Source organism: Chlamydia suis, assembly GCF_900169085.1.
GTDB lineage: Bacteria > Chlamydiota > Chlamydiia > Chlamydiales > Chlamydiaceae > Chlamydia > Chlamydia suis.
Genome location: NZ_LT821323.1, coordinates 230,686 through 288,356 on the forward strand (window position 1 = coordinate 230,686; position 57,671 = coordinate 288,356).

Consider the following 57,671-nt stretch of genomic DNA (forward strand, 5'->3'; position numbering starts at 1 on the left):
ACAGACATCGCAATTATCTTTAAAAAGTCTAACTATAACTTATTTAATGCAGAAAGCTGCCCTTTATGCCCGTTAGAGAATGATTTATTGATTATCCGCATTCAGCCAGATGAAGGGGTTGCTTTACAATTTAACTGCAAAGTCCCTGGGACAAATAAACTCGTGCGCCCAGTAAAAATGGATTTTCGTTACGATAGTTATTTTAATACAGTCACTCCAGAAGCTTATGAACGATTACTATGTGACTGTATCCTTGGCGACAGAACTCTTTTTACCAGCAACGAAGAAGTTTTAGCATCTTGGGAGCTTTTTTCTCCTTTGTTAGAACAGTGGTCCAAAGTTCGTCCTATTTTCCCTAACTATGTTGCAGGATCTTTGCGGCCTCAAGAAGCTGATAAACTCTTATCCAGAGATGGAAGAGCCTGGCGCTCTTATTAATTTTTTTGCAAGAGGTTATATATACATGGCTACCCTTATTAGCCTAAATGATGCGAATAGAATGCTTATATCCGAATCTCAAGAAGATTTTTTACAAATCGCTTGTTACGATTGGATTTCTACAGCAAATAAAGCGATTCATAAACGCGGAGCTTTCTATGTCGCCCTTTCTGGAGGGAAAACCCCCTTACAAATTTTTCAAGAGATCGTTAAAAAGCGCGCAGCCATTTCAGACTGTTCGAAGATCTTTGTTTTTTGGGGTGATGAACGAGCCAGTGAAGATGTAGAAGCCGGGAGCAATTACCTAAAAGCTATGGACATCTTAAAAGGTTTGCGCGTTCCCGAATCACAAATCTTTCGCATGGATACTGCTAACCCGAAAGGAGATGAAGCATATGAAAATCTTATCCGGGAAAATGTTCCTGATACTATTTTCGATATGATCATGCTTGGTGTCGGTGAAGACGGACACACCCTTTCTCTTTTTCCTGGGACTGCTGCTTTAGAAGAAACGGAGCGACTCGTAGTTTTCAATGAGGTCCCCCAATTACAGACCCATCGAATGACCTTAACTTTTCCGATTGTTCGACGAGCTCGTCATTTAGTTGCTTACATTCAAGGATCAGCTAAACAGGATCTGTTTCACAAGCTTCTACATCCTTTAGGCCGGGATACCTTTCCTATAGAGCGAATAGGAACTCCTCAGAATCCTTTACAGTGGGTATTATCCTCTGATTGTTGTAGAGCAACGGATCTAGCAGATATCCCTGCGGATTGTAAGTTAGAAATGTTTTAATTCCTTCTTTTGTCTGCGTATAGCTGCTCTCTGACGGTTTCTAAAAGACCATAACTGCAAACAGATCCATTCAAGGCAACTTGACGCAGAAGAGTAAGTGTCTAAAGCCTGTGTAGCTCGGGTAATAATTGAGAGAACTTCTTCCAAAGGGTATACGGGCATTGTTTTGATTTCATTTAACAAATTAGGATACGTAAGCGAAGACGCCGGCATCCCTTTTGCTAAGAAAAACCGATCTCTGAACAGTTGTAAAAGGACCGTTAACAGAGCTTTCGTTTTATCTCGAAGCACCTGTTTATCTTCATCTGGAGCTCCTTTTACTAAACCTCCCACACGCATCACAGATTCTTTGCCTTGTGCTAAACTGATTAAAAAAGCTATGTCCTTTTGATCAACCACAAAATTTTTCTCTATAGGGACATGAAAAGACACGCATCTGGACCGAATAGTAGGTGGCAGCCTCTGTGGCGAAGTGGACACAAGAATAAATATCCCATAAGGCGGAGGATCTTCTAAAAGCTTTAGAAAAGCTGAGATAGCATCTAATGTTATCCTATCTGCTTCATGAATAAGATAAATTTTATAAGGGCTTTCATAAGGATGTATCCAAATATCCCTTCTGATTGTACGAGGAGTCTCGATTGTATGAAGACGGCCCTTCCCTTGAGGCGAGTACTCGTATATATCAGGATGTAGTCTGTTTGCTAATTTATAGGCTGCTTCTGGAGAACTTTCTTTAATAATTAGAGAGGCATAATCATAAGCACGAGCTGACAAAACAGCCAAATCTTGCCCATGTAAAATGATTGCAGAAGGGATCTTCTGATCACGGACTCTTTGTACAAGAATCTCCCAAGAAGAGCTCTCCATCAACACCTCCTTTATATCAAAGCTCGAATCTGAGAAAGAGCTTGATCAACGGAAACTTCCGTTGGCAAGAAAGCATCTAGAATTCTATATCTGTCTGGAGATCTTTCTGCTAAAGCGAGGAATCCTTTCCTAGCCGCTTGGTGAAAAGTTCGAGGCTTTTGTTCGAATTTATCGAGTTGTTTTTGTCGAGTTTTTCTTAGCAAGCCCTCTTGTTCCGGCAAATCCAATAAAAAGGTAATATCCGGAAGAAAGGGCTCCTCTCCTACTACACGATAACACAAATCCGTAACAAAAGCCTCGCCCAGTCCTCCTGCTATTCCCTGGTACACAATGGTAGAATCATGAAAACGATCACATATGACAGTTTTCCCAGCTTTAAGAGCCGGAAGAATTTTCTCCTGAATATGCTGCGCCCGAGCCGCAAGAAACAGAAACAGTTCAGCATAAGAAGAGACTTCCTGTGTGGGGTCCAGCACAAGCTTCCGCACCTGCTCACCAAAAGAGCTACCGCCAGGCTCTCTTGTTGTGACCACTTCCCTTCCTTCTTCTATTAAACGTTGAGAAAGAGCCTGAGTAAACTGTGTTTTCCCTACCCCTTCTCCACCTTCTACTACAATAAACACCTTACTCCTCTATCGCTTGTCCAACCTGAATGCTCGCGGCACTCTCTTCAGCTTCTCCAGATTCTGGATTTACGGACAATTTTTCCATAGCAACAAGAGTGTCGCCTTCTCGAAGGTTTACTAGGCGAACACCTTGAGTAGCCCTTCCCATTACACGAACATCTTGCATATTGATGCGTATTGCTTGCCCTTGAGCAGACATAAGTAAAATACTATCGCAATCCGTTACCGGAATTGCACCTAATACGTCTCCGTTTCTTTGATTAATCACGATGGAACGAACACCAACACTACCTCTGTTAGTTTCCCGGAAATCACAAACCAAAGAACGTTTTCCAAATCCATTATCACAAACGACCAAAACGCTTTGATCATCTGTAACAACTTGACAACTGACGACAAAGTCTTCCTCATTTTTCAAAGAAACTCCCCGAACACCTCGAGCAGCACGTCCCATTGGACGCACTTTATCATGAGGGAACCGCACCGCCATTCCTAGACGAGTAAACAACATAATCTTGTCTTCGTCATTAGCTATATGCCGGGCTGCAATAAGTTCGTCCCCATCATCTATCTCTAAAGCTCGTATTCCCTTTTTACGAGGGCTGCCAAAAGCGTCTAAAGAGACTTTTTTAACAACTCCTTTTTTCGTTGCTAAAAAGAGATATTCTCCTTGCTCAAAACGTTTTACATTAAGAACAGCTGCAACCTGCTCTCCTGGACGAATCCCTTCTAAGAAGTTAATGATAGGTTTCCCTTTGGCTCGTCGCTCTCCTTCAGGAAGCTGCCATACCTTAAGCCAGTAGCATTGGCCTAGATTAGTGAAAATCAGCAAGTAATCTTTTGTTGAAGCAGAATAAACAGATTTTAAGAAGTCCGAGCCTTTTTTCATATCGAACCCAGTTACTCCTTGACCTCCCCGTTTTTGCTCGCGGAAGACTTTCACTGGCATACGCTTCACATAATCATCCCCAGAAATGGTAATGATTACGGACTCGTCCGAAATAATATCTTCTATATCCCGAACATCGCTAGCATCCATTTCTATCGTGGTACGACGAGGAGTCTTATGCACCTTATGTAATTCTTGCAATTCTTCTCGGATGATATTTTTGACTAACTCTTCCTCCGCCAAAACTTTCCGATAATAAGCAATTTTTTCTAGAAGCTCACTATACTCTTTTTGCACCTTATCCGATTCTAATCCTGTAAGCTGGTATAATCGCAATTCTAGAATTGCTAAAGCTTGCGCATCCGAAAAACCGAATAATTCAACGAGCTGCTGCTTCGCATGCTCTTTATTGGAGCTTCCCCGAATTGTTTTAACGACCTCATCCAAATGGGAAAGAGCTTTCAAAAAGCCTTCTAATATATGAGCGCGTGCTTCTGCTTTATTTAATTCGTAACGAGTTCTTCTTCGGATAACATCCATACGGTGACGAATCCAAGCAGAAATCATTCTATGGATATTCATCGTGCGAGGAAGATTTTTATCTAGAGCTAACATGTTAGCCCCAAATGTCACTTGCACATCTGTGAACTTATACAAGCGATTAATAACGACTTCAGAAGATTCGCCCTTCTTCAATTCTAATACAACACGAATCCCCTCTTTGTCTGACTCATCACGAACATCCGATATCCCTGTTAAAGTCTTTTCATTAATTAGCTCGGCTATTTGCTCAATTAGTCGTGATTTGTTTACGTTGTAAGGCATTTCCGTGAGAATAATATTCTCTCGCTGCTTATCCGAGTTTTCCTCTACATGCAAACGAGCACGCAAACGTAATTTCCCTCTTCCTGTGTAATAAGTAGAGCGAATTCCCTCTGAGCCACAAATAATTCCCCCCGTAGGGAAATCTGGACCAGGCATTACTTGTAAAATTTCTTCTATAGAAGTTTGACTGTTGGCCAAAACCAATAACGTTGCGTCTATCAATTCCCCCAAATTATGCGGAGGAATATTGGTAGCCATCCCTACAGCAATCCCAGAAGAACCATTGCAAAGTAGATTAGGGAATTTTGACGGAAAAACGACAGGCTCATACTTCGTTTCGTCATAGTTGGGAACCATGTCCACAGTGTCTTTGTCTAGATCCTCTAACAAGAAGATCGCACTATGAGTCAAACGGGCCTCAGTATACCGCATAGCCGCAGCTGGGTCTCCGTCAATGGACCCAAAATTTCCTTGCCCATCCACAAGAGGGTAGCGCATAGCCCAGTCTTGAGCCATTCTTACCAAAGTAGGATAAATCACGCTTTCTCCGTGAGGGTGATAATCCCCGGAGGTGTCTCCACAAATTTTTGCACATTTTCTGTGCTTTGCCCCAGGAGTCAGATTTAGCTGCTTCATAGCATACAAAATGCGTCGTTGAGAAGGCTTTAAACCATCTCGAGCATCAGGCAAAGCTCGGGAAATAATAACGGACATGGAGTAGCGAAGGTAGCTCTCCTTCATCTCCTCCTCAAGATTTTTAGGGACGATGATTTCTTCTTTATTCAGCATGGTCGTCCTGTCTCCTAAATATCTAAATTATTCATTCGAATCGATAAAGCGTGATTTTCAATAAATTCACGTCTTGGAGGCACCTCTTCCCCCATTAGCATGGTAAAGATGTGATCAGCCTCTACAGCATCTTTTAAAGAAACTCGAACAAGAGTTCTTTGTTCAGGATTCATAGTAGTATCCCATAGCTGATCAGCATTCATCTCTCCAAGTCCCTTATATCGCTGGATTTCAATTCCTTTTCTTCCAAGACCTTTCAGGTGGTCTATCACTTCCTTCAAAGTATAACAGACGTAAGCAGGGGTTTTGGGGTCCTCCGTAACAATCGTAATACCCGATTCTTTTGGATGAAGATAATGGCGCATAGCACAACCATAATCACTCAAATTGTGCTGAAGCTCCTCAAGAACAGAAGACTTATATAGCTCTACAATTCGTGTAGAGGCCTCTTCATTGTCTGCAATGACAGCTTCTTTCTCTTCTTGCGAATACAGATAAGATCCACCTTGTTTGCCGCTTTCTGGAGGATAGTAATACAAGGGATACATTCCATCTCGATACATATCCAGGAACTCAGAAAAAGGAATAGCTTTTTTCTCCAAAGCAAGAATAAAGCTCTCTATCTCTAAAATCTGGTTAACAAAAGTTTCTAAAGCCTCCCCTTCTAATTCTCTTGCCGTATCATCAAAAATTAGTCGGCTTTCTTTGGTTCCCAATTTTAGCAGGTAACCATCCATTTCTTTCTCTGAAAGAATATAACGAGAATCTTTTTTCTTACTTACGCGGTATAATGGAGGTTGAGCGATATAAACACATTCATTCTCTATTAAAGCGGACATATGTCTATAAAAGAACGTTAACAATAAAGTCCGAATATGTGAGCCATCAACGTCAGCGTCTGTCATGATAATAATGCGTTTATAACGCAACTTGCTGAAATTAAAATTATCTTTTCCAATTCCGCATCCCAACGCAGCTATAATGCTTCCAATTTCTTGGTTTTGGAAAATTTTTTGCAGACGCGCCTTTTCAACATTTAAAATTTTACCTCGAATGGGAAGAATGGCCTGAAATCGTCGATCACGCCCTTGTTTAGCTGATCCCCCCGCAGAATCCCCCTCAACAATGTACATTTCACATTTTTCGGGATCTTTTTCCAAGCAGTCGATTAACTTCCCTGGCAAACGAGCACTATCTAACGCGCTCTTTCGAAGAGTCAACTCTCTAGCTCTTTTAGCGGCTTCCCTAGCTTGCGCTGCAACAAAAACTTTGTCTACGATAGTTTTGGCTATTTGAGGATTTTCTTCGAAAAATGTAGTCAGCACTTCCCCACTAATTTGTTGAGCTACAGATCCTACATCACTATTGCCTAATTTCTGCTTTGTCTGCCCTTCGAACTGAGGATTAGGGACTTTGACCGAGACTATTGCCACCAGTCCTTCCTTAATATCTTCTCCAGTCAGAGCTAACTTGTCACTTTTAGCTAAATTATGCGACTTGATATAGGAATTCACCGCCCTTGTGAGAGCTGTAGAAAATCCTGTTAAATGCGTCCCTCCTTGCCGCGTGGGAATGTTGTTGGCGTAAGAATAAATCAATTCAGAATAACCAGAGTTCCACTGCAAAGCAGCTTCAAACTCTATATCTCCATCATCCCCAGGCTTAGATCCTTGAATATAAATAGGATTGGGGAAAAGGCTTTCTTTATTTTGATTCAAATAGCTGACAAAGGATTGAATTCCTCCTTCGTAAAAGAAAACGACTTTATCAAAACCTGCGTCCCGATCATCTTCAAAAATGATGGTCACCCCTCGGTTCAGAAACGCTAACTCTCGTAAACGTTTCATTAAAATCGCTCGATCAAAAACGCACGTGGAAAATATAGCGGGATCCGGATAAAAAAGAATCTCCGTTCCGCGCTTATCCGTAGAACCTAATACCTGTAATGAAGTTAACGGAGCTCCTCTTGAGAACTCCATGCTATAAGCTTTGCCATCTTTAAATACGTTAGCAACAAATCTTTCAGACAAAGCATTCACGCAGGAAACTCCTACTCCGTGCAAGCCTCCAGAAACCTTGTAGCTATCTTTGTCAAACTTTCCTCCAGCATGCAATACTGTAAGAACAACTTCTAAAGCAGAAATTTCGCGCCCTTGCTTGGCTGATTCTTTTTCATGAATCTGAACAGGGATTCCTCGACCATTATCTGAGACAGAGATTCCGCCATCTTCCAATATGCGAACAACGATCTCCGTACAAAACCCCGCCATTGCCTCGTCGATACTGTTATCTACCACTTCATAAACCAAGTGATGCAATCCAGTAACGCCTGTATCTCCAATGTACATTCCAGGACGCTCACGAACGGCTTGTAATCCTTCTAAAACGGTAATGGCAGATGCATCGTATTTCTTTTCTTGTGCGTCCATAACTATCCTAATAAAAAGCGTATCTCTTTAACCTTGGCACCGGGAACCGCTGAATGAATTCGGGATATCAACTCTTTTTGGGAGCTCTGTTTTAGTACAGCGTACAAAGAAGCGTTGCGGACTTTTACCGACAAAACCCCATCCTTAAGCCCCACAGCCTGAGTCATGCCATTATACTTCTTTCCTAGAATTTCATACCACGCCTCTATGACTTCTTGAGGTCTACCCGCAAGAATTTTTCGCAAATGAACCACATGATCGCGGAGGAAATATTTAGCTTGTTTAATAGGAGAATCTGTTCGACTTAATTTTTTGCGTTGAAAATTGGGAATTTTTTGAGAATAAAAAGACACAAAGCTCCTTCAATATGTGCAAGCGCACTTCTCTCGCAGCAAGCCTAGAAAGAAGGCACTTATACTTGTTGCGAACTAAAAAAGTCAAAACATTAACGTTAAGTTCCAAAAGTCCGAAACTTTTAAATCGAGATTTTTAGCCAGACCGTTTGCTTATAAATTTTGTGAATCTCCTGGCAACAATTTGCAGCAAACTCCGTCTAAACGAACCATCTCCCCCACTCGTCCTAAGATGAAAAGCTCATCCCAAACACGCACAAAAATTTGATCGGGGCTTACCCCCTCCACGAATGTTGTTTCACCTTTAGAGTCACGTTCTCCAACCTTAATAAGTTCGACCACACGATCACCTACGGTGATATATTTTGGCTTGTAAAAAGAATCCGATCCTTGTCGTAAGACAATGGGGCGCTGTTGTCGCACATCTTCCAGACCTGATAGCGGAGGCACAGGCTCGCAGACACAAGAAGCTTGTTCCATAAGAGGTTTTGTTTCTTCTTCTTGAATAGAAAGCATTTCCAACTGTTCTTGCTTCGCCTGAAGCTTGTGCGTTGAACCTCTTTGTACACGACAAATATCTATAGCCGCAAACAAGAGACCCATCGCTAACAAAACTCCTCCAACGATCAATGTTCCTAAACAGACAGACAAGGCGCCGCTAATAGTAGCGGCAGCACACGCCCCGATAGTCGCTAAAATAACTCCTAAAAAAACTAAAATATACGAGACAATCTTGCCAGCCGAGAGCGCCTCTTGCATTCGACTCTCTGTTTCCCAAAATGACGCATTTTGAAGAACGCAAACAGCACTCATAATCCGCCTCTTTTTCTTTTTCCCAAAAAGATCAGAAGGATTTTATACTCAACTTAAATATAAAGACAATTTCACTCTGTGAAACTTTGCCCAGAAACAACTTCGTCGTCAATATAACTCCAACGAAAACAAGCACAAACGTTAAAGCTGTTTTTATATTTGATCAGCTAAAATTTTTTCTCGAATTTCTCTCATAACCTGTTGCATGTGGTGCATATTGTGAATAGAGGCCCAAATTCCCGCATTTGGCTCGTGCACCTTAAACAAATGCCTCAAATAAGCTCTAGATATGCCCTGCGAACACGCAAGGCATGAGCATCCAGGTTCTATAGGATTTAGATCAGAAGCATATCGCTGATTATGGATTTTTAAAGGTCCTTGTGATGTCAACATCATGCCGTGCCGAGCAGCTTTGGTTGGATAAGAGCTATCAAAAGAATCGATCCCAAAACCAACCGTTGCCCAAATAGAGGGAAGATCTCCTATTCCCAGCAAATGTCTCGGTCTCTCCGGGCAAAGATTCGCTGTAGTTACATCAACCACACCAACAATATCCTGAAGACTCTTCCCAAGGCTGCCACCAATAGCAGAGCCATCAAAAGGAAGGCTTTCCACAAACTGACACCCCAATTTTCTTTGATCTGGGAGAATTCCTCCATGAATAACCCCATACATAGATTGATAGCCAGGGTTTTTTAGGTGATAATCCAAAGATCTTTTTTCCCAAGCGTACGTGCGCAAAGACGATTGATGAAAATATGTGGGATCTGTGTGGAAGGGCAGCAATTCATCTAAAGGAATAATGATGTCCGCCCCAAGATTTTTTTGTGCCTGCACAGAGACTTCGGGGGACAAAAACAGCTTACGCCCATCACGATAAGATTTAAACCAAACCCCTTCATCATCAATTTTAATAATGCCAGAGTCCCCTTTCTTCTTCCCGCAGCTTTTAATTTCTTCAGCTACAGACCCATAAGACAAACTAAAAATTTGAAATCCACCGGAATCTGTAATGATAGGAGCATTTCTTCCAATAAACTGATGCAAACCGCCCATGGCAGCAATCGCTTCTGTGCCGGGGTGAACGATAAGGTGGTATGTGTTGCAAAACATAAGAGGAATATTCTTGTGGTCGAGCACTCCTTTTAGTGCCCCGTTTGTAGCCACGGGAACAAAAGCTGGGGTATCAATACATCCATGCGCGGTTTCTATTCGCCCCACCCGAGCTCTAGATTTTTTTGATTGGTGTAAAATCTCAAATCGCAAAGCCACAAACCAGCTCCTCTTCTAAATCAATTCTAAAATGCCCAAAAATTCACGAACCATTCTAAAGAGCTATAAAGAAAAGACATAGCAAAAAAAGCCCAAAGAGAACTTTTGTTTTCAGACTATTGGAAAAACAAAGCGTTTAAAGTGCCTGTAATCAAAAGAAAAATAACCATGGACATTATATCGTTAAGAGCGGTAACGATTGGACCGGAAGCTAAAGCCGGATCCACGCCAATTTTTGCAAAAAAGAAAGGTGAAAGAACGCCCAGCGTCGTTGCAGTCAACGAAGCCCCCAGTATGCCCACAGATACCGTGACCCCCAACTGCACCCCTCCTGTAGAAAATAACCCTAACCCCAGACATCCCATACAACAAACGACCAGTCCGCAAAGAATGCCCAACGCGACACCCGTCAACAACCCGATACTCATTTCTTTGAGAATCGTCTCTCTTCGTCTTCCAAAGGAAAGAGTCCCCGTTGCCATGCTGCGAACCAGTATCGTACTACACTGTACCCCGACATTCCCAGAAAGCCCATTAACCAGAGGGATAAAGAAGATCACCATTGCTAAAAGCGCTGGTGCAATTTTTTGAAAATAAGCCATCACAGAAGCGCTGACAAGTCCCGCGCATAAAGTGATAAGCAACCATGGGGCCCGTAATAAAAATCTTTGCACAACATGACAATCATGATATCCGACATCTTCTGTTGTACCCGCCATTCTTGCAATGGTCTCATCAGCGATGTCCTCTATTGTTTCAACTACGTCTTCGTAAGTAATAGCTCCAATCAAAAAATTCTCTTCGTCCACTACAGGGAGGACCGCAACTTTATACCGTTCTACAAGATCTACAACCTCTTCTCTTGTAGCGTCTGCCAACACCTTGTGCTCTATAGGACGCATGATCTGTTTTAAAGGCATCTCAGGAGAAGCTATGATCAAGCTTCTATCTGTCACAAACCCTTGCAATTCTCCTTTAAAATCTAAAACAAACACGAGTCTGGTTAGATCAACCCCGGGGTTATTTCGTATGCAAGTCGCCACTTCTTTAACAGTTGTTTCCATTAAAAAAGCAAAGAACTCATTCGTCATTAACCGCCCAGCGGTATTCCTGCCATGCTTTTGCAAATCGCGGATTTTCAGAGCTTTTTTAACGTCTATTAAATCTAAAATTCTTCGATATCGCCGATCAGGAATATCATCCAAAACCCAGATAGCTTCATCAGGAGGCATCTGCTCTATAAGCGCACAAATCTCCCCATCTGACAAATTACGAAAGATCGCCCACCGCGAAGCAGAGTCCGTGTTAATAATAAAAGCTATTTTAGACGCCACACTATCGAGGCTTTTGTAAAGAATAGAACGAGAATCGGAGGGAAGACAAGACACTGCATAAGCCAGGTCTATAGGATTATACGCACTTACTATGGATGTAAGATCCTGCGAATGCTCCCCAGCCGTTAAGGTATCAAAAGCTTCCTCTAGCTTAAAACTCAATTCGTCATCAAGATGACTAGTTTTAGAGTCCATGAGGTTGCCGGAAGTTAGCGAGATATCTATTTTTTCTTCATTTTTATTTTGCTCTCCCACGCCCCTCTCCGTTCTTATATAAAGAATTTTAAAAGTCGCTCTCGCGGCACATCTGGCCCAAAATTTTAAACCAGCCCCGACATCTTAAACATCTACAAGAGATCTTTTACAAAATCGACAAAAAACCTCTCGTTATTAAAAAAACGTTTTATAGATGGCCGTAATTCTGACAGTAACTCAAAACAATTTTGCCGCTAATTTCGTTTCTTCTGACGAAAGAAAACAAAGGAATTCGTGCAAACGCTCTCCGCGCCTTCCCCCCTTTATTCCGATCATTATGATGAAGATTTTACTGTAGATCTGCAAGCAAAATCGCTTTGTCTGCTAAAAACTCTAGCAGTTTATGCCGCTAAGGCAACCTTCCCGGAGCCGCCCCGTACAAAAACGATGTTAAAAGCTCTTTACTTTCAGGGAAAGCTTGCACGGAAGGCCTCGCTCCAGAAACAATCTTTCCGTTTTTCAAAAGAAAAAGTCTTACGGGTTGAAAACATCCCAACAAATACCAAGCATGCTGTCCTAATCCAGAGCGAGTTCCTCCGCCTTCCAACAGATAATTCTTTTCTAAAAAGATCCCCCAAACTCCTCGCGAACGAATCACATCACTGTTCCAATCTCGCTCCACGCTAGCTAAGACCACTCTTCCCGACAACGGATTTAGCAGTCCATACAAACTCGCCAAGTAACAAGCTGCTCCATAAAAAGGAGCTTTTATAGCTTGCAATAAAGAGCGGGCCATTTCCCGAATTATATCAGAACAAACGAATCGTTCTTCAGGAGGCACGTCTCTTTGATGAAACTGATACACCATCTGGAAGACTATATAGAAAGGAATAACAAAAAAACGAAACAGGTTATACAACATTCTCGCTACAGAAACCACGGGAAGCAAAATACCCGCGACAAAACAAATGATAGTTCGAGAATCTATAGGTGGATATGTGTAGACGGGAGCAATTCCTGAACCTTGTTTATCTAAAAGTGAGATATCCATATACGTATCCTGATCTCGAATAAATCGGATGAACTCTCCTTCTTTCTCACATACGATGACACGCTCCCAATTTCGAGACATAAAAGGTCGTATCTTTTTCCCGTATAAAACATCCGTCTTATAGGCGAGCTTGCAAAGAACCGCCATTCCTCCTCCTAACAAGATAAGTGGCGCCACAATCGCAACCAACATTTTAGGGAAGGTCAACAGTCCCGCATTGGCCAAATAGGCCAACCGACAACAGATTCCTCCCAAAACAACAAGCACGCCCACAATGACGCAAACAAGCCGAGTTAAAGAGGGTTTATAAAACGAATTCGGCAAGCTACACCCCGTTATACGTCTTTGTGTAGCTCCCCAAGAAGAGAAGGCTGGGAAAGAATTTTCTGTTACCGGACGCAATCGAGCCTCGGCGGGAGGAAGATTCAGAAACGAAGAAACCATGTCGATCTTAACCTCCTAAAAATCACTTCTTTGACAAAGAGACTTCTAATCTCGAACGTTAAACAAAATTTTATCAATTAAAAAATGTTTTGCTTTCGATACCCACCTAACGACGAAGCCCTATACTGGTTTAATAAAACCCGAACAGTTATAATGTTTTTTCTTTTTTCTCCAACTAAAAGATTTCACTTTAAATAATCGAACTTTAAAAGTTGTATGCAGATAACAATAGTTAATCCTAGTTCGCGCAATCCCGCTTCCTTTAACGAAGGACTGTTCTCGCATAGCACATTGAATACCAATTCTTCTTTTGACTACCTAAAAATCTTGATTCCGTTTGTAACAGGAAGCTTTTGCCTATTGTTTGGAGCCTTGATTTTAGCCGGAGTCGTCACCGGGCTTCCCTTGCTGGCTGCAAGCTGCTTTCTCTCTCTTGGAGTCACTTTAGTGGCTGGAGCAGGACTATGTATGGTATTTAGGCCCCCCTTCTTCTCTATATATCAACCAAGAAAATCTGATTTACATATTTCTTATTACTAACGTCTTGTCTGATTAACAAGCTCATGGTACGATCCTCTCCTTCCAAAACTGTTCTTCTTTTCTTTAAGTTTTTGCCATGTTGACTCTAGGCCTAGAAAGCTCTTGTGATGAAACCTCCTGCGCTCTCGTCAAAGATGGGAAAATTCTTGCCAACCGGGTAGCGTCTCAGGATATTCATGCGTTTTATGGAGGTGTAATCCCCGAGTTAGCTTCCCGCTCACATCTACAAGTTTTTCCTAAACTTTTGACCGCAGCGGTTCAAGATGTCGGAATCTCCCTAGAAGACGTTGAATTAATCGCTGTGGCCAATACTCCTGGCCTTATCGGCGCCCTGTCTGTTGGCGTCAATTTTGCAAAAGGGCTCTCTAGCGGATTAAAGAAGCCCCTTATAGGCGTTAATCATGTAGAAGCCCATTTATATGCAGCCTGCATGGAAACCTCGTCTATTCGCTTCCCAGCTTTAGGTCTTGCCGTTTCAGGAGCACACACCTCTTTATTTTTGATGCCCAACGCAACAACCTTTCTCCTAATAGGCAAGACTCGAGATGATGCTATCGGAGAAACATTTGATAAAGTGGCTCGTTTTCTTGGTCTCCCCTATCCTGGAGGACAAAAGTTAGAAGAATTAGCTCAAAAAGGTGATGCCGAAGCATTTCCTTTTTCACCAGCTAAAGTTCCTGGAAACGATCTCTCTTTCAGCGGGTTGAAGACAGCTGTATTATATGCTCTGAAGGGCAACAATAGCTCCGCCAAACCTCCGTTTCCGGAGATCTCTGAGGCTCAAAAACAAAACATTGCTGCATCTTTTCAAAAAGCAGCTTTTATGACGATTGCTCAAAAACTTCCTAATATTGTAAAAGCGTTTTCTTGCAAGTCTTTGATTGTTGGTGGGGGCGTAGCAAATAATCGCTTCTTCCGCAGCTTGCTGAATCAAACGTGCTCTTTGCCTACGTATTTCCCTTCTTCGCAGTTGTGCTCTGACAATGCTGCCATGATAGCGGGATTAGGAGAAAGATTATTTTGCTGCCAAACACATACTTCTAAAGAGGTTATTCCATGCGCAAGATATCAGTGGGAATCTGCTTGCTTCTCGCACTAGCGACAGCTGGCTGCTCTAACTCCTCACGCAAAACGAATCCCTCTGCCCATAATCAGACAATATCTGTAAGCATAAAGGATGATCCTCGTACACTTGATCCTCGAGAAGTACGTCTTCTTTCCGATATCAACCTAATTCACCACCTTTATGAAGGGCTTGTTCAGGAGACTCCTTCCGGAGAAGTCTTCCCTGCTTTAGCAGAAAGTTTTTTCTTATCAGAAGATAAAAAAACGTATACTTTTCATTTAAAAAAAGCTCATTGGAGTAACGGAGACCCTGTTACGGCCCACGATTTTGTGCGGTCATGGAATGACATCTTACAGAACCGCATTGCAAGTATTTACTCCTTTGCTTTTTTGCCCATCGATCTAAGTGATGGCCCGGGATTTTTAGCTAAAGATGATCGCACTCTTGTTATTCATTTGCATACCCCAACTCCCCACTTTCTGAAACTGCTTACCCTCCCGGCGTTTTATCCCGTACATTGTGAGCACCAAATGCGGAGCGAAGCAAAAGCTTTGCCCATATCTACAGGAGCCTTTTGCTTAAAAGAAAAAAAGGATCGTCAATGGCTTAAATTGGAAAAAAATCCTTACTATTATAATAAGGAGCAAGTAGCCATCCAGGAAATCCGCATACATGTAATTCCTGATCCACAGACAGCTTCAGCCTTATTCAATCAAGGAAAATTGGACTGGCAAGGCCTGCCTTGGGGGCATAGCATTCCCCAAGAAGCTTTAGCAATGGCAAATAAGCGCCGCGCTCCGCAATCATTTGATATATCCGGCACCTCTTGGCTTACGTTTAACACTTCCAAAGCCCCTTTTTGCCACCCCAAAATAAGACAGGCTTTAAGTCTTGTCTTAAACAAAGAAGCTCTCGCTTCTCCAACCTTTGTCAAGCCTGCAAAACATTTGCTACCTAACCATCTACACTCTTATCCAGAGCAACCTTCTTATAAGCAGCAAGAAGCCATTGCCTTGGCTAAAACTCTGTTACAAGAGGCTTTAGCGGAACTGAATATGACTGTAAAAGATTTAGAAAAATGCCCACTGATCTTTTCAGCAACATCTACTGTAAACTCACAAATAGCTCAAATGATGCGTGATCAGTGGCGAAGAACTTTGGGAATTATGTTTCCTATTTGTGGGAAAGAGTATGCTCTATTACAAAATGATTTAAATACTAACGCCTTCTTTATGTCTATAGGCGGCTGGTTTGCAGATTTTTCCGATCCGCTAGCCTTTTTATCCGTCTTTTCCTCTAAAGGGGTTAAGCCTTATGCCTTAGAAGACCCTCAGTTCGATCAACTCATTCTGTCTATAGAAACAGAGAGAGATCCTCTAAAACGAGATGCTCTCATTTCTGAAGCGTCTCTATATTTAGAAAAACAAAATGTCATAGAACCTCTCTATCACGATGTTTTTCATTATACCGCAAATAATAAACTTTCTTTTGTTAGACTACACCCTTCGGGCGTGGTTGATATGCGGTATGCAAAAAACTTTTAATAGTTGTTTTTACTCCGTGCGCAGAAAAGATCCTCTCTTTAAAATGCAGAAAGGCTTCTGCTGGAAAATTGCATTTTTATTCCAGACAGGAACACCTTTTTAGCAGAAAGCTCTCATATTGAAATCAACCAGCCGTGATCAAACACGAAACAAGACACAAAGGAATCTGCTATGTTCAGGTACATAAAGAGGCGTCTGTTTTTTAATTTGATTTCTTTATGGGTAGTGGTCACCTTAACGTTTTTTATCATTAGAACGATCCCTGGAGACCCTTTTAATGATGAAAACGGAAATATCTTGTCTGCAGAAACCTTGGCAATATTAAAAAACCGCTACGGATTAGACAAGCCTTTATTTACCCAGTACCTCATCTATCTGAAATGTTTGCTAACGCTAGATTTCGGAGAATCTCTTATTTATAAAGATCGTACTGTTATCGGTATTATTACTTCTGCACTTCCAGCTTCCGCTATTCTTGGATTCGAAAGTCTCTGTTTAGCTCTTTTTGGAGGAGTTGCTCTGGGAGTTCTTGCAGCCTTTTACAGAAGAGGTTGCGGTCGCGCGATATTCTTCTCTTCCGTCATTCAAATATCTGTTCCCGCTTTTGTTGTTGGAGCTTTTTTACAGTACGTCTTTGCTATAAAATACTCCTGTCTACCCATAGCATGTTGGGGAGAATTCTCTCACACCCTACTTCCCTCCATCGCCTTAGCAATCACCCCTATGGCGTTCATCACTCAACTCACTTACGCTTCAGTCTCTGCAACTTTAAAAAAAGATTATGTTTTATTGGCTTATGCTAAAGGATTGTCTCCTTTTAAAGTATTAATAAAACATATTTTGCCCTATGCCTTGTTTCCTATCATTTCATACTCCGCATTCCTTATAACGACTTTAATGACAGGCACCTTTTCTATAGAAAATCTTTTCTGTATTCCCGGCCTAGGGAAATGGTTCATTTGTAGCATTAAACAACGCGATTATCCTATAACTTTGGGTCTTTCTGTCTTCTACGGAGCGTTTTTCATGTTATCTTCTCTTTTTTGCGATCTCCTCCAAGCATGGATAGACCCGCAAATTCGTTATTCCTATGGGGAAAAACGCTCCGAATAATAAATTAAAAAAAGGATTTCTAAAAACCGCATGTCTCAATCTAGCTCGTTCCGTAGTTGGCATTATATCCGCACGAATAAAATGTTGCTGCTAGGCTGCATGGTTTTAACTATTTTAGTTTTGGCCGCCGCATTTCTTCCCTGCCTCTATCCTGACTATGAACGGACTGCTCCTGACTACGCTCTGCAGGCTCCGAGTACATTATTTCCCTTTGGAACAGACAATTTAGGGCGCTGCATGCTAGCTCGAACTCTTCAAGGAATTCGCCTTTCTTTATTGATAGCTGTGTCCGCCACCATTATCGATGTGTGTTTTGGATTGCTGTGGGCCACTATAGCCCTCGCCTGTGGAAAAAAGGTTGCTAATTTTATGAGCCGAGTGACTGAAATCCTGTTTTCTGTCCCAAGGATTCCTGTGATCATTCTTTTATTAGTGATCTTCAATCATGGCATTCTTCCACTCATTTTAGCCATGACAATCACTGGCTGGATCCCTATAGCTCGTATTATTTATGGCCAATTTTTACTATTAGAAAACAAAGAGTTTGTTCTATCTGCACGCGCCTTACAGGCGTCTACTTTTCATATTTTAAGAAAGCATTTACTTCCAAATACTCTAGGCCCAATCATTTCTACTTTAATTTTTACCATCCCCAATGCGGTATACACAGAAGCCTTTATCAGTTTTTTAGGACTAGGAATCCAACCCCCTTATGCTAGCCTAGGAACCCTTGTAAAAGAAGGCATTCATTCTTTAGACTATCATCCTTGGCTGTTCTTTGTGCCTTCATTTTTCATGGTTATTGTTTCTGTAAGTTTTAACTGTATTGGGGAAGGGCTACGAACAAACTTGTTAGAGGAAAATACGTTTGTCTAAAACTTTATTGAAAATTGAAAATTTAGTTGTCTCGGTAAAAGGATCGAATCAACGACTAGTAAATCATTTATCTCTAACTATCAATCGACGCCAAAGTCTGGCGCTTGTAGGAGAAAACGGTTCTGGGAAGACAACTGTTTCTAAAGCTGTGCTCGGCTTTTTACCAGATAACTGTTGTATTCAGTCGGGACAAATTTTCTATTCCGGAACAGATATTACTCACTTATCCCGAAAAGAATTTCAACAGATCCGAGGAAAAAAAATAGCGACGATTTTCCAAAATGCGATGGGGACCCTTACGCCATCTATGCGTGTAGGAACTCAAATTGTAGAAACTTTACGCCATCATTTTGTTTTATCTAAAGAAGAGGCCTTGGCTAGAGCTCGAGAACTTCTTGTCAGCGTGCATATCGAATCGCCCGATCGCTGTTTACAACAATATCCCTTTGAACTAAGCGGTGGTATGTGCCAACGAGTCAGCATTGCAATAGCTCTGGCAACAAAGCCAGAACTAATTATTGCTGATGAACCCTCAACAGCATTGGATTCTATATCTCAAGCTCAGGTGCTTCGTGTGTTAAAGCAAATTCACCAAAACAATGCTACAGCTTTATTGCTTATCACCCACAATTTAGCTTTAGTATCTGAGCTTTGCGAAGAAATGGCTATTATACGTCATGGAGAAATCGTTGAACAAGGCCCTGTACAGCAACTGTTACACGCTCCAACCCATCCCTATACCCAGCAGTTAATTCGTGCTATTCCTAAAATTCCTAGTTTTTATAATCCCGAGCCTCCAAAAATTTTTGCAACAACAGCCCATTAATCTTTTAATTAGTTATGTCTAAGCTCGTCACAATTAAAAACCTCTCTCTCTCTATTCGACAACAGACGATTCTAAAAAACATCCACCTAGAACTGCATCGCGGAGAATGCCTAACGGTTGTCGGAGCAAGTGGATCTGGAAAAACCTCTCTAGCCTTAACAATTCTAGGGCTCTTATCCCCGAATTCCCCAGAAGCTATAACCTTTCACCTCCCGCCAAAAACTCCAAGAGCTAAAGCTGTCCAAATGATCTGGCAAGATGTGTATAGCAGCTTGAATCCTATGATGACTGTTCAAGAAATTATCGCAGAACCTCTATACATCATGGGAGGACTCTCTAAAAGCCAACAACAAGAAGAAATTGCTCATGCGCTAAGACTAGTCAATCTTCCTAAATCTTTTTTATCTCTACGCCCTAATAAATTAAGTGGTGGCCAACGTCAACGCGTGGCAATAGCGAAAGCTTTGGTTTGCAAACCCGAACTCATTATCTGTGACGAACCTTTATCCGCTTTAGATACTATGAATCAAGGTCTTATTCTTGATTTATTCCAAACAATAAAGGAGCAATACAATAATGCTTTTTTGTTCATCACCCACGATATGTCCGCCGCCTACACTTTAGCAGACAAAATTGCTGTTATGGACCGCGGATCTCTAGTAGAAAGTGCTCCCAAACAAAAAATTTTTTCCTCTCCAGAACATATAAAAACTCGAGAGCTTCTTGATGCTATTCCGTCATTTACTTTCGCTTTTTGATTATCTATTGTTATTCGGAAGCTCTTTGTTAATGCTTTTTTTTGCCATAAATCTATAATAGCATCGCACGCTCTCGAACTGTTGTCTTTTGCGTGCTACCTAATACGGTTTGATTTGCCTTATCTGCTTAGATGCTGAGCGTTGCGACTGTCACTTTGCAGCGTCTGCTCGTTTTCTGAAGGGATCCTTCTTCCAAGAAACCAGAAGGTTTCGCTTAATACAGAGTCATTGACAGAAGATTTTTGGCATGTTACGACCAAAAAACAACTGGCTATTCACGAATCCTCAGAATTGGAGTACTTCTGACGATGGAAATCTCCCATATTTTGGAAGACCTCGTTTATGATAACGGTGTTCTTCCTAGAGAAGCTATAGAAGCTGCGATCGTCAAGCACAACCAAATTACTCCCTACCTTCTCAAAATTTTGGAAGAAGCCATTGATCACGTGTCCGACATCGTCGATGATGACTGCTACCAAGGGCATCTTTATGCTATGTATCTTTTAGCTCAATTCAGAGAAACCCGCGCCCTTCCCCTTATTATTAAGTTATTCTCTTTCGAGCAAGACATTCCTCATGCGATTGCTGGAGACGTACTTACAGAAGATCTTTCTCGTATCTTAGCCAGCGTTTGTGATGATGTTTCTCTTATCCAAGAGCTCATCGAAACTCCTCGTGTAAATCCTTATGTGCAAGCTGCCGCCATCTCGAGTTTGGTCACACTTGTTGGCACCAAAAAACTTTCTAGAGAAGCTGCTATTCGTTATTTTGGAGAACTACTCAATTATCGCCTAGAAAAACGCCCTTCTTTTGCTTGGGACAACCTCATAGCCTCCATTTGCGCTCTTTATCCAAAAGAGCTGTTTTATCCCATTAGTAAAGCTTTTTCAGCTGGTTTGGTCGATACATCTTTTATTAGTATGGAAGATGTAGAAACAATTATTCATGAAGAATCTATAGACTCTTGTTTACAGGAAGTGTTTGCCTCCACGGATCTCATCAATGATACATTAGAAGAGATGGAGAAATGGTTAGAAAGATTTCCTTTTGAGTCATAGTAGTTAAAATTAATAGGGAGCCATGGACAAACAAAAACGCTTCTTATCGCTTGTATTTTTGACTTTCATTTTTTGTGGAATTTGGTTTTGCCCTCATTCTAATTGTATTGATCCTAAAGCGTGGCATCTATTTGCAATATTCACTACAACGATCCTCGGGATTATTTTGCAGCCCGCTCCTATGGGAGCTATTGTTATTATGGGCATTTCCTTGCTGCTTGTTACAAAAACGCTGACCTTAGAACAAGCTCTATCCGGATTCCATAGCCCGATTGCTTGGCTTGTATTTCTTTCTTTCTCTATAGCGAAAGGGGTCATCAAAACTGGCCTTGGTGAGCGTGTTGCCTATTTCTTTGTAAAAATTTTAGGGAAAAGTCCATTAGGATTGAGCTACGGACTGGTTCTTTCAGACTTTTTATTAGCACCGGCCATCCCTAGTTTGACGGCTCGTGCTGGTGGGATTCTTTTTCCTGTTGTGATGGGCTTATCCGAATCTTTTGGAAGCTCTGCAGAAAAAGGTACGGAAAAACTTTTAGGCTCTTTTTTGGTTAAAGTCGCGTATCAAAGTTCTGTAATTACTAGTGCAATGTTTTTAACGGCTATGGCAGGGAACCCGATTGTTTCTGCTTTAGCAAGTCACTCTGGAGTAACTCTGTCATGGGCAACTTGGGCTAAAGCCGCTATTTTTCCAGGAATTGTTAGCTTAGCATGTATGCCTCTAGTACTTTTTAAACTATTTCCACCACAAATTACCAGTTGTGAAGAAGCTGTTGAAACTGCAAGAATTCGTTTAAAACAAATGGGGCCTTTAAAATACGGAGAACGAATTATTTTGCTTATTTTTTCTCTTCTGATCTCTTTATGGACATTTGGGGACTCTATAGGCATCTCCGCAACAACTACAGCTCTTGTCGGACTCTCTTTACTTATTCTGATGAACATCCTCGACTGGCAAGAAGATGTTCTTTCTAATACAACTGCTTGGGAAACTTTTATCTGGTTTGGAGCCTTGATTATGATGGCTTCGTTCCTAAGCTCCTTTGGGTTTATCCACTTTGTAGGAAGTTCTGTAATTGGAGCCGTTCAGGGATTATCCTGGAAAATCGGGTTTCCTATTCTTTTCTTGATCTATTTCTATTCGCACTATTTGTTTGCGAGTAATACCGCTCATATTGCTGCTATGTACCCTATTTTTCTTACGGTATCGATCTCTTTAGGAACAAATCCAATGTTTGCAGCTTTAGCCTTAGCTTTTGCTAGTAATTTATTCGGAGGGCTTACACACTATGGATCTGGTCCTGCTCCTCTATATTTTGGATCTCAATTAGTTTCCGTACAAGAATGGTGGCGCTCAGGCTTTATTCTTAGCATAGTCAACTTAGTAATTTGGTTAGGCCTAGGAAGTTGGTGGTGGTACTGTTTAGGATTAACTCGCTAATGTATTCGAAAGAGAGCTTATGTCATCTGGTAAACATTCTTCTCTTTGTCAAAAAACGCCTCCTTTATGTCGGGAGCTTCAAAAAGCTCCTGCGCTTCTTTTAACAGAAGATAAACGATTTAGTGCCCTTCTGGATGAGCGAATAGAACCTGTTGCGGAATTGTTTCCTCATACCTACACATCCCCTTATCGTAAGTTTATTCCAAAATCCGATCTTCCCTTAAATATAGCTCCTCTTAAAGTGGGCGTGATGCTTTCTGGCGGTCCCGCCCCTGGAGGCCACAACGTTATTTTAGGTCTACTTCATAGCATTAAAAAGCTGCACCCTGACAGCCAACTTTTAGGTTTTTTGCGTGATGGACATGGGCTACTTAACAATAATACAGTAGAAATTACGGAAGAGTTCATGCAAGAGTTTCGTAACTCTGGGGGATTCAACTGCATTGGAACTGGTAGAACAAATATCATCACAGAAGAAAATAAAGCTCGCTGTCTGCAAACTGCGAACCAATTGGATTTAGATGGATTAGTCATTATTGGAGGAGACGGTTCAAACACAGCTACAGCAATCCTTGCAGAATATTTTGCTAAACATCACGCTAAGACTGTATTAATTGGCGTTCCGAAAACTATCGATGGTGATCTACAACATCTATTTCTAGACCTAACTTTTGGATTCGATACCGCCACGAAATTCTATTCGTCAATTATTAGCAATATCTCTAGAGACGCGCTATCTTGCAAAGGTCATTATCATTTTATTAAACTCATGGGGCGCTCATCATCACATATTACCTTAGAATGCGCGCTACAAACGCACCCTAATATGGCTCTCATAGGAGAAGAGATTGCAGAAAAAGGAACTTCTCTAAGCTCGTTAATTCAAGAGATTTGTGAAGTCATAGCTGATCGAGCAGCTATGGGGAAATATTATGGGGTTATTCTCATTCCTGAAGGAATTATTGAGTTTATCCCCGAGATACAAACTCTCGTCAAGGAAATTGAATCCCTTCCTGAAAGCGCCGATCTGTTCCAGGAACTATCCTCTTCATCCCAACAACTGCTAAACCAATTCCCAGAGGACATTCGTCACCAACTTTTATATAATCGAGATGCTCATGGAAATGTCTATGTATCTAAAATTAGCGTAGATAAGCTTCTTATTTATCTGGTGCAACAACACCTGGAAACACACTTTAAACAGGTACCCTTTAATGCCATCTCTCATTTTTTAGGTTATGAAGGGCGTTCAGGGACTCCTACTCACTTTGATAATGTATATAGTTATAACTTAGGTTACGGTGCTGGGATCCTCGTTTTCAACCGCTGCAACGGATACTTAACCACCATTGAAGGATTAACGAGCCCTATCGAAAAATGGCGATTACGAGCACTGCCTATCGTACGCATGTTAACCACCAAAAAAAATAAGGATGGAAGCATTCGGCCATTAATAAAAAAAAGATTGGTCGATATCTCTAGCCCGGTTTTTAGCAAATTCTCTCTCTATCGCAAAATTTGGGCTTTGGAGGACTCTTATCGTTTTGTAGGGCCTTTACAAATCCATTCTCCGGAAAATTCTCATTCCGATGATTTCCCTCCCCTGATTTTATTTTTAAATCATAATGAATGGCAAAAACGCTGTTCTATTTGTTTAGAAATCCCCGATCAGGATTATTAATAATTCCAACAGATAAAAATGCATTCTCTATCATGACTAAACAGCCTTGTTACTTCCCCCACACGAAACAAATTTTTGAAATCCCTTTATTGGATAATATTTCTTCCCTTGGAATCTTACATACTCCTGTTTCTCAAGAAAAAGAGTTTCCATTAGTTATTGTGTTACATGGATTAGCCTCTAGCAAAACTGGAACGAAGCGTTCATATGTTCATCTAGCTAATCAACTTGTACAAGCTGGTATTTCGGTTTTGCGAGTGGATCTTCCCGGGCATGGTGATGCAGAGGGCTTTCTTCATGAATTTTCCCTTAATGACTATATCCAAGCCTCCCAACGAATTATAGAATTTGGTCTCTCTCTTCCCCAAACAAGTTCCTCTGTTGCTTTATTCGGCTCCTCTTTGGGCGGTAGCTTATCCCTGCTGAATCTTCCTTTGTTTCCAACCATTCAACATGCAGCCGTATGGGCTCCCACCATCCAAGGATCTTTGTGGCTAGAAGACGCCAAGCTTTCTTCATCACTACCCCAAGGGCTTTCCTCTGAAAATTTTTCTTATCAAGGCGTCTCTTTAGGAAAAACATTTTGCTCACAATTTCTTGAATTAGACCTCTTGGTCCCTCTTTCCAAAATTTCAGAGCAAGTCTCAGTTCTTTACTTACAAGGCGAAGAGGATGCTGTTATATCCTTGCGTCACCTAGATCTCTTTACCAAAAACTTTGCTGGGAAACTTTCTTATCGCACCTATCCTAAAATGACTCATCATCTTTGCGTGCATTCAAATGCTTTTCAAGACATTGTTAACTGGCTAACACATCAATTATTGGGCACATCATGGAGCTTCTCTCTGTAAATAAGAGTTATTTTGAACTACAAAGATTACATTATCGTCCTGCTACTTTGGAGTTGTTGGATAGTTTACGTTCTCTTCATATTCAGGCTTCGCCTTCTTCTGAACCGGCACCCCATTCATTAGCCAGGCATATCCCCCATCTATGCTCGCTCCCAGATATAACCCTTCACAAAGGAGAAGCTTCTTCTTCTTTACCTTTACGTATTGGAGTATTGCTTTCCGGAGGGCAAGCTCCCGGAGGCCATAATGTAGTCATTGGATTATTTGAAGGGTTAAGGGCTTTTAATAAAGAAACTAAGCTTTTTGGTTTTATTAAAGGGCCTTTGGGGCTAATTCGCGGATTATACAAAGACTTAGACATCTCCGTTATTTATGACTACTACAATGCTGGAGGTTTTGACATGCTTTCTTCCAGTAGAGAAAAAATCAAAACTAAAGAGCAAAAAAGCGCCATTCTCGCCACAGTAAAAAAAATGAAATTACATGGCCTGCTCATTGTAGGTGGAGATAATTCCAACACAGATACTGCAATGCTTGCAGAATACTTTATTGAGCATAACTGTCCTACAGCTGTAATTGGCGTGCCAAAAACTATTGATGGGGATTTAAAAAACTCTTGGATCGAAACCCCCTTAGGCTTTCACACATCATGCCGAACCTATTCTGAAATGATCGGTAATTTAGAAAAGGATATTCTCTCCACTCGAAAATATCACCATTTCGTCAAATTAATGGGAGAACAAGCTTCTCATAGCACTTTGGAATGCGGTTTACAGGCCCTACCGAATATCACGCTAATCGGAGAAGAAATCGCTATTCGGCACACATCTTTACGAAGTTTAAGTCATAGCATCGCCAAAGGGCTTATCGAGCGCTTTCATAAAGATAAAAATTACAGCACCATTCTTATTCCAGAGGGGTTGATCAAACAAATTCCAGATACAAAGCAGCTAATTCATGAACTGAATGCACTAATAGCCGAAGGGCATTTTTCCGTTCATGATTTTGATCAGCGCTTATCTCCTACAGCTATGACAACCTTTTCTTCTCTCCCTGAAAACATTCGAGACCAGTTACTCCTTGATAGAGATTCTTATGGAAATGTTCGCGTCTCTAAAATTGCTGTAGAAGAACTCTTGGCCTCTTTAGTTCGTGATGAAATAGCTAAACTCGAACCCTCTATGCCTTTTTCTCCAGTAACGCATTTTCTAGGTTATGAATCGCGAGCCAGTTTTCCTTCAAATTTCGATTCCAATTATGGCTTAGCTCTAGGGATAGCCGCTTCTCTTTTCTTAGTACGCGGAAAAACAGGATACATGGTAACTATAGGAAATCTAGCCGAAGAGTATGCCCATTGGACTATCGCCGCGACTCCCTTATATAAAATGATGCACTTAGAAAAACGTTTCAATGAAGAGACGCCGGTGATCAAAACGGATTCTGTATCTCCTTATTCCCCTATGGTGCAATACTTACACAAAATGAAAGGGGCTTGCCTATTAGAAGACCTGTATCGATTTCCGGGACCTTTGCAATATTTTGAAGAACAAGCACTTGTTGACCAGCGCCCACTAACACTGCTCTGGGAAAAAGGGATTTTATCGGAACAAAATGCAAGTAGATTATAATAAAAGAGAAAGAGGAGATAGCGGTAGTCGGACTTGAACCAACGACACGCGGATTATGATTCCGCTGCTCTAACCACCTGAGCTATACCGCCTCAAACGAATCTAAAAAATAGCGGGAGAAGGATTCGAACCTCCGACCTTTGGGTTATGAGCCCAACGAGATGACCACTACTCTATCCCGCGGTAGAAAACATAAGATTATCATGTTCTTAAATTTTTATGCAAGCAATTTGCTCTTTTAATATCTCCCAGGTTTGCTTAAAACTTTTTTCTTCTCCTTTCAAAAAGTCTCTTCCTTTTTCAAGGTACCGTTGTCGTTTCTTTTCATCTCTGAGAAGTTCTTCAACAACCTCCAAAAGCGATCCTCTCTCCAATGGCACCCCAATTTCCTTTTTTCTCAATAGTTCTGCTAAAACCGATTGAGCATGGATATGTGGCCCAAACATAAGTGGAACATCTTTTTGAAGAGGTTCCAGCAAATTATGGCCTCCTACCGAAGGATCAAAGGTTCCGCCCACAAAAGCGAGCTCTGCTGCGGCATAGAGATCCTTTAAAACTCCCATTTCATCCATGATTAAGGAATTGTATTGCGAAAAAGAATCTCCCTTACTCCAAAAACCAAAGGAAACTCCAGCTTTTGCCAACAGTCTAGTATGTTCTCTTAGCCTTTCAAGGTGTCTAGGAACCCATAAAATTTTTGTGGATGATTTGTTGAGGTGTTGAGCAGCCTCTGCCCAAACCTCGACATCTTTAGGATGTACTGACCCCAATACAATCAACTGATCACGTGGAGACAATTGTAATTTTTTTCTCCAAAAGTCCCTGTTATTTACAGAAGCTTCGGTCTCTACGAAGGTTTTTAAGTTCCCACAAACGCGTATTTTGTTTAAGGGAACACCGAGTTGTAAAAAACGCTGTTTATACAACTCATCTTGCACCAAGAATAAATCTAACGGGGAAAAACAGCTTCGTCCTAAACGTTTAAAAAAAGTAAAACGTTTGCACGACTGTTCTGAAAGCTTACCGTTAATCAAAAAAGCCTTAGCCCCTAACCTTTTGGTTTCCGTCAAAAAATGGAACCAGCAGTCTCCTTCCGAAAAAACAACTATTTGAGGAGCTAGACTTCGAATAACAGGTTTGATAATGCAACTTAAATCGAGAGGCAAAACAAAAACTGTGGCCCCGAGAGGAGCATACAAACGCTGAGCCGTATGCACCCCTGCTTCAGAACATGCTGTAACCACAAACCGCCATTCTGGAAACTCTGCTCGCCACTTTTTGAGCAAAGGAGCCAAAAGAGAAACCTCTCCTACAGAAGCCCCATGAAACCAAACAAGAGGGCCTTCCCCCTTAACCTTAGGTTTCTCTATCCCGAATCGAATTTTCCAGGAATTGATATACTTTCCATGAAAGAGCACCTTATAAAAAATACGCGGTGCTCCAACTAAAAATGCACAAATCAAAAAGGCATCGTAAAAACGAGAGGTTAGCCAGCGGCCTATCATATCACGAAATTGACCAATCGGTTGGGGACAAAAACAGTTTTTCTCACTTCTATCCCCTCTAAATATTTGGAAGCAGCTTCTTTAGCTAATGGAAGAACCTCTTCTTCTTTTGCATCTTTAGGGACATCTAGTCGAGCTCGAAGTTTACCATTTACTTGAACCACCATAGTGACTTCCTGTTTTTCTAAATACTCTGGAAGCACTTTAGGCCACCCGGCCTTCGCAATACCCGGAGCATTCCCTAACAACACCCACAATTCCTCACTAACATGAGGAGCAATGGGCGCTAAAGCCTGAACAGCCATTTCTACGGCACTTTTAGGATAAGAGGGAAGTTTCACAAATTCGTTGATAAACTCCATAAAAGAGGAGGTTATCGTATTTAAAGACAATTTTTCAATGTCATCCGTTACTCGTTGTACAAGTTTGTGTGCTAACGACATTCCCTCAAAAAGTTCTTCGTCTCCCACTCGAGGAGAAGTTGCCATTTCATAAAAACGATTCAAAAATCGTCGACAACCCGCAACTCCTTGATTTGACCAGAGTTTATTTTTATCTAATGGTCCAGAGAACATGGCATACATCCGAACCGCATCCGCTCCGAATTCATCTATCAAAACTTTAGGATCTACTCCATTCAATTTAGATTTAGACATTTTTTCTTGACGCACATCAAGAAGTTCTCCTGAAGGAGCAACCCATTTTCCATTTTCTTCTTTAGCCATTTCAGGAGCCACATATCCTTTCCCAGGAATGCGATAGGATGTCGATAAAACCAAACCCTGGTTGACCAACTTTTTAAAAGGCTCTGGAGTAGAGACCATCCCTGCTTGATAAAAAACCTGATGCCAAAAACGAGCGTATAATAAATGCAATACGGCATGCTCTGCACCTCCAATATAAAGGTCTACAGGCATCCAATAGCGTTCTTTTTCCTTGGCCCAAGGAGCTGCAGAATTATGCGCATCACAGAAACGCAAATAATACCAACAGGAGCCGGCCCATTGAGGCATAGTATGTGTTTCTCTCCTACCTTCTTTTTGCCGCTCTGCGTCAAAAATATACACCCAATCTTTTACCTTGGCCAAAGGCCCCTGGCCAACCCCTTCGGGACGATAATCTTGGATTTCAGGAGGCAATAAAGGCAACTCATCTTCTCTTAAAGGACGACAAGAACCATCCTCAAAATGAATGATAGGAATGGGCTCTCCCCAATATCGTTGACGAGAGAACAACCAATCACGTAGCTTATAAGCAGTCTTTGCAGCTCCAAGATTTTTCTCTTCTAAAAAGCGAATTACATACTGCTTAGCCTCTTCTCCAGATAGACCATTCAGATTAAAATCTTCATGACAGCTATTGATACATGTCCCATCCTCACCTATCACAGAGACAATCGGCAAATCAAACTGTTGCGCAAAGAGTAAATCTCGATCGTCATGAGCGGGAACTCCCATAACAGCTCCCGATCCATATCCCATCAATACATAATCCGCAATCCAAATGGGAATAGGCTGCTGGGTAATAGGATGTTTCGCGTAAGATCCAGTAAAGACCCCGCTTTTCGTTTTCATCTCACTAATACGATCGCGTTCGCTCTTGCTTTGCGCTTCTTTGACGTATTGAGCTACCAAGGACTTTTGCTCTGCAGAGGTCAAAAGCTCCACTAAAGGATGCTCGGGAGCTAATACTAGGAAAGAAACCCCGATCAAAGTATCCGGTCTTGTTGTGAATACTTCCAGAACACCATGTTCTGTTGCAAAAGAGACTGAAGCACCTGTAGATTTTCCTATCCAGTTCCTCTGAAGTTGTTTTACACTTTCTGGCCAATCTAAGTCATCCAATCCCGCTAATAGTTGATCCGCGAAAGCAGTGATACGTAATACCCATTGACGAAGCATTTTTCTTTCAACAGGGTATCCTCCCTCAACAGACAAACCGTTCTCCACCTCCTCATTAGATAAAACGGTCCCTAACTCGGGGCAAAAGTTTACGGCCATATCAGCCATATAGGCTAATCCTTTCTCATAAAGAACCAAAAAGAGCTTTTGCGTCCATTTGTAATACTCTGGATCTGAGGTAGCAAATTCACGGCTTTCGTCGTAAGAAAACCCCATTGAGGTCAACTGCCGTCTAAAATTAGCAATGTTTTTTTCTGTGGTTTCTCTAGGATGTGTTCCTGTACGTATAGCATACTGCTCAGCAGGGAGTCCAAAGCTATCCCATCCCATGGGGTGTAAAACAGAAAATCCCTGTGCGCGCTTATACCTTGCAACAATATCTGTTGCCGTATAACCGATTAGGTGCCCGACATGCAGTCCAGCTCCAGATGGATAAGGGAACATGTCTAAAACATAGTATTTTGTTTTAGCCTCATCTTCTTCGGCTTTAAAAGCTTGTGCTTCTTTCCAAAACTCTTGCCATTTTTTTTCTATGAGACCGGGATCATAGCGCATAGCACCTAACCTGTTGTTATTTTTAGCGGCACACTTCCATTGCAAACACCTTGCACTAAGGAAGAAATAAGCGCTAAACATACACTATCTTTAAGATCGAAATCAAGTCCTCTCCAGACCTAATTCTGTCATCTTTTTTTTATATAATTCTTAGTATACAATCCTTTTTCTCTCTGTTTTTTAGAGGACGATTATGCCCAATCTTTTCTCCAGAGCCAGTCAATATTTCCCTGGAGGAGTCAATTCTCCTGTTCGAGCCTGTCGAGCTGTTAACATTATTCCTCCTGTAGTCGTTAAAGCTTCAGGAGACTCTTTCGTTGATTCTCAAGGTAAAACATATATTGATTTTTGTGGATCCTGGGGCTCTTTGATCCACGGTCATAACCATCCTTTTATTGGCGAGGCAATCCAACGAGGGGTACAAAAGGGAATCTCTTATGGTCTCACTTCTGAGCAGGAAATTATATTTGCCGAAGAGATTTTTTCTTACCTAGGCATCCAACACAACTATAAAATTCGCTTTATGTCGACGGGGTCGGAAGCTACTATGACGGCTGTTCGGCTCGCTAGAGGCATCACAGAACGCCCTATTATCATTAAATTTTCCGGGTGCTACCACGGACATGCAGATGTTTTTTTGCAGGAGATTCCAGTTCCACAAATCCCCCTTGAAACCCTGGATCTCACCAAACCTCTTACCTTGGCTCTTCCTTTCAATAATCTTCATCTCTTTCAAGATGTTATGAATGCTATTGGCCATAAAGTTGCTGGAGTCATTTTTGAGCCCATATGTGCCAATATGGGGGTGATTCTTCCTTCCCCTGGTTTTATAGAAGGCATTATTCAAACATGCAAAACAACAGGCGCCCTTTCTATCATGGACGAAGTGGTCACAGGATTCCGAGTAGGCAAAGGGGGCGCTGCAGCTCTGCATCAGACACAACCAGACATCCTTGTTTTTGGGAAAATTTTAGGTGGAGGATTGCCAGCATCAGCGGTCTGCGCCCCAACAACAATTATGGACTACCTAGCTCCTGCTGGGCCAATTTTTCAAGCGGGCACCTTATCCGGAAATCCTTTAGCCATGACTGCCGGAAAAGCTTCTGTCTATTTATGCCGCAAAGAAAATTTTTATAGCCAATTAGCAACTATTGAGCATGCTTTTTTGTCCCCGATCGAACACATGATTCAAAGTTCTGGGATCCCTGTTACTCTTGTCCGTTATGGAAGTCTGTTTTCCTTCTTTTTCAGCAAAAATCGCCCCTCGAACCTTGCAGATGTACAACTTTGTGATGCAGAATCTTTTCAAAAATTTTATCAGCAAGCTTTCTCTGCAGGGATATATCTATCCCCATCACCCTTCGAAGCCAGCTTTTTGTCCACCGCTCACTCTATAGAAAATCTAAACTATGCTCAGCAGGTGTTGATTGAAAGCTTGGAAAAAGTTTTCTCTTTAATTTAGTAGCAAATTTTCAGGAACCGTTGATAACGAGGCAAAACGTCCTCCTAGATTTTGCAGGACTTCAGACCACAATTTCTCTGGATGTTCAGAGAAAACAAACTCCTGGCTTGCAGGAGACAAAAACCATAAGCCTTCTAGAAACTCTTTTTCCAGTTGACCGGCTTGCCAACCACTATACCCAAAGCATAAAAGCACTTTCCCGTCATGAGACTTTCCTTCCCCTTCCTGAACAAAAGAAAAATTTCCTCCCAAAAACACAGAAGGACAAATTTCTATAGAAGGCTGTTCGCTGTCTAAACTTGAGTGTAATATCATGATCTGATTGGCCTGTAAGGGGCCTCCCATACAAAACCGAACCCTGGATTCATCAAAATGATTTAGGGTAAAAATTTCTTCCGGAGAATCCATTTCCAATGTTTTATTGAGAATCAATCCAAAAGATCCATTTGGACTATGTTCACAAACTAAAATTACACTTCTAGAAAAAATCCCCCCATTCACATCTGGAGAGGCTATTAACAGAGAACCTTTTTCTAAAACGGCATAAGGAAGTTTGGTCATGATATTCGATTATAACACATTAATCTTCGTAAGGGATAGTTTCATCAAATATGGATTTTACACATAAAATCGGAGCCTGATGCTGAATAGCCAAAGGAATACTGTCACTTGGACGCGCATCTATATCTGTTATGTATAAACGATCCCCTCTCTTTTGTTCCAAAAACAATCGTGAAGAAAAAACATTATCCCTGCACTCAGTGATAACAACTCTAGCAACAGATATATCAAAGCCGGTTAAAACAAACTTTAGAACATCGTGCGTTAAAGGACGCTGACGCTCTTCTTCTCCAAGATCGTCACACTGTTTAAAAGAAGCCTCCATCGAAACATGACCGTAGATAGCAAACTGCTTGTCTTCCGCCCCTAAAATAATGCCCGCATAATTATGAAAACGCACTAATTTACGAAAGTCTAGTAAAATGAGAGAAGTATCTTTTATGATTTCTCGATCAATATTCATGTGCTTTCTTTCCGAATCACAGTACCATCGGCGTAACCTACCCACACCTCGGATTTTGCTATAACAAACCCGACATCAATAATGCCACGAATTTGTAATAGTTTCGTCAGGTCATCCTCAGGATCCGTATAGCGATTTGGAGAGCTCACATCATAGATGTAGTTGCCGTTATCTGTAACAAAACGCTCTTTATGAGACGTTTCTCGCCATTTTCCAAAATATCCTTGTTGATTCAGAATGTTTTGTACAGAAGAACAACCAAAAGGAGCTATTTCGATAGGAAGAGGGAACTGTCCTAGCACAGGAACAAGCTTACGTTCATCCACTAAAATAATATTTCTTTTCCCTCTTTGCAGAAGAATCTTTTCACGGAAAAGCGCGCCTCCCCCTCCTTTAATCATACGTAAATAGGGATCCACCTCATCGGCCCCGTCCACAACCAAATCTAAATCTTGGAAAAGCGTTTGGTCCAGAAAAGGAATCCCTAAAGCTTGGGCTAACAGATGCGAAACTCTTGAAGAAGCAACAGCGGTAATGGCCAATTGCTCTTGACGAACACGTGCTCCTAAAGCCAGAATAAACTCTCGAGCTGTAGATCCGCTCCCCAAGCCTATACGCATTCCTGGCTCCACCAAAGCCGCAGCCTCTTGTGCTAATTTTTGTTTTATGAGAGAAAAATCATCGGAAGAAGAAGTATTTGCTGCAGGTTTAAACATAGGCCTCTCGAAACCATCTAATAAAGGTTCGCCCCCTCTTTTAAATGGTAATCCTACAATCTCTTTAGGATTCCTTCAAACCTTTATCGAGATTTAACCAAACAACGCAGGCAAAGCCGTTTTCACTAAAGAAAGATCGCTGGCTCGCTGACAAAATTCATTAGAATCTTTGGTGTTACAAATTTTGGCTAATTCCTGAACCTGTCCTACCGACAGCAGCCCCCTAACATACAAGCCCAGAAAGAATGTCGAAAGGACTTTTTCCAATAATCTTTTTTCTGAAACAGGCAAAAAGGTTCGCAGCTTTTTCTGCAGACCAACTTGAGCTAAAGCAGATCTTAACCAAAGGAGAATATTTTGTTCGCACAGTGGAGGATATTTGTCGAACAAAACGGTTAACTTTTGTACCACTTCCAAAATACCGGCAAAATCTGATTGGAGATCGAACGAGGATGCTTTTGCTATAATTCCTAATACCCCCGAAGGAATTTTGCTGTCTAAATCTTTGAGCAGCTGGGTTAATTGCTCTTGAGGAAGCTCCTCTTGATCCGGAGAGTTTGCTTCAAACTGCTTAGGCAGTGCGCCTAGACAGCGAGAAGGATCTATATCATCATATGAACACCAGACCTCTTTCTCCTCTTGCTGATGGGGCTCTTTCTTATTTTCTCTCAACACCGTATGAACGGAAGAATCTGGTGATGGACTACTTGCTAATGCAAGAGCTGAGATCACATTCCCTGTGCCTAAAAGATCAAGAATGCGATTTCTTTCAGAAACCTCTTTGTAGTTCTCTGCTACTAGAGCGGCCAGATATTTATTATGGTCAGCATTCCCTAAACACCAGCCAGAGAAGAAAATATTTAGAGAAAGAAGAGAAGATTCTAACGCAAATTTTCTTTCTTCGTCTGTCGTCAAATCCTTGTTCACAAGAATTCCTTTCTGAATGTTCTCTACAAGAGATAGGAGCGGACTCGCAAATTTTTTAGGATCAGAAAGGGCGCCACATAACCAAATCATCCCGTTGGAGAACCCATCCTGAGATTGCAGCATTTTCTCCGCGTGACGAGTTATTTTTAAAATAGGATTTTTATCTGGAGAAAATGAAACGAGAAAAACCCCAGCTAAATCGGATGGTTCGATGGGGATGGGAGCATCTTCTTCTGTAGGAATGACCTCGCTAATTCCTTCACAAACCAAAGAAAACTCTTTACCTACTTTTTCAAGACGTTGCTTATATTTTTTACAATCTACTGCGATATTCCTATTGTGAACACGAGCCTCTTCCATACTCCTAATACCGATTCTATTAGGAAGAAGGTCTTCTGGCTCTCCAGAAACTACTGGAACTTTCGTATCCAAACTCTTACGAACAGATCCCAATATAGAGGACTCTGCAAAGTAATTCTGTAGTTCGCTACTTAAAAATTTAATGCGCATAGCCACAAGCTTAGCATTGGCTATATACACCAAAAGCGAAGCCGTTAGAGCTATTATAGATAAAGCAAACATCCCTCCCAGAACAATTGCAGCAGCAACAGGGAATCCTGGGATGGAGAGAGCAACCACCAACAACAGCAGTAGTACAGCCGCTGCTATTGCCGAAACAAGCCCCGCAATTTGACTTTGTTTAGAACGAATCATAGCCCGATTGTATCGAGCTTCTTGCACTGAAGACACCCCTTTAGTAGAGCAGGAAGAGGTGAGAGGAAGGTCTGCTTGCATAAAAAAAATTACCTCTCTTTCGCATCCCATATGCAATAGGTGACGAAACCATTTTAATATAACTTATCTTTAGGGGGAAAAATTATATGACAATCATTCTCCTCTCTAATCTTTTTTGCAAAGATCTTAACTAGCAGATTCTTAAAAGAGTTGCTCTGTCGGTTTTCGCCAATGAAATAAATGTTTGCATGCTAAGAAATATTTATAGACAATCCACCTGTTACATCTCTTGCGAAGACAGGTGTATTTTTACCCGATCTAATGATGAAATAGGAGCATTTTCGAATGACAACGATTTTTGATCTTCTTGGCAAAGACGCAGACTCTCTCCTTACTCACCAATGTGTGATAAAAAAAGAAGCATTAACGCTTCCCTCTGGAGACTTCGTATCGAGAGTTTTTGCAGAATCAGATAGAAATAATCGCGTGCTCCGTTCTCTACAGCAGATGTTTGATCAGGGACGTTTAGGCGGAAGCGGATACCTTTCTATCCTTCCTGTTGATCAGGGAGTTGAACACACGGCTGGTGCATCTTTTGCTAAAAATCCCATGTATTTTGATCCAGAAAATATCATACGCCTTGCAATAGAAGCCGGCTGTTCTGCTGTAGCCTCTTCCTACGGGGTTTTGAGCACGTTAGCCAGACGATATGCTCATAAAATTCCTTTTTTACTTAAAATAAACCATAATGAACTGCTATCTTACCCGACGACGCATCACCAAATCTTCTTCAGTCAGGTTGAAGATGCTTATAACATGGGGGCTGTTGCCGTAGGAGCCACTATTTATTTTGGCTCAGAAACTTCTTCTGAAGAAATCGTGGCCGTTTCTAAAGCTTTTTCAAAAGCTAGAGAACTCGGTTTGGCCACCGTTTTATGGTGTTATTTACGGAATCCGCATTTTGTTAAGAATGGAGTCGACTACCACACTGCAGCGGATTTAACGGGACAGGCGGACCATCTTGGAGCAACGTTAGGAGCTGATATTGTTAAACAAAAGCTTCCAACGTTACAAGAGGGATTTAAAACAATTAATTTTAGCAAAACAGATGATCTTGTGTACTCGGAACTATCATCGACGCATCCCATAGATTTATGCCGATACCAGGTACTAAATAGCTATTGTGGGAGAGTTGGTTTGATTAATTCCGGGGGTCCTTCAGGAGAAAATGACTTTGCTGAAGCAGCAAAAACAGCGGTAATTAATAAAAGAGCTGGCGGCATGGGACTGATTTTAGGGAGAAAAGCCTTCCAGAGACCCTTCTCTGAAGGCGTCCGGTTACTTAATTTAATTCAAGATATTTATTTAGATCCGACAATCTCCATATCGTAATTTAGAGGTACTCATGCATCATCGCAAATCTTCTACCCCGTTAGGGACTTTTACTGTAGGGATGCTATCTCTTGCAGTAGTAATTAGTTTAAGAAACCTTCCTTTAACAGCAAAGCACGGTTTGTCCACTCTATTTTTTTATGCCGCAGCCGTGGCTTGTTTTATGATTCCATACGCACTTATCGCAGCCGAGTTGGCTTCCTTCAAACCTCAGGGCATTTATGTTTGGACACGCGACGCCTTGGGGAAACGTTGGGGATTCTTTGCTATATGGATGCAATGGTTTCACAATATGACTTGGTATCCTGCAATGTTGGCATTCATTGCCAGTACGCTCGTTTATCAAATTAGCCCCGATCTTGCCAACAATCGGCTGTATTTAGCCTCTGTTATTCTTTTAGGCTTTTGGGGACTCACCTTCTTTAATTTTTTAGGCATCGGAACCTCTGCTATTTTTAGCTCCGTTTGCGTAATTATAGGGACACTCATTCCCGGAGCCATTTTGGTTGCTTTCGCTGCTTACTGGATTCAAGGAGGAAACCCGATTGCCATTAATCTCTCATGGAACGAACTTCTTCCAGACTTCTCTTCTCCATCTTCTTTTGTCCTTTTATCTGGAATGCTTCTTGCGTTGTGTGGATTGGAAGCAAATGCCAATTTAGCTTCCGATATGGAAGATCCCAAAAAAAATTACCCTAAAGCTGTTTTTATTGGGGCGGTGTCTACCCTCGCTATTTTAGTTTTAGGCTCTTTGGCCATTGCTATCGTAATCCCTAAAGAAGAAATCAGTCTGGTTTCTGGTTTAATTCGAGCTTTTTCTCTGTTTTTCGAAAAATACAATCTTTCTTGGATGACAGGGATTATCGTAGCTATGACGATAGCGGGATCTCTGGGAGAATTGAACGCGTGGATGTTCGCTGGAACCAAAGGGTTATTCATTTCTACCCAAAATGATTGCTTACCCAAAATTTTCAAGAAAACGAATTCTAGAGATGTTCCGACTAATCTGATGCTTTTCCAAGCCATTGTGGTTACTTTGTTCACTTTCGTATTCGTCTATGTAGATTCTGCAGATCTAGCCTATTGGATCCTAAGTGCGCTCAGTGTTCAAATGTACCTTGTGATGTACATTTGCTTATTTATAGCGGGCCCAGTTCTTAGAATAAAAGAGCCTAAAGCTCAAAGACTGTATTCGGTGCCTGGAAAACTTGTGGGAATGTGTATCCTATCTACACTCGGAATCCTTTCCTGTTTGTTCGCTTTAGGCATCAGCTTCCTTCCCCCTCAGGCTGTAGCTTCCTTCTCGTCTATGAAAGGTAATTTTAATTACACAGCCCTGTTGCTTCTAGCCTTTGCTGTCAATTGTTGCATTCCTTTCGGGATGTACTATTCCCATAAAAAATTAATTAAATAATTTTCAAACTTAGAAACGGTCTTTTTAAGAAGACCGTTTCTTTCTTGCTCTGGATTTCTAATCCAAGAACCTTTAGAATTGTCCCATGTTTACACTACAATGCACCCCTCCATGGACAAAATCTGGGAAACGTGTTGAAAGCTTGGTGCGCAAAGCGCTGTATACTCATGCCATGTTGCAAACGCATACACGTATTGCGGTTGCCCTGAGCGGAGGTAAAGACAGCCTATCTTTGTTGCTAATGTTAAAGGCCATTTCTGGTAGAGGATTCCCAGAATTGACTCTTCATGCAATCCATATTGGAGGCAAATATTCTTGCGGTGCAGCCGTTAGCGAAAAATATCTTTCTTCTATCTGCGATAAAATCCAAGTACCGCTTATTTCCATTCCATCTCCTTATGAGACCGAAACACCAGAATGCTATACTTGCTCCCGTATCAGACGTCGCATTCTTTTTGACACGGCCAAAGCAGTCGGAGCAACAGCTGTCGCATTCGGACATCATCGAGACGATGCGGTGCAAACAACACTCATGAATCTTCTGCATAAAGCAGAATTTGCGGGCATGCTACCTGTTGTGAACATGGTAAATTTCGGAATCACGATCCTCCGCCCTCTTATCTTTATCCCCGAAGATCTTATCCGCAAATTCGCTAAAGAAAGCGGATTTGCTCGCATTACCTGTCGTTGCCCCGTCATTTCTTTACGAACAAAAACAGAAGAAGCTCTCAAAACGCTGGAAACGATTTTCCCTCAAGCAAGGCATAATATTGCTTTAGCTGTTAGAGAATCGGGACTCATTAAAGCTAATAACGTCGAGAAAACTGTTTCCATCCAGGAAGACAACCTCTCTTGCTAGTATTTGTGAGATAAGGAACAAACTTTCAAAAGATAATTAGTAACGCTAAGAAAGCATTAGGAAGTATCGTGACGTTTCAACAAGCCCGCTGCAGCTTGCGTAATCTTGATCTTATAGCAGATGGGCTACGTCCCATTTTCGTAGCAATGTCCTTAGCACTCTCTCCCTTTTTATATAGTTGTAACAAAAAAGACTCCTCTCTGCGTGTCCAAACTTTATAGGCATTCACGGGTTCCTCATCCACCTTTACAGACTCTTTAACAACCTCTGAAGGGCTTTTTTTATCCACCTCTACAAACTCTTTAACAAACTCTGAGGGGAATTTTTTATCATAAAGGACTATAGTTTTAATCTTAGCTCGTGTTATAGCGACATAGAATAATCTTCTTTCCTCGCTAAACGGAAAAGAATCTTCTTCTGCTAAAACATAGTTAAGCACCGCGTTATCTTTAATAATACTAGGGAACCCAAAAATTCCGGCGTTGCATTGAAGCAAGATTACGTAATCAGCTTCAAGGCCTTTTGCCTTGTGTACAGTAAGGAATTCTATTTTTCTATTTCCGATAATATAAAAAAGATTGCTCCTTGTTTTAACAAACTGATGTTTCTGAGATAAGAGATAGTCATCGGATGAATACCTCCCCAATAAAAGGATAGATTTATCTTCTGGAATCTTAGAAATTTCTTGCTCTAAACGAGAGCAATAATCCATTTCGTTGCGGGAAATCGACCTGCAACAATAAGGAATAAATACTAACTCAGTCCTAGTATCTGGATTAAAGGAACGACAATCTTTTCGTATTTGTGAATTATTACGTTGTACAAAGCCAGAAGCTAAAGAGACCAAAGGCTCTCCCAATCTATAGGTAGTCTCTAGTTTATGGACCTCTTTTGGACCAAAATAATCGGAAAACTGATTGAACACAGTTACATCACTTCCTGCAAATCGATAGATAGACTGCCAATCATCCCCAACGCAATACATCTTAGCGGGAGGATTCCCCTTACGCAATTCTTTTAAAAAGTGGCAACAAGCAGCGGAAATATCTTGGAACTCATCGACAATAATATAATCGTACTTCTCAGGACGAGAGCTTCGACAAATTTCTGTTGCTCGCAAAATAGCGTCAGTAAAATCAATCTGATTCTTCTTAGCTAATGTATCCACATAATGTTCGTAAATAGGTTTTAAGACTTTTTCAATAAGCCAAGAACTTTGATTATCTTTAGCGATTTTTGCGCGATATAGTACTTCCTTAATAGATTGATGAGTCGATTTCATCAAAGAAATAAACTGTATTACAAGTTGAATAAACGCTTTCTCTTGACTACTCTGCTTAGGAAGAATGGTATGATATAACTCTTCTTCTTTCTTTTCTTGAATAGGGATGCCTGCTTCTTCTAATAGTTTTCTTAATTTATCCTGAATATTCGAATAGCTGAAATCCGCACTAGTTAAAGCAAGCAGTTCTGTTTTGAACTTCTTATGAGTTTTATTTTTCCAATCTATCTCATCTAAATATATTTGATTCACTTCTTCATAAGTCTTATTTGTCCCTTCAACAAACCATGGAGGAACTCGTCCTTGTTTATTAATAGCAAAAAGCTCCAGGTAGATACGTCTTAAACTTCCATTCTGCTCAGTAACGTAAAGAGAAAAATCCGGTCTGTATTGGGAATGCGTTGCATCTGCTACGTGAAATTCATAAGGTTCTTCATATCGGAACGAAATGCCTAAAGACGATAAAATGAAGCAGGCGGTTTGCTCTTGTTTGCTTCGGACATAAATCGTTTTCCCATCCATATCAGGGAATACGGCTTTCAAGTGTTTTTCCTTTTGTTCAGAAAAATTATCTCGAATTTCCCACTCAGGTGTGAAAGGACCATAATTAGCAAAATATTCTAATACATTCTTTTTAAAATACTTTGTTTTCAATAATTCTTGATAGCTATCTGCAAGAATCTTCTCAGGACGGCTACAGATAGAGGGTTTAACTCCTGTTACGCTTCCAATTAGGTCAACAGCCAACTTATGAAAGGTATATCCCCTTAATCCATCCGTAGCCAATCTTTTTGTAAGTTCTAATGAAGCTTTATTGGTATAACTAATCAGAGCTATACGACGAGGATCTATTCCCTTAATCTCTATAAGATATCGCACCTTCCCTAAGATAGAAGACGTTTTCCCGCTTCCTGCAGAGCTAATGACTAAACAATTCTCTTCTTCTGCTATAATAGAGCGTCTTTGTTGTTCATCCAATGGGTAATGTAGAACGTGATCAAAAAATTCCTTATGAAGATCCAGTAAACAACTTATAATCTCACTATTATGTTTCTTAACAAGGGTTGTTATCGACTCAAAATCTTGTATGAATTTAAGAAAAATTGGGTTTGAAGCAACGCCAAAACAACGGAATCTTCGGCAAAACACGCGAACCCTTTGATAATCGGCAACATAATAATCTGTGACCCTTTTCTCTTGTTTTGCGTAGATAACCTTGCCATAGAAATCGTGATGTAAAATAGTGGGAATGTCGATGTGTTTTAGCTGCTGAGATAATTTCAAACAGCTTCTTTTAACAAGAAAAAAAGAATAGATGTAAATTATCGCGCATACAAAATAGAAAACTAGACTAACTAAAACAAGCTGGCTAATAACTCCACTCCTTGCAATTGTTTTTAGTCTAATAAAACGTCTCGAATCTCTAAACAACCTATGAATAATAGATTGTTGAATAGTTAATTGTTAATTACAAAAATATGATTACAAAGTTTTAGGTTGTTAAAGATAATTTTCACATTCTTTATCTTCTCCTCAATTAACTTGCGCTATATATATATTTATGAAATCGGCTATGCAAACAACCCATTGCAAGGCAACTACATCAAAGAGGGAGTCATGACTAAGGAACAAAGACTTAAAATTCTTATTACTAATGACGACGGCATCAAAGCCAAGGGAATTAGCCTACTAGTTTCCTTGCTTCGCGAAGCCAATTTTGCAGATCTCTATGTTGTAGCACCTTTGGAAGAACAGTCTGGACGAAGCATGGCCTTCTCACTAATAGAGCCGACAGCCCTAGAACCTTTTGATTACCCTCAAAAAGTTCAGGAGGCTTGGGCTGTAGTAGGAACTCCTGTTGACTGTGTAAAGTTAGCTATTGGAGAGCTCTTTAAAAACAATCTGCCAGACCTGGTCTTATCAGGGATCAATAACGGAAAAAATTCTGGCCGCTGCCTCTACTACTCCGCAACTGTGGGTGCTATAAGGGAGGCGAACCTTCATGGAATTCCTGCAATAGCTCTTTCTCAATGTGAAAACATTTCTTTTTTCCAAGAAGCTCAAATGTCCTCTTTGATTCGCGCTTTATGTGAGTTCACAGTTTCTCATAAACACGCCGATCCTTTAGGATTTAATGTAAACTTCCCTGCTAGCTCCGATAACTCTCCTTGGAAAGGAATCCGCTTCACCCTTTCTGGAGATGAATTTTTGTTTGGTACGCCAAGACTGGTTCGCACCGAAGGAAATCGACGCTACTACACGCTATACGATATGCAAGATAAGGTGTCTGGAGATCTTTCTGATGAATACTTAGCCTTAGCCAATAACTATATTAGCGCTGCCCCACTTATTTCCAAAAACACTCCCCTAGCAACATTTTCTGAAGAAGATCTAGCCTTCCTTAAAGAGTCCTTTGAACAATCCGTTCAATGGGATTCTTCTTTAAGTCTCGAAGAAGATCTAGCTTAAGCTTATGGATGCGTTGAAACTATAGTTTCAACGCATTTTTCCCCTAGTCTATAATACCCACCCTATTTGTCCGCTACAATCCTGAAAAATCGAAAGAGTTTATGCCCAAAATTGAATTGATTCAGCAGCTTATCAAATGTAAATACGCTTTATTTGCTCTTCTTTTCCTCGCTTCTGCCACATTATTCTGCTTTTCTCTTCCAAACACCGCATTCCCTTTATTCTCTTTAGCTTCTATGAAAACTCTCTTTCTGGGCGGAAGTGCATTTTTTGTTGCTAGAGCTTTTGGAATGATCATAAATCAAATTGTAGACTGCGCAATAGACAAACGTAATCCGCGCACCAACATGCGCGTATTGCCAGCAGGACTTCTCTCTACTAAAAGTTCTGTTTTGCTTTTGATTCTTTGTCTTATCCTATTCTTAAGCTTTTGCTGGTTCTTCAATCCTCTATGTTTTATCCTTGCTGTTTTAGCCACTCTTCTTATGATTGTTTATCCTTATACGAAACGCTTTACGTTTCTTTGCCATTGGATTTTAGGGCTCGTTTACTATTTCGCGATACTTATGAACTTTTTCGCTATTGCCCCCGTCCCTTCCTTCTCTATATTTTGCATGGCCTCATTGCTTGGCCTCTCTTTTGGAATGATCATCGCAGCAAATGACATCATTTACGCTATCCAAGATCTAGAGTTTGATCGAAAAGAGGGCCTTTTCAGCGTTCCCGCATGTTTTGGAACACAATTTTCCATCAAAATGGCTTCTGCAAATTTAGCAATTAGTGCGTTAGCCTACTTATTTCTAGGCTATTTTGTCCTCGATAGGAAGGTGTTTTATCTATGCTCTTTTTTACCTTTAGCTGAAATTTTTCGTACAATCAAACGCTACACATGTATTCATTTAAGCTCTCCAGCTGAGCTTCAGCAAAAATTCTTTCTAGGGAACCTTTCCCTCGGTATCGCGTTTCTTGCTAATATGATCGGGCTATTTTTATTAGGAGGAACCTCATGAGACGCTATGTTGTAGGTATTTCTGGAGCATCGGGGGTAATACTAGCGGTAACATTAGTCACGGAACTTGCTAAGTTAGGGCATCATGTTGATGTTATCATATCCCCTTCAGCAAAAAAAACTTTGTATTATGAATTAGATACAAAATCTTTTTTAGCCACAATTCCTCAACACCTTCATAAAAACATATTGCTTCATCATATTACCTCTATAGAAAGCTCTCTATCGTCAGGGTCGAGCTCAGTTGATGCAACTATCATCGTTCCTTGTAGCGTGGCAACTATCGCAGCAATCTCTTGCGGTTTAGCCGATAACCTGCTCCGAAGGGTTGCGGATGTTGCGTTAAAAGAGAAAAGGCCTCTAATCCTCGTTCCACGAGAAAGCCCTTTATCAACAATTCATCTAGAAAATCTACTCAAATTGGCACAAAATGGAGCCATTATACTTCCTCCTATGCCTATTTGGTACTTCAAGCCTCAAACAGTAGACGATATAGCTAATGACATTGTAGGGAAAATTTTAGCAACCTTACGGCTAGATAGTCCCTTAATAAAAAGATGGGAGAACCCCTCTTAATGAGAGGTTCTTTTTTCGTTGATCACTTCGTGTAAATTTTCAATAGCTATAAAAGCACTTGGATCTTCTCTATGAACAATTTCTTTGAGCTGAGAAAGCTGCAAGCGTTCTACAACGATATACAGAAGATTGCGAGGCTCGCCAGAAAATCCTCCTTCTGCGTGCAGATAGGTCAATCCGACCCCTAAGGACTCCATAAGAATGTTCCCTAGTTTTCTAGGGGAAGAAGTAATGATAGTCACGGATTTAGTGTCTTCAAATCCCAAAATCACCATATCCATAACTTTAATAGCTACAGCATAGGTCAACAAAGACATAAAAGCTGTATGCCAATTACGGTAAACAATCCCTCCTAAGGAGAAAATAAAAAAGTTCACAAATAAAATAACTTGTCCGACCGTATAGCCTCGTTTCTTATTTACGATAATCCCTAAAATCTCCGTTCCGTCTGTGGCCCCACCATGTCGAATAATTAACCCGCCACCAGCTCCTAAAACTACTCCACCGAGAACGATTGTTTCTATTTCTGAACCATCGAAAATAAAAGGTTGCATACCCAGCCATTCGGGTAAGACTTCTATCAGCCATAACCAGCAGGAAAAGATAATCACTGCTGTGATCATTTGCACAACGAAGTACTTCCCAATACGTCTACAAGCCAAAATGATGAAAGGCAAGTTAAACAACACTAAAAACGCTGGAAGAAACTGCTTCCCAAAGGAGTGGGCAGCGATCATGGATAATCCTACTATCCCGCCATCGATCAAGTCATTAGGAGCAAGAACCATGTGAACACCACAAGCAGCTAAAAAACCGCCTATGATAAACCAGCTAAGAGTCTTAGAGAAATATAAAGGGAAACTAAACTTCGTGAAACGTATGGTATGAGCCATTGTTCACCCCCTTGGTTGAAGCTCGCGAGAGACGGGGCTCGAACCCGCAACTTCCGCCTTGACAGGGCGGTGCTCTAACCAGTTGAACTACTCCCGCGCAATCTTGGACACGACAGGATTTGAACCTATGACCCCCTGTGTGTAAGACAGGTGCTCTAACCGCTGAGCTACGCATCCAAAAGACTAGATGAGGAATTTATCAGAACAAATACTTTAAACACAACTCTTTTCCGTCCAAAAAGTATTTTTTTTTCATTCTGGAAAAATCTTCCCTACCTAAAAATTCTTAAAGAAGAACTTCGACAGCTTCGTCTGAATTTTTTTTACCTAACAAGCGTTCTAATCGTTCCACAATAGCTTCCCGCTCTTTAAGCAATTTATGTCTCTTTGCGATACGTTGTTCTTGCGCAGCATGCATATCTTCCACTTGTTGCGCATAACGTTCTAAAATGCCTAATTGGAGCTCTCTAATAGCTCTAAGTTCTTGGTTTTCTTTTTCCAAAGCTTCTAGCTGGTTTAATAATCTCTTCTTCATCCTCTCCATAGGCCTTCTCTCTACAAGAAGAAACAATCGACAAAGCCCGAGCCCTAAACATACCGCCCCTAATGCAGACAATACTAACCCGCTCCCAATCATGCCTAAAGATCCTCCAAAAACTGCACAAGACAACATCATGCCAATTCCCAAAAGCATAACTCCAATAAATGTAAACACGAAAGCGGCCACTCTTTCGCATAGGACATCTTTTTTTCTCTGCTCTTTTGTCTCTAAAACAGTTCGAACATCTGTATTCAAAGGCTTCACTCTTTCTATACAACAACAACGCATACTGCCCCTCAATTTCATGTTGCAGCTAAAATTATTCACAAAAGACTATCTATAGATGGTTATTTCAAAAAACAATTAAGATGTTGAAAATCAAAAAAGCCTCTCTGGAAGAGGCTTTTCTAGATAACAATTAAACTTGAGCACCATAATCAAAATGATCTTGCTCTTCATTTTCATCATCACTACCTTCGGATGCGATACCAACCGGGCTTGAGGACGAATCTTCTGTATCGTTTCCTTCACACCATTCCTTATACAACTGAACCTGCTCCACCAAGTTCCTAGACTCTTCTAAAAGCGCTTGATTGGCAGATTTTAATGCTCGGATCCAATCTCCTCGCTCCTCACAAATGTGCTCATATTGAGAAATCATTGTCTTAAGCTCTTCAATCATCCGGTCTCTTTTAGGCAACTTTTTTGCTTCTTCTTGAAGGAACTCAACTTGTACTAAAAGCCTGTCACGAGTTTCTTCAAGGTTTGCAGCATATGCCTGCGTTTCTTCTAAGTCCAAACGCAAAGCTTTTCTGGTTGCAAGACTATTATAGTATTTCTCTTCCAAAACACCCAGACGAGCAACTAGTTCTTGTTTAGTTTCTTCAAGAAGAGTTCGAGCATCTTCTCTGCTACCTTCTAGAATCTTGCATCTTTCCCTTAAAGCAGAGATCTTTCCCTCTAAAAGCCTCTGCTTAGCCTGGCTTTCTAATGTTGCATCTTGGCATTTTACAGTCAGGTCTTCAATAGCGCCTGATAAGGACTGAACAACCTCCGCGCTTGTTTGCTGTGCAGCGATCTTATCTTCTATTAATTTTTCCACGTCAGATTGGGCCTCTGATAGTTTTTTCTGCAGATCGGCAAGCTCCTCTTCCTGCTGTAAAAGACGCTGTTTTTGAACTTCTATTCCTCTAGCTCTAAAACAAAAACTGCAAACATTCGCGATCCCAATACCTAAAATAACAGCCCCTAAAGCAACCAGAACAACTCCAGCACAAAACAAAGGCAGAGGAGAGCAAGCACACAACAAAGCCAACATAACCGCCCCTCCAGCAGCTATTAAAAGTCCCAAAATCAACGCAGCAACAACGCCAACTTTGTGACAACATGTGGACGCGCTATTATCTCTTTCCCCCACGATCGATGATGGCAGAGTCTCTCTAGACACATTGACTCCATTAGAAGCTCCTAACGCTATATTCACCATTTTTCCTCCTTTCCAGTAAAAAAGGAGGGCAGTTTACAAAAACATTTTTTTAAAAAAATCAAAAAGTTTTTTGGCTGAAAACGCCCTTCCAGGGCATCATGAAGAAAAAAGACTTGCAAAAAGCCTTGCAAGTCTTTTCTGAAAAACAAAAAGGAACCTTGTAAAAACGAAAGTTAGTCGAACGATATTAAATCTCCACACTCTGGCGAGGAATTTGTGTCTTTACCTGCTTCAGCCAAGCACAGACGCGCCTGCAGCAACTGAATTCGATAGCGCAAGTCTAATATAGCCATATTCTTAGAGAAAACGAGTTGTTTAAACTTCTCGGACCACGAAACATTATCACCAGCCCGCAAAGCCTCCTCTAAAGACAATTTTGCTTGCAATTTTTGCAATTGATGGCGCAAGCCTAATATGGCCATATTCTTTTTGTAAGCAGCGTTTTTGAGGTCTTTACTCAGTTTGACATTAGCTTGTCCGAGATCTTCTGTAAGAACACTTTCCTCCTCTAGTGCTTGTTCCAAAAGTCTGATATAAGCATTCGCGTCTGCAATCTCAGATCTCGCGGCTACAAGTAAATGTAGAGGTACAGTATCCCCAGTTGTTTGTGCTTCCCTAGAATCTATTGTCTGATGCGCAACTTCTAGAGATACTTGAAAGCGTCTTAAAAGATCTTGCAAGTCAGTGATCTCTGATCTTGCTGCAGATAATCGCTCGCGCGAACTTTTTTCTTCAGTCTGTAATTCTTGCTCTAATTGGGCAACACGAGCTTGTAGACAGCGCATCTCTTCGCTACTCTCGGTTTCTACCGATTTATCCGAAACAGATTTGAGGGATTCTCCAGTCACTTTGACCCAAGGAGATCTCTGAGAACACAGATTTGCGACCCCAACCCCCAAAAGAAGCACGCCCATAGATAGCATAATGATAGGGATAACTGGTGGAAGCCAACAAGAAACTGCCCCAACAGCAAGCAAAACGGATCCAGCAATGGCGAGAAGAGAGCCTAAGACAACTAAGGCAATTGCAACAACTCTCCCACAAATCAACTCTGAAGATGTCGGCTCTAGTAAATTTTCTTTCCTGCAGGAAACTGATACGGGTGCACAACCGTCACCAAAACCACCATTAATGTTATCAATCATTTAGTCCCCCAAAAAAAATAAAGGGGGCGATTCTAACATGGCGAAGCTTTTTACATAAAACCTCTAAAACCTTTTAATAGAAAGTTTGGCTTATTTGAAAAGTTTCAAGAAGCACTTTGCAAAATAGCCTCCATTTCTTCCAGTGCTTGCCGAACAGCTAAAGCACTCTCTTCTTTAGCTATTTCCGCCATTTTTTGCCCCCCCTCCTCAATAAAAAATTCTTTCGAGGAAAGTTGTTTGGGTTGCTTCACAACTGTAAGAAACTTTCCAAGTACTGCACCCAACATAACAGCCCCTAGAACGATTAAAGAGAAAATCACATTCAATAAAGGCATAGCAGTCCACCCAGCCAAAACGAATAAAAGACTCCCAGCAACTATTAAAGAAATACCGAGAAGAGCTAAAGCGGCCATAGCAACTCGCTCTCTGCACGAGCAGCCTGTCTTTTCAGGCTTTTGCTCTGGGAAATGTTTTGAAACCAGACTAAGAGACTCACTATTTTCAGTTAATCGCATAGATATCTTCTCCCCCTCAGACAAAAAGGGGGGAGGATATCAGAAAAGAAGCTTTACTCTAAATAGAAAACCGCCGGAGATCGTTTTAACAAAAAACTTACTTCCTTCAAAAACCTCCTAGCCGCATCCATAAAATTTGGAGTAGAATGTGTCTAGCATGTTCAACCGTTCTTTTAGAAGGTCTATCTCTAGATTTTTTTGAGTCTCGAGAGCCACATAATGGCCAGAGATTTTATGCGTACTTTCCTTAGCTTCTGCCAACAACTGTTCACGTTTCTGCACGGCCAATAACAAATAAGAAAGTAGCCAAACACCCCCAACACACGAACAGATGACCATACCGGCGCCCATCACTCCTAACACTCCGGAAGAATAAATCACTCCTAAACAGATTAACACCCCACCTAAAGCAGCGAGTAAACACCCCATAATCACAGCAAAAAGTTGCCGCGCTTTAAAGCTGGTAACAAGCAAATTCTTCTGTCTCCCAACTTCTGTTGAAAACTTTGAGTTCTTAAAGTTATCTACAACGCTCGCACAATGAAAAATCTTCATAGCCGCCCTATTTAGGAGATGGTCGAGTTGCTCGTTTGAGCTGATGGGTTCTCTTTTTGCCGGAGAGAGTCTAATTCTGTTTGCAGGGACTCAAGTTTCTGTTCCTTTTGAGTCAGCAAGCCCTCTACCTCTTTCAAATCTGCTTCCGCTTCATTTAGAAGTTCTTGATAAGAGCGAACCATATTCAATACCGAACCTTCTTGAGAAGGTGATAAAGGAGGCGCTACAGAAGGGCTTATTGATCCTAAGGAAGGACTAAAGAAATAAACCAAACTTCCACCTAAAGCAGCGGAACCAATCGTCATGGCCAGTAACCCAAGGATAGCAGCAAAGAAAGAAACAAAGCTTCCCGAGCAAAGCAATAAAATAGCACTGCCTAAAACAGCAAGAATTCCCAATACTAAAGAGGTTATCGCAAGGGATTTTACTTGGCTGTCAGAAACCTCCCTAGCATCAAACCGTTCAGTACAAGCTGGCTTGCAGGGGTTACAACAGGGAGAAATACTAAACATAGTTCCTCTATTTATAAAAAAAGGCACCCATGCTACAGGAAAGCGAATTAAATAAAAAAATTTTTTACACCATTTCTAACAGCAGCACATTGAAAAGATCTCCTCCATTATAAAGCGATCCTCCCGAATACCTACTATTCTACCATGCCTAGCCCTAATACTACTGAGCTAATCATTAACAGATCCCAACCCCAGCCCCACAAACAACAGAGAAGCCTCTCCATAGAACAAACACAACAAAGCGCAACTACCCCAAACAAAGAAAACCCCTAATGAAGCCATAAACACTAGACTTTTTCTATGAACTATTAAAAAAAAGAAGAATCTAACTGTTGTATTTGAGCTAAATTACAAGAAGAACATCAAGAAACGCCGGTCATCGTCGTCCTAATCTATAAAAAGGGCGAGGATGATAGAAAAGACGAATAAAAACTAAAAACTTTTTAATTCACCCTCTTTTCCTCTGCACGAGACAATAGATGCAATGCCTCAGAAAAGAAGATATTGTTTGCGTTTAAGAACTCGATTTTTTGAAAAGCCCAGATCATCACGAAACGTAATGCCCTAAAATCTTTTTCTGACTCAGGTTTTCCAGGCTATTACAGATGCAACATTAGAATGTTTTACTGCAAAAACACGAACAAAAGATTAAGCAGAAGTTCGAGCAGAGGTGTTCTAATGATTTAAAGATGATTTAAGAGCAGCTTTTTCCTGTTCAACATCTTTTAACCTTCTGGTATAACTAGACAAAACTAATCGCACATCCTCTAACAACTCTTTTTCATTTTTCTCTAGTTGGGCAAGGCAATCCGCCTCTAGTTCTACAGCCTTACTCTCCAACGCTTGGACTTCTTTGACCAGCTCTTGCAAGAAGTGTTTATTAATCAAAACAACGGAAGTTAAAGCATCTTTCTCTTCCGAAAGACTACGCAACTGCTGACGAGTAGAAAGATTTTGAGCTTCCAATTTTGCGTAATGGGATCTACACACAATACGAGATAATCCCGCTCCCAAACAAATTGATCCTAAAACTAATGCTGCAATACCTAAGGCAAAAAAGATCGTACAACTGGATCCCAAAACAAAAGCGAGCACTCCGGAAACCGCAATCAAAGCTCCTATAATGAGTAGAGCAACGTCTAAAATTTTTGCCTTCGTAGACTGGCCTTTGCCAACCGAGTTCAAAGATGTTGAAGAGGATGTTGTCACAGGAGCTGACTGCCCATTAACATTAATAGTGTTCATTGTTTTCCTTTTTCAAATTTAAAGCGGGAACACTTTATCAAAACACTCCTTATTCGCAAAAAACTGATTTTGTGGCACTTGCGGCATCGAGATCATTGAAAAGCCCTTTTTTAGAGGCCAAAAAAAAGCCCTCCAAAAAAGGAGGGCTTTTCAAAGGATCAAATACCTTGCAACCTTTATTTTTTCTTTTTGGACTCCAAAGAGCACAACTGTTGTTGAAGTTGTTCACACTGATTTTTTGCTTTACACAACTCCAGCGTTAGCCGGCTGCAAGCATCCTGGCTCTGCTGCAATCGTGTCTTGAAACAACTCGTGACTTGTTCCTTTTCTTTGCGCGCATCTTCTTCAAGAGTTCGTATAGCTTGCGCGTGTTTCTCGCATAGCTCGAGTATTTGTTTCTCTAATTCTTGGCAGTGCTCACCTGCTGCTCGACGAGCCAGACGGTTTATGTTATAGACCTCTTCTAAAGCTTCGTGTTCCTCCCTGAGATTCTGAACTTGACGCTCGATAGTCGCAAGCTGACGCTCTAACTCTGCGCGGCGGCTTCTCGCTTTAGCTAAGCCCAATCCCAAAAGAACAGAACCGACAATTACTAAGCCCAATCCTGCTGCCAAAGAAGCTGCGCATCCAATCCCTACCGCAGCAACCACAATTCCTGCCGCAGCCACTAAAAGTCCAATCACAGTCAACACTATACCAGTAATTCTGGCACTTACTTTTGCGGAGCACATTTCCCGCACTTTATCTGTACAATTGGACAAGCTTTCGGCCATACTTAGAAAGCGCGCGCCATGCGCTCCCCCATTACCGATAGGACAACTCATTTGTCCCTTCCCCCTCTTTCAAATTTTAATATCTCAAGTAAAGTTCGGGGGGCTATTGTATCATAACCTCCTTTTTAATAACTAGATGCGGTCATTTTATTAAAATTAATTTTTCTTAACATTCCCTTACTTCATAAAAGCTCTTTTCTTGAAAAAAAAGCTTCTCTTTCTTAGATTTAATCCCTAAAACATTGCTTATTTCAGAAAAACTGAGGTTGTATGCGCTCACCTACGAAATTTTTGTTTTTTTCTGAAAGAAGCAACGTTTTGCTGAGCTTAAGCATATTGCTCGGACTTCTTCTTGGGTACCCCCATCTTCCTTTTATTTCCTTCGGCGCAGAGATCATTTCCGCTGTTTTTTTGAAACTTCTGAAACTTTTGAGCCTACCACTCGTATTTTGTGCTATTGGCTCTACGATCACGTCCATCAATAATCTCAGGTCTATGATTGCTGTTGTCAGAGCTTCTTTGTACTATACCCTGCTGACAACCGTCATCTCTGCTTGTATAGCACTGGCTTTGTTTGTTCTTGTCAAGCCCTCAGTGCGATTTGCCGAGATTGGCATAAGCGCAGAAGCTAATGCAACTGGATACTTGGCGGTCCTCTCAAAAACAATACCAGGAAATGTTTTAGAGCCTTTCCTAGAAAGCAATGTCATTGCGGCAGCGTTTTTATCTTCCTTACTAGCTATCTTCTCCCTTTCTCTCCCAGAAACTGAGCGCTCGTTCGTTCGAAGTGCCTTCAACACCCTTTTTTCCTTGCTTATTAACATAGCTAAGGGCGTCTTAAAAATGCTCCCTTTAGCAACCTTTGCCTTTTCGCTTCTTTTCGTGAGAGAGATGCGTACAGGAAGTTTAGAGCTCTCTTCTTTCGGAGGCTATCTATTTTGTGTTGTTGGAGCTAATTGCCTTCAAGGACTAGTTGTCCTTCCCCTTTTTCTCAAAGCAAAGGGCCTCTCTCCTGTACAAACGTTTAAGCGTATGTCTCGCCCCCTGGTTACAGCGTTTTTTTCCAAATCTTCTGCAGCAACGTTACCCCTAACAATGGAAGTCGCAGAAGAAAATTTGCATATCCACCCTACAATTTCTAGATTTGTGTTTCCTTTATGCTCCGTAATTAATATGAACGCTTGCGCTGCATTTATTCTGACAACAGTACTTTTTATCGGAGTCTCTAATGGAATCACATTCTCTCCTTTGTCGCTGATTAGTTGGGTCTTTATAGCGACTCTAGCTGCTGTTGGGAACGCAGGGGTTCCTATGGGATGCTATTTTCTAACATCGTCTTTACTCTCTTCTATGAATATACCTTTAGGTCTTTTAGGCCTCATTCTTCCTGCGTATGCTTTACTGGACATGTTAGAAACCCTGATCAATGTTTGGTCTGACTGCTGTGTTGTCTCCCTGATAAATAAAAAATTTTCTGGCTTCGACACAGAGCTCCCGTCCTGCCCGCGCCCAAACAAATAAAACTCTGAAATAAAAAGCTTCTGTAGACCCCAAACCCTCGAGCTTATTAAATTGGAGACGAGAATGTTTTGGAGGGGCCTCTATCAAAGGTCTTTCTGTCCTAGCATCAAGTCTTTTTCTACGGGAGCGACTCGACTTACGTGATCAGACGAGTCGGGCTTTTTTACGATTACCCCAAAAAAAAGAGAACAATTTATGAATAAAAAAAACACCGTATTCTCATCGAGACTAGGGTTTATTTTGTCTATGATGGGAGTTGCTATCGGAGCCGGGAACATTTGGCGATTCCCCAGAATGGTAGCCCAAAATGGGGGCGGAGGCTTCATTCTTTTATGGTTATTATTTCTTTTAATCTGGTCTATCCCGCTAATTATTGTTGAGCTTTCTATAGGAAAGCTTACTAGGAAAGCTCCTATAGGAGCTCTGATTCGAACTGCAGGCCCAAAAGCTGCCTGGCTAGGAGGATTTGTAGTCCTCGTAGCAACCTGCATACTCGGCTACTATTCTAATATTGTGGGGTGGGGATTTAGTTACTTTTTTTATGCTTTATCTGGAAAAATCCTTCCCGGCAACAACTTTCCCGAACTTTGGGCGAATCATTGCCAAAGCTGGATGCCTCTGAGTTGCCATTGTTTAGCCCTATTCTTGGCTTATTGCGTCATTCGAAAAGGAGTTGTTAACGGAATAGAGACTTGTAACAAGATCTTGATTCCCCTCTTTTTCCTTTGTTCTCTTGCTCTGTTAGCAAGAGCAGTTTCCCTACCTAACGCCTGGGAAGGCATTCGTCTTCTCTTTGTTTTCAACAAAGAGTCTTTATCCGACTATAAAGTGTGGATAGAAGCTTTGACCCAAAACGCTTGGGACACTGGAGCTGGTTGGGGGCTTCTGCTCGTATATGCAGGATTCGCTTCAAAACAAACAAGCTTGGTCACCAACGGAGCCATTACCGCCATTACCAATAACCTTATTTCCTTTCTTATGGCCGTAATTGTTTTTTCCGCTTGCGCATCTTTAGATTCAATAGAACTGTTGGGGTTGAGAGAGGGAGTCGGAGCATCCAATATAGGCATGGCATTCATTTATCTCCCAGAGCTATTCACTCGACTACCTCATGCCAGCCTTCTTTCCTCTTTTTTCAGTGCTATCTTTTTCCTAGCATTTTCTATGGCAGCCTTATCTTCAATGATCTCCATGCTGTTTCTGTTATCACAAACACTAACAGAATTCGGCATCAAAAAACACCTTGCAGAATCTTTTGCAACCGTTACAGCTTTCCTGATTGGGGTCCCTTCCGCTTTGAATCTGCAATTCTTTGACAACCAAGACACTGTTTGGGGAATCGCGCTCATTCTCAATGGCATGATTTTTATTTATGCGGCCGTGAGCTACGGTATCCCATCATTGAGAAAAGAAGTGATCAATACCGTGCCCGGTGATTACAAATTGAAAGCTTACTTCGACATTCTAGTGAAATTTTTACTACCTTTAGAAGGAATTTTTTTACTCGCCTGGTATTTCTATGAAGGCGCCTTACTTCCTCAAGAATACTGGTGGAACCCCTTTCGCTCTTATAATATTTCGAGCTTGCTGATGCAGTGGGGATTAGGAGGAGGAGTTCTATTTCTTCTTAATCGCAAATTATACACAAGATTTTACTTGAATAACTAACTCTTAAGCGAGTTGATCGTAAGTCTTTTGCATGGTATACTCACCAGCCAACCGGGGCTTTCTGAGTCATTGAAAGCCCCTTATTGAGATTCTTACAGAGGGAAACATGCTTCATCCGGTATGCAATCCAACAACACCAGAAAGTGTTAGTCAAATTTCTGTTAAAACCAACAATATTCCAACTAGCAAGAAAATAGTTATCGCGGTTCTGACATTCTTTGCGCTTACAGCAATCGCTGCGATCGTTCTTTCTATCGTTACGATTTGCGGGGGATTCCCCTTTCTCCTAGCCGCACTTAACACAGTAACTATTGGAGCCAGCGTATCCCTTCCCGTGTTCACCTGTATAGCCACAACGCTGCTACTTCTTTGCCTTCGCAACATCGAGCTTCTTACTAAACCTCAGACATTTATCATTTCCACCAAATTTTCTCCCCAGCAATAAGACTTAACAACTGAATTTTAGAAAAGTAAAAGATCTTGCTATCTGGGAATAAAAAGGGTTGTAGTGCTATGACATACTCCGTATCCGATACATCAAGTAAATCCACGGCTCCTTGCCCGCCCTCTCCTGCCCCTCAAAAGAAAAAAGGCTCCTCTTCTCCGTTATTGCCATCCGCATCCTCCCCTCAATTTTCCGTTTGGAGTCCTACTGACCCTTTTTTCACTGTTCCTGTCTATCCTCAGCAACTAGCTTCTATGCAGAACAATCTTTTTACTCTGCAAACAGAGGTCTCTTCTCTTAAAAAAAAATTAGCCCAAACGACCCAAACACAAGGGGCTTTGGGATTGGGGCCCCTGTTTTTGGCAGCCTGTTTAGTTGCAGCAACAATTCTTGCCGTAGCCGTTATCATTTTTGCTTCTCTAGGGCTTAGCGGGGTTCTGCCCTTCATTCTTGTTATCTTGGCCGGATCAACTAATGCTATCTGGGCTATCGTTAGCGCCTCTATCACTACACTAATTTGCTGCGTTTCTATTGCCAGCATATTTTTAACAAAAAATGATTGAAAAACTTCAAGCGAAACCTTGTATAAAGCAATGTTTAGAATTAGAGTTAATTTTTAACGCACTTGAAATTAATAATTAAATCTATTAGCATGTTCCTTTTTCTATAAAGGAAGCTGATCATTGCGAGCTCTACGTTTTTTGCTCAGTTTGCGTCGTGGGGAAGAGAAGCGAGCCTTATTGTTTCTCTTGTTAGGGCTTATTTGGAGCGTTGCGTGCTACGGTTCTTTGGCTCTGGGAGAAAGCTTGTTTTTAGAGGAAATCGGAGCAGAAAAGCTACCTTTTGCTTATTTAGGCGCATCTTTTTTCCTCTGCTTTATTTCTTGTCTAATTCTTTATAATCTTTCCCGAAAAAGAGCTTCGCCAAAGGCCCTTTTTCTTTCGTTTATATCTTGTGTATTGGTTTGTAATTTTTACCTTTTTTGGCATCTTGCCATACATAGGAGCGTTTCTGGCTCTCCAATTTTTATTTACAGAATCCTAATTTGGGGCCTAACTATTCTGTGCTATGCTAATTTTTGGGGTTTTGTAGATCAATTTTTTAATATCCAAGATGCTAAACGCCATTTCTGCATTTTCAATGCAATTACGTTTTTCGGGGACTTTTTAGGCGCTCGTATTGTCAACCAGATTCAGTATCTGGGAGCAGAGCTTATTTTAGCCGCCTTTATTGCCGTCATAACTCTTACCTTTCCTTTGGTACACTACATTTCTTCCTCGCTAAAAGAACTCTCTGAAGACCACGACCTATTCCTTGATACTGGGTATCCTCCATCTACGAAACAAACCCTGAAACTATGCTTAAAAGATAAATATACCTTTTATCTGGTTAGTTTTTACTTTCTCATGCAATTGCTTGTTGTATTCACCGAATACAATTACTTAAAAATTTTTGATACTCAATTTGGGAATGCGAATAATTTTGAGTTAACAGAGAATTTTACCAAATATTCTTCCTGGATTTCTTTGGGGAATATGTTCTTTGCGCTATTCGCCTATAGCCGAGTAATTACAAAGTTTGGAATCAATAATATTATTCTCTTTGCTCCGATTTGTTTCTTTAGCCTATTCTTCTGCTGGTCTATTAAAACTTCTGTCCTTATAGCAACTATGGGAATGATTGCTAGAGAGGGCCTAGCTTACGCTTTGGACGACAACAATTTACAACTGTTGATCTATGGAATTCCTAATAAAATCAGAAACCAAGTGCGTATTGCTATCGAATCTTTTGTTGAACCCGCAGGCATGTTTATCTGCGCTCTTCTCTGCCTGTTCATCCCTCATCAGTACGCTCTTTGTATTATCATCTCCGCAGTATGCATCCTTCTAGCAATGCTATTACGGACTAGCTATTCCAAAGCAATCCTGAGAAATCTTTCTTTAGAAGCCGTGCACCTTAAACGCTCTATATCCGAGAGATTCTCTGAGATGAGTGACACAGAAAAACGTCAAGCAGAACTCTTCCTATTAACCCATTTAAAAA

At 41.1% G+C, this 57,671-nt stretch carries 51 protein-coding genes and 4 tRNA genes (2 of these 55 only partly in view); 26 read left to right on the top strand and 29 right to left on the bottom strand.

All coding sequences use genetic code 11. The annotated features are described in order from the left end of the window. Both zwf and pgl read left to right on the top strand, forming a co-directional pair. On the top strand, positions 1-438 hold the 3' portion of the coding sequence (gene zwf / locus B6E89_RS01010; RefSeq protein WP_080132910.1) for a glucose-6-phosphate dehydrogenase. Its footprint begins 1,086 nt before the window's first position; 438 of the gene's 1,524 nt are visible here — the last part of the coding sequence; its start codon lies beyond the left edge, outside the window; the stop codon is at positions 436-438. A gap of 25 nt (positions 439-463) precedes the next feature. Next, entirely contained in the window at positions 464-1,234 is a 771-nt protein-coding gene (gene pgl / locus B6E89_RS01015; protein WP_035406254.1) for a 6-phosphogluconolactonase, read from the top strand. Here the strand turns inward: pgl and B6E89_RS01020 are convergent. From B6E89_RS01020 to B6E89_RS01060, 9 genes are all read right to left on the bottom strand, one after another. Continuing rightward, complete coding sequence (locus tag B6E89_RS01020) at positions 1,220-2,104, bottom strand: DNA polymerase III subunit delta' (protein ID WP_080132913.1); 885 nt, start codon at positions 2,102-2,104, stop codon at positions 1,220-1,222. The two genes, pgl and B6E89_RS01020, sit on opposite strands and share 15 nt — an antisense overlap. A gap of 11 nt (positions 2,105-2,115) precedes the next feature. After that, on the bottom strand, positions 2,116-2,727 hold the full coding sequence (gene tmk, locus B6E89_RS01025; protein WP_080121245.1) for a dTMP kinase: 612 nt from the start codon (positions 2,725-2,727) through the stop codon (positions 2,116-2,118). 1 nt (position 2,728) lies between these two features. Next, a complete protein-coding gene (gene gyrA, locus B6E89_RS01030; RefSeq protein ID WP_080132916.1) occupies positions 2,729-5,233 on the bottom strand; it encodes a DNA topoisomerase (ATP-hydrolyzing) subunit A in 2,505 nt (834 codons plus the stop codon). Positions 5,234-5,247: 14 nt separating this feature from the next. Further along, the gene (gene gyrB / locus B6E89_RS01035; protein ID WP_035405839.1) at positions 5,248-7,662 is read right to left on the bottom strand and encodes a DNA topoisomerase (ATP-hydrolyzing) subunit B; all 2,415 of its coding nucleotides are present in this window, start codon (positions 7,660-7,662) and stop codon (positions 5,248-5,250) included. A gap of 2 nt (positions 7,663-7,664) precedes the next feature. Next, on the bottom strand, positions 7,665-8,015 hold the full coding sequence (locus B6E89_RS01040) for a DciA family protein (protein ID WP_051581856.1): 351 nt from the start codon (positions 8,013-8,015) through the stop codon (positions 7,665-7,667). Positions 8,016-8,168: 153 nt separating this feature from the next. Then, entirely contained in the window at positions 8,169-8,828 is a 660-nt protein-coding gene (locus B6E89_RS01045) for a phage holin family protein (protein WP_035405840.1), read from the bottom strand. 153 nt (positions 8,829-8,981) lie between these two features. Continuing rightward, the gene (gene tgt / locus B6E89_RS01050) at positions 8,982-10,100 is read right to left on the bottom strand and encodes a tRNA guanosine(34) transglycosylase Tgt (RefSeq protein WP_080121249.1); all 1,119 of its coding nucleotides are present in this window, start codon (positions 10,098-10,100) and stop codon (positions 8,982-8,984) included. Positions 10,101-10,216: 116 nt separating this feature from the next. Further along, positions 10,217-11,629 (bottom strand): magnesium transporter, encoded by a 1,413-nt coding sequence (gene mgtE, locus B6E89_RS01055; RefSeq protein WP_035406259.1) that lies wholly within the window; start codon positions 11,627-11,629, stop codon positions 10,217-10,219. A gap of 409 nt (positions 11,630-12,038) precedes the next feature. Then, positions 12,039-13,124, bottom strand: a complete 1,086-nt coding sequence (locus B6E89_RS01060; RefSeq protein WP_080132918.1) for a hypothetical protein — start codon at positions 13,122-13,124, stop codon at positions 12,039-12,041. Between the two features lie 216 nt (positions 13,125-13,340). On the opposite strand from B6E89_RS01060, the gene B6E89_RS01065 reads away from it, so the two are divergent. The 12 genes from B6E89_RS01065 (at position 13,341) to B6E89_RS01120 (ending at position 26,503) form a co-directional block, all read left to right on the top strand. Continuing rightward, entirely contained in the window at positions 13,341-13,664 is a 324-nt protein-coding gene (locus B6E89_RS01065; protein ID WP_099156064.1) for a hypothetical protein, read from the top strand. A 76-nt stretch (positions 13,665-13,740) separates the two neighbouring features. After that, positions 13,741-14,763: a tRNA (adenosine(37)-N6)-threonylcarbamoyltransferase complex transferase subunit TsaD gene (gene tsaD, locus B6E89_RS01070; RefSeq protein WP_080125431.1), complete on the top strand. Its 1,023-nt coding sequence runs from the start codon at positions 13,741-13,743 to the stop codon at positions 14,761-14,763. Beyond that, positions 14,721-16,274, top strand: coding sequence for a peptide ABC transporter substrate-binding protein (locus B6E89_RS01075; RefSeq protein ID WP_035405851.1), 1,554 nt, complete (start codon positions 14,721-14,723; stop codon positions 16,272-16,274). The genes tsaD and B6E89_RS01075 overlap by 43 nt, the downstream gene beginning before the upstream one ends. Positions 16,275-16,445: 171 nt before the next feature. Continuing rightward, positions 16,446-17,387 (top strand): ABC transporter permease, encoded by a 942-nt coding sequence (locus B6E89_RS01080; RefSeq protein ID WP_035405853.1) that lies wholly within the window; start codon positions 16,446-16,448, stop codon positions 17,385-17,387. A gap of 30 nt (positions 17,388-17,417) precedes the next feature. Further along, positions 17,418-18,263: an ABC transporter permease gene (locus B6E89_RS01085; protein WP_080132919.1), complete on the top strand. Its 846-nt coding sequence runs from the start codon at positions 17,418-17,420 to the stop codon at positions 18,261-18,263. Further along, on the top strand, positions 18,256-19,089 hold the full coding sequence (locus B6E89_RS01090; RefSeq protein WP_080132920.1) for an ABC transporter ATP-binding protein: 834 nt from the start codon (positions 18,256-18,258) through the stop codon (positions 19,087-19,089). The genes B6E89_RS01085 and B6E89_RS01090 overlap by 8 nt, the downstream gene beginning before the upstream one ends. Before the next feature lie 14 nt (positions 19,090-19,103). Continuing rightward, positions 19,104-19,847: an ABC transporter ATP-binding protein gene (locus B6E89_RS01095; RefSeq protein WP_080132921.1), complete on the top strand. Its 744-nt coding sequence runs from the start codon at positions 19,104-19,106 to the stop codon at positions 19,845-19,847. 302 nt (positions 19,848-20,149) lie between these two features. Beyond that, positions 20,150-20,905 carry a DUF1186 domain-containing protein gene (locus tag B6E89_RS01100; RefSeq protein WP_162533500.1) on the top strand — a complete coding sequence of 252 codons (756 nt, stop codon included), beginning with the start codon at positions 20,150-20,152 and terminating at the stop codon, positions 20,903-20,905. 22 nt (positions 20,906-20,927) lie between these two features. Then, positions 20,928-22,343, top strand: coding sequence for an anion permease (locus B6E89_RS01105; protein ID WP_080132922.1), 1,416 nt, complete (start codon positions 20,928-20,930; stop codon positions 22,341-22,343). 19 nt (positions 22,344-22,362) lie between these two features. Beyond that, positions 22,363-24,024 (top strand): diphosphate--fructose-6-phosphate 1-phosphotransferase, encoded by a 1,662-nt coding sequence (locus tag B6E89_RS01110; RefSeq protein ID WP_080122945.1) that lies wholly within the window; start codon positions 22,363-22,365, stop codon positions 24,022-24,024. A gap of 32 nt (positions 24,025-24,056) precedes the next feature. Further along, positions 24,057-24,875 carry an alpha/beta hydrolase gene (locus B6E89_RS01115; RefSeq protein ID WP_080124289.1) on the top strand — a complete coding sequence of 273 codons (819 nt, stop codon included), beginning with the start codon at positions 24,057-24,059 and terminating at the stop codon, positions 24,873-24,875. Continuing rightward, positions 24,857-26,503, top strand: a complete 1,647-nt coding sequence (locus B6E89_RS01120; RefSeq protein WP_080127068.1) for a diphosphate--fructose-6-phosphate 1-phosphotransferase — start codon at positions 24,857-24,859, stop codon at positions 26,501-26,503. Before B6E89_RS01115 ends, B6E89_RS01120 begins: the two co-directional genes overlap by 19 nt. Positions 26,504-26,521: 18 nt before the next feature. On the opposite strand, the gene B6E89_RS01125 is transcribed toward B6E89_RS01120, so the two are convergent. The 4 genes from B6E89_RS01125 to leuS form a co-directional block, all read right to left on the bottom strand. Further along, positions 26,522-26,595 (bottom strand) — tRNA-Met (locus B6E89_RS01125). Positions 26,596-26,613: 18 nt separating this feature from the next. Continuing rightward, positions 26,614-26,686, bottom strand: a tRNA-Met gene (locus tag B6E89_RS01130). A gap of 26 nt (positions 26,687-26,712) precedes the next feature. Further along, positions 26,713-28,008 (bottom strand): lipid IV(A) 3-deoxy-D-manno-octulosonic acid transferase, encoded by a 1,296-nt coding sequence (gene waaA, locus B6E89_RS01135; protein ID WP_080132923.1) that lies wholly within the window; start codon positions 28,006-28,008, stop codon positions 26,713-26,715. Beyond that, the gene (gene leuS, locus B6E89_RS01140; RefSeq protein ID WP_080132925.1) at positions 28,005-30,464 is read right to left on the bottom strand and encodes a leucine--tRNA ligase; all 2,460 of its coding nucleotides are present in this window, start codon (positions 30,462-30,464) and stop codon (positions 28,005-28,007) included. Before leuS ends, waaA begins: the two co-directional genes overlap by 4 nt. A 193-nt stretch (positions 30,465-30,657) precedes the next feature. Here leuS and hemL point away from each other — a divergent pair, with 193 nt between their 5' ends. Continuing rightward, the gene (hemL, locus tag B6E89_RS01145) at positions 30,658-31,926 is read left to right on the top strand and encodes a glutamate-1-semialdehyde 2,1-aminomutase (protein ID WP_080132928.1); all 1,269 of its coding nucleotides are present in this window, start codon (positions 30,658-30,660) and stop codon (positions 31,924-31,926) included. On the opposite strand, the gene B6E89_RS01150 is transcribed toward hemL, so the two are convergent. From B6E89_RS01150 to B6E89_RS01165, 4 genes are all read right to left on the bottom strand, one after another. After that, positions 31,918-32,487, bottom strand: a complete 570-nt coding sequence (locus tag B6E89_RS01150; RefSeq protein ID WP_080132931.1) for a YqgE/AlgH family protein — start codon at positions 32,485-32,487, stop codon at positions 31,918-31,920. The two genes, hemL and B6E89_RS01150, sit on opposite strands and share 9 nt — an antisense overlap. 19 nt (positions 32,488-32,506) lie before the next feature. Further along, on the bottom strand, positions 32,507-32,950 hold the full coding sequence (locus B6E89_RS01155; RefSeq protein WP_080132933.1) for a bifunctional nuclease family protein: 444 nt from the start codon (positions 32,948-32,950) through the stop codon (positions 32,507-32,509). After that, a complete protein-coding gene (gene rpiA / locus B6E89_RS01160; RefSeq protein WP_080123569.1) occupies positions 32,947-33,666 on the bottom strand; it encodes a ribose-5-phosphate isomerase RpiA in 720 nt (239 codons plus the stop codon). The genes B6E89_RS01155 and rpiA overlap by 4 nt, the downstream gene beginning before the upstream one ends. Positions 33,667-33,759: 93 nt before the next feature. Beyond that, positions 33,760-35,388 carry a CT214 family putative inclusion membrane protein gene (locus B6E89_RS01165; protein WP_080125440.1) on the bottom strand — a complete coding sequence of 543 codons (1,629 nt, stop codon included), beginning with the start codon at positions 35,386-35,388 and terminating at the stop codon, positions 33,760-33,762. A 285-nt stretch (positions 35,389-35,673) separates the two neighbouring features. On the opposite strand from B6E89_RS01165, the gene B6E89_RS01170 reads away from it, so the two are divergent. The 3 genes from B6E89_RS01170 to B6E89_RS01180 all read left to right on the top strand — a co-directional run bounded on the left by B6E89_RS01170 (position 35,674) and on the right by B6E89_RS01180 (position 38,993). Then, a complete protein-coding gene (locus tag B6E89_RS01170) occupies positions 35,674-36,720 on the top strand; it encodes a class I fructose-bisphosphate aldolase (protein WP_035405883.1) in 1,047 nt (348 codons plus the stop codon). Positions 36,721-36,733: 13 nt separating this feature from the next. After that, positions 36,734-38,134, top strand: a complete 1,401-nt coding sequence (locus B6E89_RS01175; RefSeq protein WP_035405885.1) for an amino acid permease — start codon at positions 36,734-36,736, stop codon at positions 38,132-38,134. 85 nt (positions 38,135-38,219) lie between these two features. Then, complete coding sequence (locus tag B6E89_RS01180; protein WP_080123572.1) at positions 38,220-38,993, top strand: tRNA 2-thiocytidine biosynthesis TtcA family protein; 774 nt, start codon at positions 38,220-38,222, stop codon at positions 38,991-38,993. A gap of 76 nt (positions 38,994-39,069) precedes the next feature. Here the strand turns inward: B6E89_RS01180 and B6E89_RS01185 are convergent, their stop codons facing one another. Next, entirely contained in the window at positions 39,070-41,559 is a 2,490-nt protein-coding gene (locus B6E89_RS01185) for a UvrD-helicase domain-containing protein (protein ID WP_231909331.1), read from the bottom strand. A gap of 333 nt (positions 41,560-41,892) precedes the next feature. Here B6E89_RS01185 and surE point away from each other — a divergent pair, with 333 nt between their 5' ends. The 3 genes from surE (at position 41,893) to B6E89_RS01200 (ending at position 44,329) form a co-directional block, all read left to right on the top strand. Then, positions 41,893-42,744 carry a 5'/3'-nucleotidase SurE gene (gene surE / locus B6E89_RS01190; protein ID WP_080122117.1) on the top strand — a complete coding sequence of 284 codons (852 nt, stop codon included), beginning with the start codon at positions 41,893-41,895 and terminating at the stop codon, positions 42,742-42,744. Positions 42,745-42,845: 101 nt separating this feature from the next. Continuing rightward, positions 42,846-43,754 (top strand): UbiA-like polyprenyltransferase, encoded by a 909-nt coding sequence (locus B6E89_RS01195; RefSeq protein ID WP_080129350.1) that lies wholly within the window; start codon positions 42,846-42,848, stop codon positions 43,752-43,754. Further along, on the top strand, positions 43,751-44,329 hold the full coding sequence (locus tag B6E89_RS01200; protein WP_080121271.1) for a UbiX family flavin prenyltransferase: 579 nt from the start codon (positions 43,751-43,753) through the stop codon (positions 44,327-44,329). Before B6E89_RS01195 ends, B6E89_RS01200 begins: the two co-directional genes overlap by 4 nt. Here B6E89_RS01200 and B6E89_RS01205 read toward each other — a convergent pair. From B6E89_RS01205 to B6E89_RS01255, 11 genes are all read right to left on the bottom strand, one after another. Further along, positions 44,326-45,222, bottom strand: a complete 897-nt coding sequence (locus tag B6E89_RS01205; protein WP_035405897.1) for a YitT family protein — start codon at positions 45,220-45,222, stop codon at positions 44,326-44,328. The two genes, B6E89_RS01200 and B6E89_RS01205, sit on opposite strands and share 4 nt — an antisense overlap. Positions 45,223-45,245: 23 nt before the next feature. Next, positions 45,246-45,319 (bottom strand) — tRNA-Asp (locus tag B6E89_RS01210). Positions 45,320-45,326: 7 nt separating this feature from the next. Beyond that, positions 45,327-45,399 (bottom strand) — tRNA-Val (locus B6E89_RS01215). A gap of 109 nt (positions 45,400-45,508) precedes the next feature. Next, positions 45,509-46,051 carry a hypothetical protein gene (locus B6E89_RS01220; RefSeq protein WP_080126576.1) on the bottom strand — a complete coding sequence of 181 codons (543 nt, stop codon included), beginning with the start codon at positions 46,049-46,051 and terminating at the stop codon, positions 45,509-45,511. A 130-nt stretch (positions 46,052-46,181) separates the two neighbouring features. Further along, positions 46,182-47,249, bottom strand: coding sequence for a coiled-coil domain-containing protein (locus tag B6E89_RS01225; RefSeq protein ID WP_080132936.1), 1,068 nt, complete (start codon positions 47,247-47,249; stop codon positions 46,182-46,184). Positions 47,250-47,422: 173 nt separating this feature from the next. Further along, entirely contained in the window at positions 47,423-48,394 is a 972-nt protein-coding gene (locus B6E89_RS01230; protein WP_080132938.1) for a hypothetical protein, read from the bottom strand. Between the two features lie 104 nt (positions 48,395-48,498). Further along, positions 48,499-48,909, bottom strand: a complete 411-nt coding sequence (locus B6E89_RS01235) for a hypothetical protein (protein ID WP_080123596.1) — start codon at positions 48,907-48,909, stop codon at positions 48,499-48,501. Between the two features lie 117 nt (positions 48,910-49,026). Continuing rightward, positions 49,027-49,464, bottom strand: coding sequence for a hypothetical protein (locus tag B6E89_RS01240; RefSeq protein ID WP_231909332.1), 438 nt, complete (start codon positions 49,462-49,464; stop codon positions 49,027-49,029). 11 nt (positions 49,465-49,475) lie between these two features. Next, a complete protein-coding gene (locus tag B6E89_RS01245; RefSeq protein ID WP_080133255.1) occupies positions 49,476-49,976 on the bottom strand; it encodes a DUF4349 domain-containing protein in 501 nt (166 codons plus the stop codon). A gap of 675 nt (positions 49,977-50,651) precedes the next feature. Then, positions 50,652-51,221 (bottom strand): TC0500 family inclusion membrane protein, encoded by a 570-nt coding sequence (locus tag B6E89_RS01250; RefSeq protein WP_080132939.1) that lies wholly within the window; start codon positions 51,219-51,221, stop codon positions 50,652-50,654. A 176-nt stretch (positions 51,222-51,397) separates the two neighbouring features. Beyond that, a complete protein-coding gene (locus tag B6E89_RS01255) occupies positions 51,398-52,045 on the bottom strand; it encodes a TC0500 family inclusion membrane protein (RefSeq protein WP_099156065.1) in 648 nt (215 codons plus the stop codon). A 219-nt stretch (positions 52,046-52,264) separates the two neighbouring features. On the opposite strand from B6E89_RS01255, the gene B6E89_RS01260 reads away from it, so the two are divergent. The 5 genes from B6E89_RS01260 to B6E89_RS01280 form a co-directional block, all read left to right on the top strand. Beyond that, complete coding sequence (locus B6E89_RS01260; protein ID WP_080128959.1) at positions 52,265-53,515, top strand: dicarboxylate/amino acid:cation symporter; 1,251 nt, start codon at positions 52,265-52,267, stop codon at positions 53,513-53,515. Between the two features lie 195 nt (positions 53,516-53,710). Then, positions 53,711-55,183 carry a sodium-dependent transporter gene (locus tag B6E89_RS01265; protein ID WP_080132940.1) on the top strand — a complete coding sequence of 491 codons (1,473 nt, stop codon included), beginning with the start codon at positions 53,711-53,713 and terminating at the stop codon, positions 55,181-55,183. Between the two features lie 106 nt (positions 55,184-55,289). Beyond that, positions 55,290-55,628: an inclusion membrane protein IncB gene (gene incB, locus B6E89_RS01270; RefSeq protein ID WP_080132941.1), complete on the top strand. Its 339-nt coding sequence runs from the start codon at positions 55,290-55,292 to the stop codon at positions 55,626-55,628. 68 nt (positions 55,629-55,696) lie between these two features. Further along, a complete protein-coding gene (locus B6E89_RS01275; RefSeq protein WP_035405917.1) occupies positions 55,697-56,191 on the top strand; it encodes a membrane protein in 495 nt (164 codons plus the stop codon). Between the two features lie 120 nt (positions 56,192-56,311). Further along, positions 56,312-57,671, top strand: partial view of a hypothetical protein gene (locus B6E89_RS01280; RefSeq protein ID WP_080132942.1) — the beginning only. The gene runs 1,403 nt beyond the window's last position; 1,360 of the gene's 2,763 nt are visible here — the first part of the coding sequence; its start codon is at positions 56,312-56,314; its stop codon lies beyond the right edge, outside the window.

What these genes read in the sequence shown, in the direction of transcription:
- B6E89_RS01195 (WP_080129350.1), top strand. Translation starts at nt 42,846, where the DNA reads ATGCCCAAAATTGAATTGATTCAGCAGCTTATCAAATGTAAATACGCT.
- rpiA (WP_080123569.1), bottom strand. Translation starts at nt 33,666, where the DNA reads ATGTTTAAACCTGCAGCAAATACTTCTTCTTCCGATGATTTTTCTCTC.
- B6E89_RS01235 (WP_080123596.1), bottom strand. Translation starts at nt 48,909, where the DNA reads ATGCGATTAACTGAAAATAGTGAGTCTCTTAGTCTGGTTTCAAAACAT.
- B6E89_RS01225 (WP_080132936.1), bottom strand. Translation starts at nt 47,249, where the DNA reads ATGGTGAATATAGCGTTAGGAGCTTCTAATGGAGTCAATGTGTCTAGA.
- B6E89_RS01060 (WP_080132918.1), bottom strand. Translation starts at nt 13,124, where the DNA reads ATGGTTTCTTCGTTTCTGAATCTTCCTCCCGCCGAGGCTCGATTGCGT.
- B6E89_RS01105 (WP_080132922.1), top strand. Translation starts at nt 20,928, where the DNA reads ATGGACAAACAAAAACGCTTCTTATCGCTTGTATTTTTGACTTTCATT.
- B6E89_RS01255 (WP_099156065.1), bottom strand. Translation starts at nt 52,045, where the DNA reads ATGAGTTGTCCTATCGGTAATGGGGGAGCGCATGGCGCGCGCTTTCTA.
- B6E89_RS01170 (WP_035405883.1), top strand. Translation starts at nt 35,674, where the DNA reads ATGACAACGATTTTTGATCTTCTTGGCAAAGACGCAGACTCTCTCCTT.
- B6E89_RS01115 (WP_080124289.1), top strand. Translation starts at nt 24,057, where the DNA reads ATGACTAAACAGCCTTGTTACTTCCCCCACACGAAACAAATTTTTGAA.
- B6E89_RS01095 (WP_080132921.1), top strand. Translation starts at nt 19,104, where the DNA reads ATGTCTAAGCTCGTCACAATTAAAAACCTCTCTCTCTCTATTCGACAA.
- waaA (WP_080132923.1), bottom strand. Translation starts at nt 28,008, where the DNA reads ATGATAGGCCGCTGGCTAACCTCTCGTTTTTACGATGCCTTTTTGATT.
- surE (WP_080122117.1), top strand. Translation starts at nt 41,893, where the DNA reads ATGACTAAGGAACAAAGACTTAAAATTCTTATTACTAATGACGACGGC.
- B6E89_RS01080 (WP_035405853.1), top strand. Translation starts at nt 16,446, where the DNA reads ATGTTCAGGTACATAAAGAGGCGTCTGTTTTTTAATTTGATTTCTTTA.
- tsaD (WP_080125431.1), top strand. Translation starts at nt 13,741, where the DNA reads ATGTTGACTCTAGGCCTAGAAAGCTCTTGTGATGAAACCTCCTGCGCT.
- B6E89_RS01075 (WP_035405851.1), top strand. Translation starts at nt 14,721, where the DNA reads ATGCGCAAGATATCAGTGGGAATCTGCTTGCTTCTCGCACTAGCGACA.
- pgl (WP_035406254.1), top strand. Translation starts at nt 464, where the DNA reads ATGGCTACCCTTATTAGCCTAAATGATGCGAATAGAATGCTTATATCC.
- leuS (WP_080132925.1), bottom strand. Translation starts at nt 30,464, where the DNA reads ATGCGCTATGATCCCGGTCTCATAGAAAAAAAATGGCAAGAGTTTTGG.
- B6E89_RS01165 (WP_080125440.1), bottom strand. Translation starts at nt 35,388, where the DNA reads ATGCAAGCAGACCTTCCTCTCACCTCTTCCTGCTCTACTAAAGGGGTG.
- B6E89_RS01230 (WP_080132938.1), bottom strand. Translation starts at nt 48,394, where the DNA reads ATGATTGATAACATTAATGGTGGTTTTGGTGACGGTTGTGCACCCGTA.
- B6E89_RS01240 (WP_231909332.1), bottom strand. Translation starts at nt 49,464, where the DNA reads ATGAAGATTTTTCATTGTGCGAGCGTTGTAGATAACTTTAAGAACTCA.
- B6E89_RS01180 (WP_080123572.1), top strand. Translation starts at nt 38,220, where the DNA reads ATGTTTACACTACAATGCACCCCTCCATGGACAAAATCTGGGAAACGT.
- B6E89_RS01205 (WP_035405897.1), bottom strand. Translation starts at nt 45,222, where the DNA reads ATGGCTCATACCATACGTTTCACGAAGTTTAGTTTCCCTTTATATTTC.
- B6E89_RS01020 (WP_080132913.1), bottom strand. Translation starts at nt 2,104, where the DNA reads ATGGAGAGCTCTTCTTGGGAGATTCTTGTACAAAGAGTCCGTGATCAG.
- mgtE (WP_035406259.1), bottom strand. Translation starts at nt 11,629, where the DNA reads ATGGACTCTAAAACTAGTCATCTTGATGACGAATTGAGTTTTAAGCTA.
- B6E89_RS01085 (WP_080132919.1), top strand. Translation starts at nt 17,418, where the DNA reads ATGTCTCAATCTAGCTCGTTCCGTAGTTGGCATTATATCCGCACGAAT.
- B6E89_RS01260 (WP_080128959.1), top strand. Translation starts at nt 52,265, where the DNA reads ATGCGCTCACCTACGAAATTTTTGTTTTTTTCTGAAAGAAGCAACGTT.
- gyrA (WP_080132916.1), bottom strand. Translation starts at nt 5,233, where the DNA reads ATGCTGAATAAAGAAGAAATCATCGTCCCTAAAAATCTTGAGGAGGAG.
- B6E89_RS01250 (WP_080132939.1), bottom strand. Translation starts at nt 51,221, where the DNA reads ATGAACACTATTAATGTTAATGGGCAGTCAGCTCCTGTGACAACATCC.
- B6E89_RS01175 (WP_035405885.1), top strand. Translation starts at nt 36,734, where the DNA reads ATGCATCATCGCAAATCTTCTACCCCGTTAGGGACTTTTACTGTAGGG.
- B6E89_RS01110 (WP_080122945.1), top strand. Translation starts at nt 22,363, where the DNA reads ATGTCATCTGGTAAACATTCTTCTCTTTGTCAAAAAACGCCTCCTTTA.
- B6E89_RS01045 (WP_035405840.1), bottom strand. Translation starts at nt 8,828, where the DNA reads ATGAGTGCTGTTTGCGTTCTTCAAAATGCGTCATTTTGGGAAACAGAG.
- gyrB (WP_035405839.1), bottom strand. Translation starts at nt 7,662, where the DNA reads ATGGACGCACAAGAAAAGAAATACGATGCATCTGCCATTACCGTTTTA.
- B6E89_RS01245 (WP_080133255.1), bottom strand. Translation starts at nt 49,976, where the DNA reads ATGTTTAGTATTTCTCCCTGTTGTAACCCCTGCAAGCCAGCTTGTACT.
- B6E89_RS01275 (WP_035405917.1), top strand. Translation starts at nt 55,697, where the DNA reads ATGACATACTCCGTATCCGATACATCAAGTAAATCCACGGCTCCTTGC.
- B6E89_RS01065 (WP_099156064.1), top strand. Translation starts at nt 13,341, where the DNA reads ATGCAGATAACAATAGTTAATCCTAGTTCGCGCAATCCCGCTTCCTTT.
- B6E89_RS01220 (WP_080126576.1), bottom strand. Translation starts at nt 46,051, where the DNA reads ATGCGTTGTTGTTGTATAGAAAGAGTGAAGCCTTTGAATACAGATGTT.
- B6E89_RS01265 (WP_080132940.1), top strand. Translation starts at nt 53,711, where the DNA reads ATGAATAAAAAAAACACCGTATTCTCATCGAGACTAGGGTTTATTTTG.
- B6E89_RS01155 (WP_080132933.1), bottom strand. Translation starts at nt 32,950, where the DNA reads ATGAATATTGATCGAGAAATCATAAAAGATACTTCTCTCATTTTACTA.
- B6E89_RS01150 (WP_080132931.1), bottom strand. Translation starts at nt 32,487, where the DNA reads ATGACCAAACTTCCTTATGCCGTTTTAGAAAAAGGTTCTCTGTTAATA.
- hemL (WP_080132928.1), top strand. Translation starts at nt 30,658, where the DNA reads ATGCCCAATCTTTTCTCCAGAGCCAGTCAATATTTCCCTGGAGGAGTC.
- incB (WP_080132941.1), top strand. Translation starts at nt 55,290, where the DNA reads ATGCTTCATCCGGTATGCAATCCAACAACACCAGAAAGTGTTAGTCAA.
- B6E89_RS01200 (WP_080121271.1), top strand. Translation starts at nt 43,751, where the DNA reads ATGAGACGCTATGTTGTAGGTATTTCTGGAGCATCGGGGGTAATACTA.
- B6E89_RS01120 (WP_080127068.1), top strand. Translation starts at nt 24,857, where the DNA reads ATGGAGCTTCTCTCTGTAAATAAGAGTTATTTTGAACTACAAAGATTA.